General features: G+C 29.7%; 43 protein-coding genes, 1 tRNA gene, 3 rRNA genes and 2 pseudogenes (2 of these 49 running past the window's edge). 7 read left to right on the top strand and 42 right to left on the bottom strand.

All coding sequences use genetic code 11. The features are described from left to right. The 10 genes and pseudogenes from JJC02_04985 to JJC02_04940 all read right to left on the bottom strand — a co-directional run. Positions 1-548, bottom strand: the start of a protein-coding gene (locus JJC02_04985) for a hypothetical protein (protein ID UDN55533.1). Its footprint begins 1,366 nt before the window's first position; the window shows 548 of its 1,914 coding nt (coding positions 1-548); its start codon is at positions 546-548; its stop codon lies beyond the left edge, outside the window. A gap of 241 nt (positions 549-789) precedes the next feature. Next, positions 790-2,808: an N-acetylmuramoyl-L-alanine amidase gene (locus tag JJC02_04980; GenBank protein ID UDN55532.1), complete on the bottom strand. Its 2,019-nt coding sequence runs from the start codon at positions 2,806-2,808 to the stop codon at positions 790-792. Between the two features lie 248 nt (positions 2,809-3,056). Next, positions 3,057-3,173: ribosomal RNA gene (rrf, locus tag JJC02_04975) — 5S ribosomal RNA — on the bottom strand. A gap of 8 nt (positions 3,174-3,181) precedes the next feature. Continuing rightward, positions 3,182-3,255, bottom strand: a tRNA-Gly gene (locus JJC02_04970). Between the two features lie 91 nt (positions 3,256-3,346). After that, positions 3,347-6,243, bottom strand: a 23S ribosomal RNA gene (locus JJC02_04965). Between the two features lie 284 nt (positions 6,244-6,527). Further along, positions 6,528-8,030 (bottom strand): 16S ribosomal RNA (locus JJC02_04960). Together the 16S, 23S and 5S rRNA genes with 1 tRNA gene alongside form the textbook arrangement of a ribosomal RNA operon. A gap of 240 nt (positions 8,031-8,270) precedes the next feature. Beyond that, on the bottom strand, positions 8,271-9,245 hold the full coding sequence (locus tag JJC02_04955) for a glucosaminidase domain-containing protein (GenBank protein ID UDN55531.1): 975 nt from the start codon (positions 9,243-9,245) through the stop codon (positions 8,271-8,273). 109 nt (positions 9,246-9,354) lie between these two features. Beyond that, positions 9,355-9,738 (bottom strand): annotated as a pseudogene (locus JJC02_04950) (UDP-N-acetylglucosamine 2-epimerase). An 81-nt stretch (positions 9,739-9,819) separates the two neighbouring features. Then, positions 9,820-10,140 (bottom strand): annotated as a pseudogene (locus tag JJC02_04945) (hydrolase). A 36-nt stretch (positions 10,141-10,176) separates the two neighbouring features. Beyond that, the gene (locus JJC02_04940; protein UDN55530.1) at positions 10,177-11,799 is read right to left on the bottom strand and encodes a cellulose biosynthesis cyclic di-GMP-binding regulatory protein BcsB; all 1,623 of its coding nucleotides are present in this window, start codon (positions 11,797-11,799) and stop codon (positions 10,177-10,179) included. 783 nt (positions 11,800-12,582) lie between these two features. Between JJC02_04940 and JJC02_04935 the strand changes: the two genes are divergently transcribed. Together JJC02_04935 and JJC02_04930 are read left to right on the top strand one after the other, a co-directional pair. Continuing rightward, the gene (locus JJC02_04935) at positions 12,583-12,900 is read left to right on the top strand and encodes a transposase (protein ID UDN55529.1); all 318 of its coding nucleotides are present in this window, start codon (positions 12,583-12,585) and stop codon (positions 12,898-12,900) included. Continuing rightward, a complete protein-coding gene (locus JJC02_04930) occupies positions 12,858-13,754 on the top strand; it encodes an IS3 family transposase (GenBank protein ID UDN56378.1) in 897 nt (298 codons plus the stop codon). Before JJC02_04935 ends, JJC02_04930 begins: the two co-directional genes overlap by 43 nt. A gap of 239 nt (positions 13,755-13,993) precedes the next feature. Here the strand turns inward: JJC02_04930 and JJC02_04925 are convergent, their stop codons facing one another. The 5 genes from JJC02_04925 to JJC02_04905 form a co-directional block, all read right to left on the bottom strand. Then, positions 13,994-15,046: a spermidine/putrescine ABC transporter substrate-binding protein gene (locus tag JJC02_04925; GenBank protein ID UDN55528.1), complete on the bottom strand. Its 1,053-nt coding sequence runs from the start codon at positions 15,044-15,046 to the stop codon at positions 13,994-13,996. Continuing rightward, complete coding sequence (locus JJC02_04920) at positions 15,046-15,720, bottom strand: ABC transporter permease (GenBank protein UDN55527.1); 675 nt, start codon at positions 15,718-15,720, stop codon at positions 15,046-15,048. The genes JJC02_04925 and JJC02_04920 overlap by 1 nt, the downstream gene beginning before the upstream one ends. Positions 15,721-15,824: 104 nt before the next feature. Beyond that, the gene (locus tag JJC02_04915; protein UDN55526.1) at positions 15,825-16,661 is read right to left on the bottom strand and encodes an ABC transporter permease; all 837 of its coding nucleotides are present in this window, start codon (positions 16,659-16,661) and stop codon (positions 15,825-15,827) included. A 1-nt stretch (position 16,662) separates the two neighbouring features. Next, a complete protein-coding gene (locus tag JJC02_04910; protein ID UDN55525.1) occupies positions 16,663-17,706 on the bottom strand; it encodes an ABC transporter ATP-binding protein in 1,044 nt (347 codons plus the stop codon). Positions 17,707-17,724: 18 nt separating this feature from the next. Then, positions 17,725-18,264 carry a helix-turn-helix transcriptional regulator gene (locus JJC02_04905; GenBank protein ID UDN55524.1) on the bottom strand — a complete coding sequence of 180 codons (540 nt, stop codon included), beginning with the start codon at positions 18,262-18,264 and terminating at the stop codon, positions 17,725-17,727. 540 nt (positions 18,265-18,804) lie between these two features. Between JJC02_04905 and JJC02_04900 the strand changes: the two genes are divergently transcribed. After that, the gene (locus tag JJC02_04900) at positions 18,805-19,305 is read left to right on the top strand and encodes a GNAT family N-acetyltransferase (protein UDN55523.1); all 501 of its coding nucleotides are present in this window, start codon (positions 18,805-18,807) and stop codon (positions 19,303-19,305) included. Between the two features lie 165 nt (positions 19,306-19,470). On the opposite strand, the gene JJC02_04895 is transcribed toward JJC02_04900, so the two are convergent. From JJC02_04895 to JJC02_04885, 3 genes are all read right to left on the bottom strand, one after another. Beyond that, positions 19,471-21,324, bottom strand: a complete 1,854-nt coding sequence (locus JJC02_04895) for a CotH kinase family protein (protein ID UDN55522.1) — start codon at positions 21,322-21,324, stop codon at positions 19,471-19,473. Positions 21,325-21,340: 16 nt separating this feature from the next. Then, positions 21,341-22,027 (bottom strand): DUF4956 domain-containing protein, encoded by a 687-nt coding sequence (locus tag JJC02_04890; GenBank protein ID UDN55521.1) that lies wholly within the window; start codon positions 22,025-22,027, stop codon positions 21,341-21,343. Between the two features lie 86 nt (positions 22,028-22,113). Then, positions 22,114-22,803 (bottom strand): polyphosphate polymerase domain-containing protein, encoded by a 690-nt coding sequence (locus JJC02_04885; protein UDN55520.1) that lies wholly within the window; start codon positions 22,801-22,803, stop codon positions 22,114-22,116. Positions 22,804-23,178: 375 nt separating this feature from the next. On the opposite strand from JJC02_04885, the gene JJC02_04880 reads away from it, so the two are divergent. Both JJC02_04880 and JJC02_04875 read left to right on the top strand, forming a co-directional pair. Further along, the gene (locus JJC02_04880; GenBank protein ID UDN55519.1) at positions 23,179-24,060 is read left to right on the top strand and encodes a LysR family transcriptional regulator; all 882 of its coding nucleotides are present in this window, start codon (positions 23,179-23,181) and stop codon (positions 24,058-24,060) included. A gap of 309 nt (positions 24,061-24,369) precedes the next feature. After that, a complete protein-coding gene (locus JJC02_04875) occupies positions 24,370-25,908 on the top strand; it encodes a hypothetical protein (protein ID UDN55518.1) in 1,539 nt (512 codons plus the stop codon). Between the two features lie 176 nt (positions 25,909-26,084). On the opposite strand, the gene JJC02_04870 is transcribed toward JJC02_04875, so the two are convergent. Both JJC02_04870 and JJC02_04865 read right to left on the bottom strand, forming a co-directional pair. Further along, positions 26,085-27,947, bottom strand: a complete 1,863-nt coding sequence (locus tag JJC02_04870) for an ABC transporter ATP-binding protein (GenBank protein ID UDN55517.1) — start codon at positions 27,945-27,947, stop codon at positions 26,085-26,087. A 35-nt stretch (positions 27,948-27,982) separates the two neighbouring features. After that, complete coding sequence (locus JJC02_04865) at positions 27,983-29,710, bottom strand: ABC transporter ATP-binding protein (GenBank protein UDN55516.1); 1,728 nt, start codon at positions 29,708-29,710, stop codon at positions 27,983-27,985. A gap of 72 nt (positions 29,711-29,782) precedes the next feature. Between JJC02_04865 and JJC02_04860 the strand changes: the two genes are divergently transcribed. Further along, entirely contained in the window at positions 29,783-30,613 is an 831-nt protein-coding gene (locus JJC02_04860; GenBank protein UDN55515.1) for a MerR family transcriptional regulator, read from the top strand. 245 nt (positions 30,614-30,858) lie between these two features. Here JJC02_04860 and JJC02_04855 read toward each other — a convergent pair whose 3' ends face one another. The 6 genes from JJC02_04855 to JJC02_04830 form a co-directional block, all read right to left on the bottom strand. Then, positions 30,859-31,404 carry a hypothetical protein gene (locus JJC02_04855; protein ID UDN55514.1) on the bottom strand — a complete coding sequence of 182 codons (546 nt, stop codon included), beginning with the start codon at positions 31,402-31,404 and terminating at the stop codon, positions 30,859-30,861. A 95-nt stretch (positions 31,405-31,499) separates the two neighbouring features. After that, complete coding sequence (locus tag JJC02_04850; protein ID UDN55513.1) at positions 31,500-32,987, bottom strand: HAMP domain-containing histidine kinase; 1,488 nt, start codon at positions 32,985-32,987, stop codon at positions 31,500-31,502. Position 32,988: 1 nt separating this feature from the next. Then, the gene (locus JJC02_04845) at positions 32,989-33,693 is read right to left on the bottom strand and encodes a response regulator transcription factor (protein ID UDN55512.1); all 705 of its coding nucleotides are present in this window, start codon (positions 33,691-33,693) and stop codon (positions 32,989-32,991) included. A gap of 370 nt (positions 33,694-34,063) precedes the next feature. After that, a complete protein-coding gene (gene nagB / locus JJC02_04840; GenBank protein ID UDN55511.1) occupies positions 34,064-34,813 on the bottom strand; it encodes a glucosamine-6-phosphate deaminase in 750 nt (249 codons plus the stop codon). 97 nt (positions 34,814-34,910) lie between these two features. Further along, positions 34,911-36,044: an N-acetylglucosamine-6-phosphate deacetylase gene (gene nagA / locus JJC02_04835; GenBank protein UDN55510.1), complete on the bottom strand. Its 1,134-nt coding sequence runs from the start codon at positions 36,042-36,044 to the stop codon at positions 34,911-34,913. Between the two features lie 9 nt (positions 36,045-36,053). Beyond that, positions 36,054-36,788 (bottom strand): GntR family transcriptional regulator, encoded by a 735-nt coding sequence (locus JJC02_04830; protein UDN55509.1) that lies wholly within the window; start codon positions 36,786-36,788, stop codon positions 36,054-36,056. A gap of 295 nt (positions 36,789-37,083) precedes the next feature. Between JJC02_04830 and JJC02_04825 the strand changes: the two genes are divergently transcribed. Continuing rightward, positions 37,084-37,926, top strand: a complete 843-nt coding sequence (locus tag JJC02_04825) for a DNA-binding protein (GenBank protein UDN55508.1) — start codon at positions 37,084-37,086, stop codon at positions 37,924-37,926. A gap of 161 nt (positions 37,927-38,087) precedes the next feature. Here the strand turns inward: JJC02_04825 and JJC02_04820 are convergent, their stop codons facing one another. The 16 genes from JJC02_04820 to JJC02_04745 form a co-directional block, all read right to left on the bottom strand. Next, on the bottom strand, positions 38,088-40,418 hold the full coding sequence (locus JJC02_04820; GenBank protein ID UDN55507.1) for an FtsX-like permease family protein: 2,331 nt from the start codon (positions 40,416-40,418) through the stop codon (positions 38,088-38,090). Continuing rightward, positions 40,415-41,098 (bottom strand): ABC transporter ATP-binding protein, encoded by a 684-nt coding sequence (locus tag JJC02_04815; GenBank protein UDN55506.1) that lies wholly within the window; start codon positions 41,096-41,098, stop codon positions 40,415-40,417. Before JJC02_04815 ends, JJC02_04820 begins: the two co-directional genes overlap by 4 nt. A gap of 71 nt (positions 41,099-41,169) precedes the next feature. Beyond that, the gene (locus JJC02_04810; protein UDN55505.1) at positions 41,170-42,411 is read right to left on the bottom strand and encodes a HAMP domain-containing histidine kinase; all 1,242 of its coding nucleotides are present in this window, start codon (positions 42,409-42,411) and stop codon (positions 41,170-41,172) included. Between the two features lie 10 nt (positions 42,412-42,421). Next, positions 42,422-43,105 (bottom strand): response regulator transcription factor, encoded by a 684-nt coding sequence (locus JJC02_04805; GenBank protein UDN55504.1) that lies wholly within the window; start codon positions 43,103-43,105, stop codon positions 42,422-42,424. Positions 43,106-43,481: 376 nt separating this feature from the next. Further along, positions 43,482-43,745, bottom strand: a complete 264-nt coding sequence (locus JJC02_04800; protein ID UDN55503.1) for a zinc ribbon domain-containing protein — start codon at positions 43,743-43,745, stop codon at positions 43,482-43,484. A gap of 169 nt (positions 43,746-43,914) precedes the next feature. Next, positions 43,915-45,096: an NADP-dependent malic enzyme gene (locus tag JJC02_04795; GenBank protein UDN55502.1), complete on the bottom strand. Its 1,182-nt coding sequence runs from the start codon at positions 45,094-45,096 to the stop codon at positions 43,915-43,917. Positions 45,097-45,162: 66 nt separating this feature from the next. Continuing rightward, complete coding sequence (locus JJC02_04790) at positions 45,163-45,711, bottom strand: Fe-S-containing hydro-lyase (GenBank protein UDN55501.1); 549 nt, start codon at positions 45,709-45,711, stop codon at positions 45,163-45,165. Positions 45,712-45,721: 10 nt separating this feature from the next. Continuing rightward, positions 45,722-46,561, bottom strand: coding sequence for a fumarate hydratase (locus tag JJC02_04785; GenBank protein UDN55500.1), 840 nt, complete (start codon positions 46,559-46,561; stop codon positions 45,722-45,724). Positions 46,562-46,756: 195 nt separating this feature from the next. Next, entirely contained in the window at positions 46,757-47,230 is a 474-nt protein-coding gene (gene ybaK, locus JJC02_04780) for a Cys-tRNA(Pro) deacylase (GenBank protein UDN55499.1), read from the bottom strand. Between the two features lie 122 nt (positions 47,231-47,352). Then, complete coding sequence (locus JJC02_04775) at positions 47,353-48,051, bottom strand: ABC transporter ATP-binding protein (GenBank protein UDN55498.1); 699 nt, start codon at positions 48,049-48,051, stop codon at positions 47,353-47,355. Continuing rightward, a complete protein-coding gene (locus JJC02_04770; protein ID UDN55497.1) occupies positions 48,039-48,824 on the bottom strand; it encodes an ABC transporter permease subunit in 786 nt (261 codons plus the stop codon). The genes JJC02_04775 and JJC02_04770 overlap by 13 nt, the downstream gene beginning before the upstream one ends. Next, complete coding sequence (locus tag JJC02_04765) at positions 48,796-49,791, bottom strand: ABC transporter substrate-binding protein (protein ID UDN55496.1); 996 nt, start codon at positions 49,789-49,791, stop codon at positions 48,796-48,798. The genes JJC02_04770 and JJC02_04765 overlap by 29 nt, the downstream gene beginning before the upstream one ends. Positions 49,792-49,886: 95 nt before the next feature. Next, positions 49,887-51,830, bottom strand: coding sequence for a YgiQ family radical SAM protein (locus JJC02_04760; protein UDN55495.1), 1,944 nt, complete (start codon positions 51,828-51,830; stop codon positions 49,887-49,889). Between the two features lie 185 nt (positions 51,831-52,015). Beyond that, positions 52,016-55,558 carry a diguanylate cyclase gene (locus tag JJC02_04755; GenBank protein UDN55494.1) on the bottom strand — a complete coding sequence of 1,181 codons (3,543 nt, stop codon included), beginning with the start codon at positions 55,556-55,558 and terminating at the stop codon, positions 52,016-52,018. 717 nt (positions 55,559-56,275) lie between these two features. Continuing rightward, on the bottom strand, positions 56,276-57,526 hold the full coding sequence (locus JJC02_04750; GenBank protein ID UDN55493.1) for a DUF1015 domain-containing protein: 1,251 nt from the start codon (positions 57,524-57,526) through the stop codon (positions 56,276-56,278). A gap of 31 nt (positions 57,527-57,557) precedes the next feature. Further along, positions 57,558-57,671: the final stretch of a D-2-hydroxyacid dehydrogenase gene (locus tag JJC02_04745; protein UDN55492.1), read on the bottom strand. It continues 828 nt past the right edge of the window; 114 of the gene's 942 nt are visible here — the last part of the coding sequence; its start codon lies beyond the right edge, outside the window; its stop codon occupies positions 57,558-57,560.

Genomic DNA, 57,671 nt, shown 5'->3' with positions numbered 1-57,671 from the left:
GAGTTTATATAATATGATACAATTTCATCCATTTGAGTGTATGAAAATCTATATATACTATTTTTATTTTTCTTTGATGAATATATTTTTTCTCCAATAAAATCGAAGTCAACTAAATTAAATGCAGATTTATTTATATTTGTCATTATACTATTTGCTATTGATTTATTTGTTCCTGTAATATCTTCAAAATAGCCTTCTTGTACCCTTTTTTCCTTAACTTTTTGCACTATTAAATATTCACTTAGACTATTTGATATAAAAGTTGGAGATACAGTTTTTTTATTTATTTCATCACACTTTTCTATTATAAGTGGCCAATATTTTAATAATTCCTTTTTCACAAAACCTATATATGTTGTTATCTTTAATTCTTCACTATAATCTAATTTTAAAGACCTTTCATACCTTATCTTTGTATTATTGTTTGGTACTAATAAAAGAATATTTCTTGAATTATTCTCAGTTTTATCTAATAATTCTCTATATTTATCTAAAGATTCATTTCTATATTCTTTTAAACTACTTTTTTCAAATAAGTATTCCACATAATCACCTTCCTCAATTAAATTAAGTGTATATTATCTAATTATATCATAATGTGTATTTTACAAAGTACAATCAAATTATTGCATTTAATTACAAAAAAAGCTATATACACACAGCTTTACATTCATATATGCAGCAATGTATATATAGTCTTTGTTGTTGATACACTTATAGTTCATTTTTTAACTTTAACATTAATTTACAAAAATAAATTTACGTTAAGATTTTAAATATTTTTATTTACTTTAACGATTCTTCTATTCCTTTACCGATTTGTGTACCCATATCTTTTACTTTATCTGATGTATTAAGCAAGCTCATATCTTTCTCATTATCTAAAAATGCACATTCTACAAGTACAGCTGGCATATCATTAGTTCTTAAAACATACAAATAATCTTTTGTAGGGTCAGTTGATAGCGTTCTTGTTTTTATACCTCTATTCTTTAGATTGAACTTTTCTAAAATTCTATTTAATATATTACTAGCTAGAGTCTTAGTAGTTCCCCCATCTTTATCTTTAAGTTTATAAAATACTTCTACACCATTTCCAGTTGTATCAGACGCATTATAATGTATACTTGTAAATAAATCTGGTCTTAAGGAATTAGACAAAGCAGTTCTATTTCCAAGTGATAAAGTCTTGTCTGTGTCTCTAGTCATAATTACATTGATTCCCTTTGAACGTAAATATTCAGTCGTTGCAAGTGAAGTATTTAAAGTATAATCTTTTTCTTTAATACCACCTAATGGTTTCCCTGTTGTTCCAGTATCTGAACCACCATGCCCTGGGTCAATCATAACTGTCTTAGCCCCACTAGTTTCTGGGTCTGTTGGAGTCGTATTGTGTTTAGATAATGATGATGCTATAGAACTCATTACCTTTGAAGTCAGTCCTCCTCCTATTTTGTATACTTTATTAGCTGATTTAGCTTCTAAATTATCTTTATGGTACGCAGACACATATGTTTTTGGTGTTATAAGTATTGGAGATTTTAAATTAGCTGCCAATGGACCTGCTGCTAAAGCATCAACAAGTACATCTGATTTAGCTACTAAAACGGCTTCTAATTCATCTTCTGTATAGAATTTTTTTATGACATTTGCATTTGTTTCATGTCTATCTGCTCCATATACTCTATTATTAGTAACACTCTCCTTAGTTATGTCATTTACCTTATTTATAATATTTGTTGATATCATTTGAGGACCACCTATAAAATAAGCCTTTTGTAAATCCTCATTTTCCAACCATTTGTATGTATTCTCTGTAATACTATTTTTGTCAGTCAATATAATTGGTTGCTTGTCTTGCCCTGCTTTTGCTGCTATAGTAAGCGCATCTACTTCTCCACCATTAGCATTTGTTATATATACTTTATCTACATCGTGATTTTTATCTATTTCTTTTGCTATCAATAAAGATGTCTCATATCTATTAGAGCCACTTAGACGTGTTTGACTAGCGTTTACAACCGATTTAATTTGATTGGCAGTAGTTTTAGAAATAGAATTCTCATTTCCAACTATAATTACATCTTTAGGGTTTAGACGCTTTAATTCTGATTTTACACTAACAGGCACATTATTTTTTTCAACTAAAAGTATTGGTGCATTATATGTAGTTGCTAATGGAGTTGATATAATACCATCAATACTTACATCTCCACTTATCACAATTACCTTATCTGAACCATTTTTCCAACCCTCTTTACTTATTTTAACTGCCGTTTCATATCTATCACTTCCTGTAAGTTCTGTGATAGGTGCAGAAGTCTTTCTCAAATACTTATTTACATCTTTTCTTGAAGTTATATCTTCAATTATACATTCCTGTGTTACATTGTAATCTTTTAAATTTAATCCCATCTTTTCTAGGTCTTGTTTGTTTAAAGTTTTAGGATTATTTTCACTATTTATTGTTATCCCTTGTAATTCCCAAACATTTAGATATTCTGGGTCTTTATTATAATTGATAGTTCCTTCATATGAACCAGTTGATTGGTTGTAATTTAGAGTTGTATCTAATGGCATATCGTAACATTTATATTTTAATGTAATGCTATCTGCATCTAGTTTTTCTTTAAATTTGACACTAACTTTTGATGTACTACCTAAAACTATACTTTTTTTCTCCAAGTTTATATTTAAATCTTCACTATTTTCCATAGCATTAGATTCAGTGGCAAACGCCATTGTAGGTGCAACAATCGCCATTGAAAGAATTCCTGTTGTTAATAATTTTGTATTTCTTCTCATATCAATCTCCTTATTTAACATAAATTTTTAATTTAGTCTTTTTAATTTTTAATATGTCAAAATGTATCTAGTTAAAATTATAAATAAGTATATAAAAAATAAACTTACAAAACAAAAAATAAAAAAATTAAATATACTGAATATATTTAATTATTTCCACTATATCATTTATTGCCAAAAAAATCTATAAAATACAAAAAAATATAGTAATTGTACTTTTATTAAATTTAATACAACAAAAAAAGATTACGTGGCTACGTCCTACTCTCCCAGGCAGTTTCCCACCAAGTACCATCAGCGCTAGAGAGCTTAACTTCTGTGTTCGGAATGGGAACAGGTGTATCCTCTCTGCTATTGTAACCACATAATCTTTTGGAGCGGGTGAAGGGGATCGAACCCTCACAGCTGGCTTGGAAGGCCAGAACTCTACCATTGAGCTACACCCGCATTAAATTTTATAAATTAGTAAAGCTAACTTTTTAGAGTTAGCACTCTAAAAACTACATATATATCTTAATTAATGAACATCAAATAAATATTGGTCAAGTCCTCGACCTATTAGTATCGATAAGCTAAATACATTGCTGCACTTACACCTTCGACCTATCAACCAGATAGTCTTTCTGGGGTCTTACCCTTGCGGTGGGAAATCTTATCTTGAAGTTGGCTTCGCGCTTAGATGCTTTCAGCGCTTATCCATTCCGTACATAGCTACCCAGCCATGCCCTTGGCAGGACAACTGGTACACCAGAGGTACGTCCATCCCGGTCCTCTCGTACTAAGGACAGGTCTTCTCAAATTTCCTACGCCTGCGACGGATAGGGACCGAACTGTCTCACGACGTTCTGAACCCAGCTCGCGTACCACTTTAATGGGCGAACAGCCCAACCCTTGGGACCTACTACAGCCCCAGGATGTGATGAGCCGACATCGAGGTGCCAAACCTCCCCGTCGATGTGGACTCTTGGGGGAGATAAGCCTGTTATCCCCAGGGTAGCTTTTATCCGTTGAGCGATGGCCCTTCCACGCAGAACCACCGGATCACTAAGTCCGATTTTCATCCTTGCTCGACCTGTATGTCTTGCAATCAAGCTCTCTTTTGCCTTTACACTCTACGTACGATTTCCGACCGTACTGAGAGAACCTTTGAGCGCCTCCGTTACCTTTTGGGAGGCGACCGCCCCAGTCAAACTGCCCACCTGACAGTGTCCCAAGACCAGATTCATGGCCTATGGTTAGAGTCCCAGTACTACAAGGGTGGTATCCCAAGGATGGCTCCGCCAAAACTGGCGTCCTGGTTTCAAAGCCTCCCACCTATCCTGTACATGTAGTACCAAGACCCAATGTCAAGCTACAGTAAAGCTCCATGGGGTCTTTCCGTCCTGTCGCAGGTATCCGGCATCTTCACCGGAATTACAATTTCACCGAGTCTGTTGTTGAGACAGTGCCCAAATCGTTACGCCTTTCGTGCGGGTCGGAACTTACCCGACAAGGAATTTCGCTACCTTAGGACCGTTATAGTTACGGCCGCCGTTTACTGGGGCTTAAGTTCACTGCTTCGATTGCTCTAACAGATCCCCTTAACCTTCCAGCACCGGGCAGGCGTCAGCTCCTATACATCGTCTTGCGACTTAGCAGAAACCTATGTTTTTGGTAAACAGTCGCTTGGGCCTATTCTCTGCGGCCACCGGATGGTGGCACCCCTTATCCCTAAGTTACGGGGTCATTTTGCCGAGTTCCTTAACAACAGTTCTCTCGCTGGCCTTAGGATACTCTCCTCACCCACCTGTGTCGGTTTGCGGTACGGGTACCTTTAACCTCGATAGAGACTTTTCTTGACAGTGTGAAATCAGCTACTTCGCTACTAAATTTCGCTCCCCATCACATCCCAGCATTATCAAAGCGGATTTACCTACTCTGACTGCCTCAATGCTTGGGCACACATAACCAACAGTGTGCTTAGCTTATCCTACTGTGTCATCCCATCTCTCAAACGGTTATCGGTAGTACAGGAATATCAACCTGTTGTCCATCACCTACGCCTTTCGGCCTCAGCTTAGGTCCCGACTAACCCAGGGCGGACGAACCTTCCCCTGGAAACCTTGGGTTTACGGCCTGTGGGATTCTCACCCACATCTCGCTACTCATGCCAACATTCTCACTCCCATACTGTCCACATGTCCTTACGGTCATGCTTCAACCCGTATGGGAAGCTCCCCTACCCATCATAATGATGCCGTAGCTTCGGTAGTAAGTTTTAGCCCCGGAAATCTTCGGCGCAGGATCACTCGACCAGTGAGCTATTACGCACTCTTTGAATGAGTGGCTGCTTCTAAGCCAACATCCTGGTTGTCTGTGCAATCCCACATCCTTTACCACTTAACTTACATTTAGGGACCTTAGCTGACGATCTGGGCTGTTGCCCTTTCGACTATGAATCTTATCACCCACAGTCTGACTCCCAAGTATAAGATGACGGCATTCGGAGTTTGATAGTCTTCGGTAGGTGCAATACCCCCTAGGACATTCAGTGCTCTACCTCCGTATCTCTCACCTTGAGGCTAGCCCTAAAGCTATTTCGGGGAGAACCAGCTATCTCCGGGCTCGATTGGAATTTCACCGCTACCCACAAGTCATCCCCGAGCTTTTCAACGCTCGTGGGTTCGGACCTCCACGAAATTTTACTTTCGCTTCATCCTGCTCATGGGTAGGTCGCCCGGTTTCGGGTCTACGTCAAGTAACTGAACGCTCAGTTAAAACTCGCTTTCGCTACGGCTCCACACCTTAAGTGCTTAACCTTGCTACTTAACGTAACTCGTTGGCCCGTTCTACAAAAAGTACGCGGTCACACAAGAAATGTGCTTCCACAGCTTGTAAGTGCAGGGTTTCAGGTTCTATTTCACTCCCCTCCCGGGGTTCTTTTCACCTTTCCCTCACGGTACTATACGCTATCGGTCACTAGGTAGTATTTAGCCTTGGAGGGTGGTCCCTCCTGCTTCCCACAGGGTTTCACGTGTCCCGTGGTACTCTGGATCATATCTGAAGTCTTCTCGTTTAACATACAGGACTATTACCTTCTGTGGTGGGTCTTTCCAAACCTCTTCAATTACGATACCTCTTCGTTATGATATGTCCGCAACCCCAATAAAGAAAACTTTATTGGTTTGGGCTAATCCGCGTTCGCTCGCCGCTACTTACGGAATCGAATTTCTTTCTCTTCCTTCAGGTACTTAGATGTTTCAGTTCCCTGAGTTCCCCTCATTAAGCTATGTATTCACTTAATGATACTTAGACATTACTCTAAGTGAGTTTCCTCATTCGGAAATCTTCGGATCAAAGTTTACGTGCAACTCCCCGAAGCTTATCGCAGCTTATCACGTCCTTCATCGGCTCCTAGTGCCAAGGCATCCGCCCTGCACCCTTAATAACTTGACCAGTTAAAAAGGTTTGATAGATTAAAGTCTATCAACTTGATAATTTTAAAAAGTTATCAGCTTTATATATTACAAATTAGATGTCATATCACTAAAAATATATATGCAGTTTTCAAAGTGCTAACGCACAGCGTCAACGAACAACCTTCGTATACACTCAGATTATTCCGTTACTTAAAGTGCTAACGCACAGCGCCAACGAATAAATTCCGTTGCTTAAAGTGCTAACAATGAGTATTCGTAAAAACGAACCCTCAAAATTAAACAGTAGGTAATTCTCCTTAGAAAGGAGGTGATCCAGCCGCACCTTCCGATACGGCTACCTTGTTACGACTTCACCCCAGTTATTGATTCCACCTTCGACGACTTCTTCCAAAAGGTTAGATAATCGGCTTCGGGCGTCTCCAACTCCCGTGGTGTGACGGGCGGTGTGTACAAGACCCGGGAACGCATTCACCGCAGCATTCTGATCTGCGATTACTAGTAACTCCAGCTTCATGTAGGCGAGTTTCAGCCTACAATCCGAACTGAGAGTAGCTTTAAGGGATTAGCTCCACCTTACGGCTTGGCAACCCTCTGTACTACCCATTGTAGCACGTGTGTAGCCCTAAGCATAAGGGGCATGATGATTTGACGTCATCCCCACCTTCCTCCAGGTTATCCCTGGCAGTCTCTCTAGAGTGCCCAACTTAATGATGGCAACTAAAGACAAGGGTTGCGCTCGTTGCGGGACTTAACCCAACATCTCACGACACGAGCTGACGACAACCATGCACCACCTGTCACCAATGTCCCCGAAGGGAACTCTCCGATTAAGGAGATGTCATTGGGATGTCAAGCTTAGGTAAGGTTCTTCGCGTTGCTTCGAATTAAACCACATGCTCCGCTACTTGTGCGGGTCCCCGTCAATTCCTTTGAGTTTCACTCTTGCGAGCGTACTTCCCAGGCGGAGTACTTAATGCGTTAGCTGCGGCACCGAAGGGGGTAACCCCCGACACCTAGTACTCATCGTTTACAGCGTGGACTACCAGGGTATCTAATCCTGTTTGCTCCCCACGCTTTCGTGCCTCAGCGTCAGTTACAGTCCAGAGAGCCGCCTTCGCAACTGGTGTTCCTCCTAATATCTACGCATTTCACCGCTACACTAGGAATTCCACTCTCCTCTCCTGCACTCAAGTCTCCCAGTTTCAAGAGCTTACTACGGTTGAGCCGTAGCCTTTCACTCCTGACTTGAAAGACCGCCTACGCACCCTTTACGCCCAGTAAATCCGGATAACGCTAGCCCCCTACGTATTACCGCGGCTGCTGGCACGTAGTTAGCCGGGGCTTCCTCCTCAAGTACCGTCATTATCTTCCTTGAGGACAGAGTTTTACGACCCGAAGGCCTTCATCACTCACGCGGCGTTGCTGCATCAGGCTTTCGCCCATTGTGCAATATTCCCCACTGCTGCCTCCCGTAGGAGTTTGGACCGTGTCTCAGTTCCAATGTGGCCGATCACCCTCTCAGGTCGGCTACTGATCGTCGCCTTGGTAAGCCGTTACCTTACCAACTAACTAATCAGACGCGGGTCCATCCTGTACTGGCTGACCTTTGATATTCAAGAGATGCCTCTCAAATATATTATCCCGTATTAGCATACCTTTCGGTATGTTATCCGTGTGTACAGGGTAGGTTACCCACGCGTTACTCACCCGTCCGCCGCTCTTTACCTAAGTAAATCGCTCAACTTGCATGTGTTAGGCACGCCGCCAGCGTTCATCCTGAGCCAGGATCAAACTCTCAAATAAAAGTTTATCAGGCTCAGATACTATTGTTATCAAAATATCTGGCTTTATGGTTTGTTTCTTGTTTATAAATTAACCTACTGTTTAATTTTCAAAGTTCATTTTGTTCTCTTTCGAGTACAGTAATAATAATATCACCTTTTAAATAACAAGTCAATACATTTTTTTAGTTTTTTTTACAATTTTTCTATTCTTTTGTAGAAAATAATCTTTTCTTGCTATATCTTCATATAAAATTAACAATTATTTTGTCTCCACTTTATTGTCTATTAGTTGTAAATTATAACTTCTAATAACTTCTATTAATAGTTCTGAATATATGCGATTTCCTTTTTTATCTTCTGCTGTACTATATCCTGCATTTTCTAATGCCTGAGCTTGACTAATATAATCTTTCGCCTCAAACAATCCATGTTTTCTATATCTTTTATTATTGACCAAAAACAAACTATGGTCTTTGACCGAATCCTGTAGTGAATTATACGACCTAAAACTCGCTACAACTTTTTCATTATAATGCTCTGAAGTTGAAATTTCCACGCTTTTTCCTTTCCATGCTTTATCTGCTTTTATACCAAATAAATTATTACTCTGTTTTGTAAGTTTAGAATTTCCCCATCCAGACTCTAATATAGCTTGTCCAATTGTTATAGATGGTAATATTCCATAATCAATATATTCTCTTATAGCCGAGTCTTCTAATTTCTTTATAAATTTAATTTTTTCATCACTACTATTTAATTGTTTATCTCCAAGATATGTGTACTCTAAATCCTTCATATATTTTCTTGCTCTACTTTTTTGGGAAGAGTCAAATCTCAATTCACTTAATACCTTATTAAACTTTTTTACCTTATACACTTTTTCTCCCTTATCATTTTTATCTTCACCTATAAACTTTTCCCCTATATCCAATGTATCTTTCTTTTTTATATTGCTTAAATCTTCATCATGAATTACCATATCTATAGCAAGTAAGGCCTTCCAACTTAATTGGACTTTTCCATCCCCTGCTTCATCAGCTACATCCATATAGTATTCAATTTTAGTACTTTTTAAATCTCTTACTTTGTATAATTCTTCAAAATATTTTGTTATATTAAAAATAGCAACTATACTTGCTACTATGAATACAGTAATAAAAACCTTTTTAAATAAAAGCTTTACTCTCTTTACACTTTTACTTTTACCTAAATTTTTTATTAATTTTCTAGCCATATTATTCCCCCTTAAAAATTGTATTCCTTATATTATCATAAATGTTAATATCAAGTGGTTAACATTTTAATTTCTATCTAATATAAATTTCAAATTAAACAGACAAAACTTAATTTAAATATTTAGAGTTAAATTTTTTCATTATTATATCTACTATATATTTACTTACTCTTCCATCCCCATATGGATTAGATGCTTTACTCATCTGAACATAATTGACTTTATTTATCAATAAATTACTCACTGAATTATATATTCTTTTTTCATTAGTACCTACTAATTTAAGCGTCTTTGCTTCAATCCCTTCTGTTCTTTCTGTTTTATCACGCAACACAAGAACTGGTTTACCTAACGACGGAGCTTCTTCCTGTATTCCCCCACTATCAGTCATTATCATATAAGATTTATTTAAAAAATTATGAAAATCAACTACTTCTAAAGGTTCTATAATATGAATTCTTTTAGGAGATTTCCCAAATACTTCATCAGCTATTAAAGGAGCTACTTTGATAGCTTCAGGTCTAGTCCCAAATACAGTCATAACCTTGACATCATTCATTTATATCTCTCCTATTAATTTTTTTATTAGCTTAATTGCTTTCTCTTTACTATTATTATCTATTGACATAATATCAGAATTAATGGCATCTACATTTATAATTATAGGTACATTTACTGTATTCAATCCTAATTTATCTATATCCTTCATAACTTGATTTATTTCATAATCTACAGATAAATTGGCCGATTTAATCTTACCCTTATATTGATTATCTATTAGACTTCTATCTTTTAACTCAATACTTATAAAGTAAATTATAAATATAAAAATTAAAACCATTACTGAGATTAAAATATTTCTTTTTAATTTAAATTCGTTTATATATTTCTTCAAATTATATACCTCTTTTAAAATAATAAATTTATCACATTATCTTCTTTTGTACTTTTTTATATATAACATTGACAATATTATAGCTACAATTATAGTAATAAAAGAAATCATTAAAAATACTTTGGTTGTCTTATTTATACTGATATTCCAGTTTGAATCTTTCACTTCTTTCTTAGCTCTTACATTATAAGCTAAATCTTCTACCTCTCCATATTCATCAATTGTCAATGTATCTCCTTTTAAATCATTAGCTTTACTTTTATTCAACAAATAATCCATTCCCAAATATAAGTTTTTTTCATTTATTGAACTAATTACCATGATATTTTTTTGATTATTATAAGGTGATTTTATCAATTGAATCGCAGAAATATTTTTTCCATAATCATCAATAAAGCTTATTTTATCATTTGGTAAAAAGTTAGAGTAATTTTTATTGAACTTTATATTTAAATTATTATTTAACTTCTTTATAACAGAGCTATTATGTGGCACTCCAAAAACTATAATATTGGTATCCTCATACTTGTCATTAAACTCTTTTCCTCTAATTACATTTATCTTTCCATTATGTGAATTTATATTTGCACCTAAATTAGCACCTAGTCTAGACATCCAAGTCATAGCTTGTGAACCTGAATAGTCTGGCATTATCACAGTTAAATCATTAAACTCATCATCTCTAACAAATGGATATGGATAACTTTCAAAAGACAAAGATTCATTTTCTTTTACTGTAACTAAAGATTTTTCAAAGTCTAAATTGTCAGAATATCTTAAATTCAAGACAATCTTTGAACCATTATCTAGTACCTTACCCTTTGGTATTTTGATATCGAATAAAGCTTGTTGATTAAATTCTCCTTCCAACAAAAAATCCGAATATCCCAAGTCCTTTAATGTTAAATGACCTAAATTTAGTTCTTGTTCCCCATTGATTTTTATATTGGTGTCTTTGTTTACAAGTATTGATGATGATAGAACTTGATTAGAAAGTCTCTTTTCTATTAATAAATTTGATGCCTTTATTAAATCTTCTTCATTACTACCAATTACCAACATCATCTTCTTCTTATTATTGTATGGTGAATCTACCTGCTTGATTAGACAGTTTGAAGATAATAGAGTTTGTTCCTTTGTACTTAAAATATCCAAGATTTCTTCTGCTGTATTTTCAGGTTTACCAATATATATAATATTATCATCTGACCAATTTTTCATTTCTGAATATAATTTAACATCTAACTTTAAACTATCATTTTTTGTTATTTTTCCAAATTCTGAGGCTAAATTGAATACAGCTGTAGACTCTCCTCTAGTCATATTATCTGGTACTACCATAGTTGTATCTAATTTAAGATTATTTTCAATTTCTGCATATGGATATGGATATTCATTTATTGAAACAGTTAAACTTGAAACATCTCCATTTAATATTTGACTCTTGCTAAAATTAAGATGTAATAAAACTTCTTCAATATCCCAATTTTTATTTACCTCAAAAAAAGTACTATTACTTCCTATAACGCCATCAATAGTGATGTCTCTTTCAAATTTATAATTTTTAACTTTAGTCTCATCAGCCTTTACTTCGTCTATAAGTAATACATTTGAAAAAAACAATACTAAAGATATAATTGATATAATAAATTTTTTCATGTTAATTCCTCCTGTACATGAATCAAAATCTTTCTGTTTTATACCATTTAACTTCTCTTTTAAAATTATATCTTTTATATACTCTATCATTCCTTTTATAGCTACAAGCAACCAAAATTGGGAGTATGTAAAATACATAAATTACCCATTATAATTGAAGATATTGGTATTGCTATTATTCACATATATGATATAAATTCAACATCCATATTGTGAGTAATATTGTTATATAAAATATAGTATGTATACATAAATATAATTATTGAACTTGTTATCAATCCCACTACTGAATTTGATAAATAAGTTAACATTATTATGAAAAAAATTATTGTTAACATTATAAACACATTCAATTTATTTTCTGTCCTAATCGATAGTATTACTATTCCAACAATTAAAAATATAAAAATAAGCAAAGTCAATATTAATAAATCTATTTTTTTATTTATCCTATTCATTTTTTATAAATTTACACCTCCAATTATTCTATTAAATTGCCCATTTTTTCTAATTATTATTAAAGTCATTATACAAATAAGTTTTTCACTTATCAAAAAACTAGTTAAATTACTTATGACTATAATTTAATAAAAAATAGTGTCTCAAAGCGAATTTTTTAGCTCATGAATCACTCTTTTTTCTATGAAATCAAATATATTTTCATCATTCCAACAATACAAAAGAGGCTTATCTCAATTTTAGTATAATCCCCTTATAGTAGACATTTAAATAAAAGGCTATTATAATAGGTCTAAAAAGCGTATACTCTAAGGGGGTTTTTCTATGTCTAAAAAACACAAAAAATATAGCAAAGAACTTAAACTAAAAGCTGTAAACTTATATATAAAAGAAGGATACTCATCATACAAAATTGCTGAGATGCTGAATATAAGAAGCAAAACACAAGTTCAAAACTGGGTAAAAGATTATAAAAATAAAGGTAAAACTGCATTTAATGATGAAACTAGGGGCAGATTTAAAAATATTAGTCTAGAAAATGATAATAGAAAATTTAAATCTGTTGAAGAAGAATTGAAGTACTTACGCATGGAGAATGAATTCTTAAAAAAGTTAAGTACCCTATTGGACAAGTCAAAGTAAGCGATAAATTTAAAACAATTAAACTTATGTCTAGGAAGTATAGTATTTCTAGTATGTGTAAGTTGATAGGTGTGTCAAGAAGCGGTTACTATAAATGGCTAAGTTATTCTAAAAAAACTTCCGATAGGGGTATCAAAGATAGAATTATTAAGGATTATATAATTGAAATACATAAAAAATATAGAGGAACTTACGGTAGAAAAAGAATTTGTACTTATATAAATAAAATACTTGATACCCCTATTAATCATAAGAGAGTATATAGGTTGATGAAAGAACTAGGTATTAAATCTATTATTAGAAAGAAAGTATATAGACGTAAGTTTAAATCATATGAGATATATGATAATATATTAAATCGTGAATTTAGAGCTAATCAACCATTAGAAAAAATTTGTATGGATATAACATACATACCTATCGGTAAAAAATTCTTATATATGAATGTAGCCAAAGATTTATTTAATGGTGAAATAGTGGCATATGAGATAAGTACAAAAATGGATACTAAATTAGTTAATAATACAGTAAATCAACTAATAAATATGAATTTAGCTAAAGATTGTATTTTACATACAGATCAAGGTTCACAATATACAAGTAGATCTTACTCTAAAAGGCTTAAGGATAATGGTATTATACAATCAATGTCCCGAAGGGGCAACTGCTGGGATAATGCTCCCATAGAAAGTTTTTTCAGTCATTTTAAATCTGAATTAATATATTTAATTGATACTACAGATCCAAAGAAAATGATTAGTCTAATAAATGATTATATTTATTTTTATAATAATGAAAGAATACAATTAAAAAACGGAATGAGTCCGATTGAATATCGAACTCATTGTGCGTAAAGATAGCCTTTTTTAAGTCTGTCTACTTGACAGGGACATATCCAATTTTGAGACAGCCTCTTTATAGTTGTTATTATAAAAATAGTAATCAATTAAACTTATTGGACTTCAAATTGTTATGAAAATAGACTCAAAATAAAGATACAGCTAAACAAAAAATAAAACTGTTCAATAATTAGAAAATCAATTTCTAAAAAAGAACAGTTTTATTAAGTAAACTTACTTAAATCAACAAGACCCTATTTTGATTTTAGCTCTATCCAAGCCTTGTCATACAATTTTATATTTTGACCAATATCTTCAAAAGTTTCACATTTATTAAGTACTTCTTTAGATGGATATGCAACAGAATTCTCAGTTATTTCTGGGTCTAATAATTTTAGTGCTCCTGTATTGGGTGTTGAATATCCAATGTACTCAGCATTTACTTTTGCATTCTCTGGATCTAATAAAAAGTTTATAAACAGCTCAGCTTCTTTCTTATTTTGTGCTGTTGTCGGTACACACATAGCATCTACCCATTTATTAGTACCTTCTTTAGGTATAACATAATCAAGGTCAGGATTTTGCTCCATTAATGTAACTGCATCTCCAGAATACAGCATACCCATTGCCACTTCTCCACCAAGCAATCTGTCTTTACCTTCATCATTTACATATGCTAATACCAAGTCTTTTTGCTTCATTAAAAGATTTTTCGCTTCATTTATTTCTTTTGGATTTACACTATTCATACTGTATCCTAATTTTTTAAGAGTTATTCCTATAGTATCTCTAACAGAGTCAAACACCATTATATTGCCCTTATACTTTGGATTCCAAAGCATATTCCAGCTATCTATAGACTCTTTAACTTCTTTTTTATTATACAATATTCCAAGAGTTCCCCACATATATGCAACACTATATTCATTAGTTTCATCGTATATAGGATTTAAAAAACTCTTATCTAAATACTTCATGTTAGGTATATTTTTAAAATCTAATTTTTCCAAAAGACCTTCATTTTTCATCTTCTCTACCATATAATCTGAAGGAAAGACTAAATCGTAGTGTGTACTACCACTTTTTACTTTTTGATACATCATTTCATTAGTATCATAAGTTGAATATTGAACATCTATTCCTGTTTCTTTTTCAAACTTATCTATAAGAGATTCATCTATATAATCTCCAACATTATATACATTTAAAACTTTTGTAGAATCAGTTGCTTTATTACATCCTGTAAATAAAGTAACTGTCATCATACCTACAGTTACAAGGGATATTACTTTTTTAAATTTAATCATTATTTAGTCCCCCTTACTATAGATTCTTTCTTATTAGCCAGTAAAAGTAACCCTAAAACTACTGCAAACATTATTGTTGATAATGCATTTATTTCAGGTTTTATACCTCTTCTAGCCATTCCGTAGATTTCTATAGAAAGATTGCTTACACCATTTCCAGCATTAAAGAAACTTATTATAAAGTCATCTATTGACATAGTAAATGCAATTAAAAATCCAGAAACTATACCTGGCTTTATTTGTGGTAAAATTACTTTTCTAAGAGCATATATAGGTGTTGCACCTAAGTCCATAGCTGCATCTTCTATATTATCAGGTAATTGCTTCATTTTTGGTAAAACTGAAAGTATAACATATGGCAAACAAAACATTATATGTGCCAATAGCATTGTTGTAAATCCAAATTCCATTTTTACAAACACAAATAGACTCATAAGAGCTACTGCTGTAACTATCTCTGTATTTAAAATAGGAAGATAGTTTACGTTTAGTATTATTTTTTTACTCTTACCTCTCATCTTATGTATTCCTATGGCACTTATAGTTCCTACTATTGTAGATATTACAGATGCTAATATAGCTATTACAATAGTGTAATATAAAGCACTCATTATACTCTCATTTTGAAGTAATTGACCATACCACTTCCATGTAAATCCATTCCATCTTGCCATTGATTTTGAATCATTGAAAGAAAATAGTACCAAGGCAAATATGGGTGCATACAAAAATAAGAATACTAATGCTAAATATATATTAGAAGTTATTTTCTTTAATTTTAAAATAGTAACCCACCGCCTTCTTTGTCAGATTCATCTCCAAATTTTGACATTATAGACATAGATATTAATATTACTATCATCATAAATATCGATATAGCTGAGCCAAAGTTCCAATCTCCAACTACTGTAAATTGTTGTTCAATCAAATCTCCAACTAGCATTATTTTACCTCCACCTAACAGCCTTGATATTGCAAAAGTAGTGACTGCTGGCATAAATACCATAGTTATTCCAGACATTACACCTGGCAAACTCAAAGGAAATATAATTTTTCTAAACACTGTCATATTATTTGCACCCAAGTCATGAGCAGCATTTATCAAATCATTATCCATCTTTGATAGTGCAGTGTATATTGGAAGTACCATAAATGGTAAAAAGTTATATACCATACCTAAAAGTATAGCAACGTTAGTATATAAAATTGCCAATGGTTGTATTCCAAACCAACCTAAAAATGTATTTAAAAGTCCATTTTTTCCTAATATAGCAACCCATGCATATGTTCTTAAAAGAAAGTTCATCCACATAGGAAGAATAAATAATAATATTAACGAACCTCTTCTACTTACATGAGCTTTTGAAATTATATATGCCACTGGATAACCAACTACAAGGCATATCAATGTCGCTCCTCCTGCTAAAAGAATAGAACGCCCAAAAACTTTAATATATATAGGGTCGATTACTTCTTTATAATTCTCAAGTGTAAAGGCATAACCTCCACCTGATTCTTTTGTAAAACTGAAAAATACTACTAGTATTAAAGGGATTATTACAAATATCGCACTCCAAATTACATATGGATATGCTAAGAAAGATTTTCTTTTCATCTTAGTTATTCTCTTTTCTCATTATATGGATGTCTTCTGGATATATGTCCATGCCTAGTTCTGTTCCAACCTCAGCATTTTTAGTATTATGAAGTATCCACAATCTTCCATTTTCATTCAACTCTATCTCGTAATGCACTCCTTTAAACACTGTAGATGTAACTTTCCCCTTTAACATTCCTTCTTCTGGCTTTACCATTTTTATATCTTCTGGTCTTATTACTACTTCTATATTTTCGTTTTTTTCAAAGCCTTTATCAACACACTCAAAATCTCTATTACAGAAATTAACTTTATAATCTTCTATCATAATTCCATCAAATATATTACTTTCACCTATAAACTTAGCTACAAATGAATTTTTAGGTTCATTGTATATATCTTGAGGTGTTCCCATTTGTTGAATTTTGCCCTTGTACATTACAACAATAGTATCTGACATAGTAAGAGCCTCTTCTTGGTCATGAGTTACAAACACAAATGTTATTCCTAATTTTTTTTGAATTCTCTTTAATTCTATTTGCATTTCTTGTCTTAACTTTAAATCAAGTGCTCCAAGTGGTTCATCTAGTAACAATACTTTCGGTTCATTAACTAAAGCTCTTGCTATTGCAATTCTCTGTTGCTGTCCTCCACTTAATGAATCAACTTGTCGTCTTTCGAAGCCTTCTAGTGCAACAAGTTTTAAAACCTCTTTTACTTTAGCATCTATTACATCTTTTGGAGTCTTTTTAATTTTTAGTCCAAAGGCTACATTTTCATACACATCCATATGTGGAAATAAAGCATATTTTTGAAATACTGTATTTACTTGTCTTTCATATGGTGGCAAATTGTTTATCTCTTTACCTTCAAATAAAACTTTACCATCATCAGCATACTCAAATCCTGCTATTATTTTTAATGTAGTAGTTTTTCCACATCCACTTGGTCCAAGTAAAGTTAAAAATTCATTTTTCTTTATATCTAAATTGAAATTATCTAAAACAGTAAGTTCCTCATAATGCTTAGATATATCCCTTAATTCTATTATATTTTCTACCAATTATTAAACACCTCTATTCTAAAATGATGGTGGCGTACTTACCCAAATCACTTTTGCTGTCGTTTTACCTTCGTTTGATATATAGTGATTTGCTCTTGGTCTAAAGTAAAAGCTTTCTCCCTTTTTTACCTTATTTTTCTTTTCGCCTATATGGACATATATCGAGCCTGCTAATACATATCCAAATTCTTCGCCTTCATGTGGCTTTTCTTCTTTATACTGTCCTCCTGGATACAATGTTATTATTATTGGCTCCATTTCATTTTTTTGTGAATTTGGAATTAACCACTTAAGTTTATATTTTAAATCTTCGTCTTCAGTTTCAAACATATCTTCTTTTGTAAAACTAATTCTTTCATCATCTATTTCATTAAAAAATTCCCTTAAATTTGTACCTAGTATTTCAAGTATATCTATAAGGGTAGCTATGGATGGTGATGTTAAGTTATTTTCTAATTGAGAAATAAATCCCTTTGACAGTTCACATCTATTGGCTAACTCCTCCTGGGTCAGTTGTTTTTCTGTTCTTAATCTTTTTATCTTTTCACCTATATCCATGTTGCACCTCCTAGTTTCTGTTTTATTTTACTAAACATTTTGTTTACTAAACATTGAGTTTAAAATTTCTAAACAACATAGGTAATTATATATAAAATTTGGATATAATACAAGAGTTTTTTTGACATTTTTTTATTTTTTTATTTAGAATAAATACAAGTATTTTAAAGGCTTTGGAAAATACACAGTTTAAAGGTGTTTATATTAATATTTATAAAGTTTAGTATCTCTAATTATAAATTAATTAATTCATTAAATACAGAATAAGGCTTCTATTACCTAAAAATATTGAACAAATAAAAAATTGCTAGAAATCTATATTTTATAGTACCTCTTATTGAGTTAAGTGATTTTTTATTGAGTTAAGTGATTTTCATAATTTATTATTTCCATTATCTCTATAACCTCCATAGCAAAAACTATAAAGAACTTTTAAATTGATGAATATTCCTCTGATAACAGAAAAAGAATGACTTTAAACTAGGCTTATGATAAAATATGGAAAATAGATAAATTAGAATTTTATGGGGGGAAATTTGTATGAATATAAAATTAAATAAATGGACTTTAAATGATAAGGAAAGCCTTATATCACTATGTAATTTAGTTGATAAAAAATATCTTTCAAATAGGATTCCATCCCCATATACAAAAGCTAGTGCTGACTGGTGGTTAAATATGGTACTTGAGCATGATGGAAAAGATGGAGTATTTCGTTCAATTACAGTTGACGAAAATATTGTAGGCAATATTTCTATTGAACAAAAATCAGATGTTTATGAAAAAGATGCAGAAATTGGTTATCTACTTCTTACAAGTAGTTGGTCAAATGGAATTATGACAGAAGCTGTAAAGAAAATATGTGACATTGCTTTTTTAGAATTAGATATTATTCGTATCACTGGATTGGTTTATGAGCCAAACATTGCTTCTAGAAGAGTTTTAGAAAAGAACAATTTTTCATTAGAAGGCATTATGAAAAAAGCAGTTGTTAAAAATGATAAAATTTATAACCTTTGTATTTATGGATTAACTAAATAAGTTTCAGTTCAGAAATGAGATTTATGAAATAAAAAATAGTAAAAGCAGGATATATTGGTATTTAACAAGATACAAAGAGGCAATACAAAAACTATATAAATTTTTACAAAAAATACTGCTAAGTAAGGATTTACTTAACAGTATCAATATTATTTGTGTATTATTCTATTTTGACTTTATAAATCTCCTTTGGTTTATCTTTGATACACCCACTAACATAATAGACATGATTATCATTGAAGCTCCACCTAGAATTAATTTGGAGTACGTTGTTGTTTTATTCATAGAGCCGCCTCCTTTATTACCAAAACCTCCAGCTTCCTTTTGATTACCTTGCCCTCTATCCATATTTCCCATTCCTGGTGGCATTTTACCATCCATACCTTCAGGTGGCTCTGGCATACCATTCATATGCTCACCCGACTTTTCTGTGTCTTTACTTTCACTTGAACTCTCATCATCAGAATTTTCCTTTGTTGAAGAAGATTCTCCACTTAATTGAGATTTTATAGTTTTACTCATATTTTCTGCAACTTCTAAAACTCCTGGTATTGATTTTCCACCTTTATTGGTATTTGTATTATTCTCATTTTCACTATTATCTTTAGTATTATTTTGAGTATCATTATCCGTATTAGTTTTGACTTCGCTTAATGTTAATTCAGCATTAACTTCTTTTTCATTACTTTTGTTTTCAAAACTCTTATTTTTATTGTTAGAGTCATTATTGTTAGAATTATTGTTATTAGAATCATTGTTATTAGAGTCTTTATTATTAGAATCATTATTATTAAACTTTTTATCACCAAATCCCTTATTATCACTAGAATCTTCAATTGAAGATGTTATATTTTTCTCAAATTCTTCATAGGTATAAAATGCTGTTGGGTCTTCTTTTACATATGATGCTATCAAGTCATGTAATTTTGTTGTCATATTTTCTAGATAATCTGAATCCAAATACTTGATTACTATTTCTTCTAGATATTCATGATACTTAGCTTTATATGTATCATTTTTTAATAATGCAGATATTAAAGGTCTATCTTCCAAATTACCCGTTGTAGGTTCATCAATGGCTATAGATTGACTGCCTCCACCAAAACCACTAAATCCACCAAATGACATATTAAAATCCCATGGTAACATAGAAAACACTCCATCTTGTTCATATAAATAGTAATTATGAGCAAAACTACCTTGATAACTATCTAGATTTAATAAAGCGGTATTTATTGCTATATTTTTGAGGACAGAATCTACATCAAGATATTTTTCAATATCTTCACCTTTATCTAAAGATTTTAGTAGTTTTGTAATTTTAGACCAATCAGCTGTTTTTTTATCACTTTCAATGATTAGATTTGAGTAACTATCTGGGTCATCACCCTCATATTGTAATGAGGCTCCTTCATCTGATTTATATAAGTCTCCAGTTACATCTCCAAAATTATTTTCAAGATAAGATTCTTTTAGTCCTTCTACTGCTAAATACAAACCATGATATTCACCATTTATAGAGACTTTAGCATATGCAAATTCTGGAGTGGCTAATCCCATTTCTTCACAAATACTATATGTTAAAAACTCTCTCATATAAGATGGGTCAGAATAGCAATTATTAAGATTTAATTGAGTAAGCCCTTCCATACTTTGACTAGTATTATATTTATCAAAATTAATCTTATAGCTATATCTATTGCTATCACTATTTGCTACAGATGTAAGACTTGAATTTCCTTTAGTTCTTATACCTACATTTCCATATGTATCTCCATTTACAGTTACTTTTGCAGACTTAAATTCTTCTTTTATAGCATTTTCATTCATGTCCTCCAAGTCGCTTTCATCTATCTCTATATTAACTTCCATAACCTTGTCTCTATCAAAATATTTTTCAATATATACATTGCTATATAAATCAACACTTTTATTACCATATGTACTGTAAACTCCAACTACTGCACATAAAAATATAATCATTATTGAGATAAGAAGGGTAAATTTTTTATCTTTCATAAAAGATTACTCCTCTCTATGCCACATAGTCACCATTATAACTTACAAGAACTGCATTAGTAACTCCATCTACTTGACTTAAATCATTTATAAAACTTGTCTCTCCATCCTTCATTCGTACTTCAAATACCAATTCTATACCTTTTTCTGGCGTAACACTTTTTGATTTTATTTGATATTTAGAAAATACTTTTTTAATTTTATCAGTTGCAATATCTTCTGAATCTTCATTATTACAATTTACCATCAATATATATGGTGTTTCAGATATTGTTTTATTTGAAAAGAATATTAAAATCAATCCCATAATTACTGAACCCATAACAGCTAATGGAATCAAACCTGCTCCCAAAACTATTCCTGAACCCAATGACCAAAATAGAAATACTAAATCCATTGGGTCTTTAATTGCTGTTCTAAATCTTACTATAGATAAAGCACCAACCATACCTAGAGATAAAACTACGTTTGATGTAACTGCTAATATTACAAAAGTTGTAAGCATTGTAAGTGCTACAAGCGAAACATTAAATGGTCGAGAATACATAATTCCCATATATGTCTTTTTATAAACCATATATATAAACAAACCCACTAAAAATGCTGAACCTAGTGCTAAAGTACTATCTATAAATGAAAAACCTGATACGTTTTCTATAAAACTTGATTTAAAAATATCGTTAAATGTCATAATTAAAATCATCCTTCCTATTTTTTAATTTATTTGTTAATTTATTCTTTTTTTAGCTTTATTGATGTATTGATTAATATAAATCTTAGATTTTATTTTTAAATATACAATCTACTTGAAGCATACTTTGAAACTGCTGTAGAAGTAGTTTTATTAATTTGAATTAAATCCTTTATAAAATCTGGTATAAACTCATCGTATTTAACCTCTAATACAGTCATATTCTCATCAACTACTGAAACAGTTGGTAAATCTTTATTAAATAAATCTGTTGAATTTACAGAGGTTTTAATATCGCTATCAATTGTAACCCTAACATTTCCAACTGGATAAACAAAGGCTTCTCTATCGTAATCAACAATACTTTTTGCCTCCAACCTTTCACATTTTACTTTTAAATAAAATTCTCTTAATAAACAATTTGTCGATTCTTTTAGAAATTCAATGTCATTATTCAGTATCTTTATTACTTCTTTTTTTGTTAAACTAACTGATAACTTTGATGTCATATTATAATGCTTTATTTTTTTTTCCAACTTTATATAAGAAGGGTCATTGTTATAAAATCTTATTCTAAACTTTTCTCTCATTGCAACTCCATTTAACTTATCTAAAAGTGCTTTATCTTCAGGTGTATCAAAATACAAACTTCTGATAAGATATTTTCCATCTTTTGATGCGTTTCTATCTTTCTTCATTATTGGATAAAGTCTTGATTTTAAAGCTAGTACATCTGCCTTAGTTATTTTGTGTTTCATCTCAAATCTATAGTTTAACTTCTTATCCATTATTATCACCTCTCAATTCATTTAAATATGTTTGATTTATTTTATATTTAGAGTATACTTCACTTGACTTCGTTAAATCTCCGTAAAATAAGTGCATCTTTATGGCATATATGTGGCAAATAAGATTAGATTGAAAAAATAAATGTAAATTTATTTATCTAATTTTTAATAATATCTTATATCTTCATTTGAAAATTGAATTTTATATAGTATTAGATTCTGGATGGCTAACAAATAGTAGTTTTAGAAATCAAAAAAAGATAATAAAACTTCACTCAACACTTGCAATCACTCTCCTTTTATATTATAATGCTATAAAAAAATCGAAATATTTAAATTTATACTTCAATTATATTGAATGAAATGAGGTTAAATATGTATCTTAAATACCTACAAACTTTTAAAACCATAATAGAGGAAGGCAGTTTTTCTAAAGCAGCAAATAAGCTCAATTACACACAATCAACGATAACATTTCAAGTACAACAGCTAGAACAAGAACTATCTACACATTTATTTGAAAAAATAGGAAGAAAAATGGTTCTAACTAAAGCTGGTAAAAATCTAATACCTTATGTGGATGATGTTCTATGTTCTGTTGATAAAATGAAGAATTTTGGTACTGACTTATCTGAGTTACGTGGTGATTTGCATATAGCAATGGGAGAAACTCTTATTTGTTATAAAATGCCTCCTATCTTAAAACAATTTCATGAAATGGCACCAAATGCCCGACTATTTCTTCGCTCAATGAATTGCTATGATATTAGAAATTCTTTGCTTGCAGGAAGCATTGATTTAGGAATATTTTATAAAGATATTGGAGGACTAGGAAATTCTATTTCTACCTATACTGTTGGAGAATCACATTTAACACTAGTTGCATCACCAAAAGTAAAAAAACAATTTCCTGATTTTATTACTCCAAACCAAGAATTAAATATTCCTTTCATAATAGATGAACCAGCATGCATTTTTAGACAGATGTTTGAATCATATTTAAATGAAAAGAATATTACTCTAGACCATACGATTGAACTTCGGAGTATACCTACTATTAAAAATTTAGTGAAAAATGATATGGGAATATCATATCTTCCTACGTTAGCAGTAGAAGATGATTTGAAGACAGGAGAACTATGTGCAATACATACAGAGTTAGATGGTAGGAGTATTGTTGCAGTATGTGGTCATCATAAAAATAAGTGGATTAGTCCCCTTATGCAATTATTTATTGATTTAGTTGTTGAAAATTAAAAATAGATAGATTTATTTAAAATAAGTCTATTTATTTATTCGTTGCAACTCCATTTAATATATATGTAAAAATTTATAATTTGTTACTATACTATATTGTATCTTTTTAGGGAATACTTTCTATATTGAGATTTTTTGTAAGAACAGTATTATTATTTCGTCATATATAGCTCATTAGTAAATAATTCCTAGCTTAATTTACGATACATATAGTTATAAATTCTATTGATATGCAATTGATATTTAAATTGATAGATAGTAACCTATATTAGTAAACAATTAGAATAAATACAATTTCGGAGGTAAAATATGAAAAGAAAGATTATTATTGGAATAATCATATTTATTTCAATCCTTTTAATTTGTGTATATGCATACATCAAAAACGTTATTCCACCTGGAGAAGAATGGATTTCTTATCAAAATGATAAACTAATTAAATCTATAAATCAACAATTGAGTAAATTAGATATAGATAGTATAGTGGCTAATAAAGAAAAATATGTAGTTGAAAAGAGTATTGATGAAATCCAAAAATCAGTAGAAAATGGACTAATAACTTATGAGGAAATTACAGCAATATATCTTTATAGAATTAAAATGATAGACCAAACTAAACATGGATATAATTCTGTGGTAGAAGTAAATCCAGATGCAATTGCTGATGCCAGAAATATGGATTCAGAGAGATTAAAATTGTCTTCACAGGATAAAATAATACCTTCTCCACTTTTTGGTATTCCTGTCATGTTAAAGGATAATATTAATACCTCTAATATGCCAACAAGTGCAGGTACTGTTGCCTTTGCAGATTTTATTCCTAATGAAGATGCTAATTTAGTAAAAGATTTGAAAAAGCAGGGTGCTATTATATTGGGAAAAAATAATCTGTCTGAATTCGCAAATTATATTTCAGGAATAATGCCTAGCGGGTATAGTGGTAAAAAAGGTCAAACAGTTAATCCTTTTGGACCTTTAAAAATCTCTCCATCTGGTTCCAGTAGTGGTAGTGCAGTTTCTGTTACTGCAAATATAGTTCCAATCTCCATAGGAACAGAAACAGATGGTTCCATTGTAGCTCCAGCATCAGCAAATTCAGTAGTGAGATTTAAACCATCCAGAGACAAAATATCTAATGATGGAATTATACCACTAGTCAAAAAAATTGATACAGCAGGTCCAATAGCAAAAACAGTACAAGATGTAGCAATTGCTTACAATGCGATTTCAAACGAAAATATATCATTGGACTTTGACAGTAAATTACTAAATGGTATGAAAATTGGATTATTAAGCTATGAGTATAATGATAAAAAGATTCTTAAAAATATAAAACAAGAATTAGAAAATATGAATGTCACTGTTGTTCCTATTAGTCTCAACGAAGAAGGCATTAACATAATAAATACTATCAACTTATCCTTTAAAAAAGACTTTGAAGACTTCGCTAACAAGTATAATATGCCAATAAAAAAATTGAGTGACTTAATTAAATTTAATAATGCTGACTCCAAAAGAAGAATTAAATATGGTCAAGACTTATTGGAAGAAGCTAATAAAGTGGAAAAAAGTAACATGAATCAAATAGATGATTCAATCCAGAAAGCAAAATCAATCCTTAATAAAACTTTTAGAGAAAAGAACTTAGATGCTATTGTTTTTTTAAATAGTTCTGGTTCTACAATGGCATCAGCATCAGGATATCCTGAATTAAATGTACCATTTGGAGTAGATGGAAAGGGTACTCCTATTGGCGTTACGTTTATGACACTGTCTGGTGAGGATAAAAAGGTCTTAGATATTGGATATAGCTTTGAAAAAAATATTCAAGGAAGAGTAACTCCATAAAAGAGTTTTTTAAGAATCTAAATAGAGATAGTGAGATTATTTTTAATTATTAAAACAATTCTTACTATCTCTATTTTTCTTATGATACAATCTTAGCACAGCTTTGAGATAACGCCTTTATTATCATCCTAATTATTTTGATTATACTTAAAATCACATATAAGTAATGTTATCAATTACACAACTTCTTCGTCATATTCACTTGAAAATTGGCTATTATAAAGTTCTTCATAAAATCCTTTATTCTCAATAAGTTCCTTGTGATTTCCTTGTTCGATAATAGTACCTTCTTTCATTACTAATATTAAATCTGCATCACGAATAGTTGATAATCTATGTGCAATAACAAAACTAGTTCTTCCCTTCATTAAGTTATTCATTGCCTTTTGAATCTCCACTTCTGTTCTAGTATCCACACTAGATGTTGCTTCATCGAGAATTAACACTGACGGGTCTGAAAGTATTGCCCTGGCAATTGTTAGAAGTTGTTTTTGTCCTTGAGATAAATTAGAAGCATCCTCAGTCAATATAGTATCATATCCTTGAGGTAAGGTTCTTATAAAGTGATCTACTCTTGCTGATTTTGCTGCTCTTACAATCTCCTCCATTGTAGCATCTGACTTACTATATGCAATATTTTCTTTTATACTTCCATTAAACAGCCATGTATCTTGAAGAACCATACCAAACATAGTTCTAAGTTCTCCACGCTTTAAGTCTTTTATATTAACACCATCAATAGTAATTCTTCCATCTTGTATCTCATAAAACCTCATAAGTAAATTTACAAGAGTTGTCTTTCCAGCTCCTGTAGGACCAACAATTGCAATTTTATCCCCTGCATTCAATTTAATATTAATGTCTTTCATAAGAATAGAATCATCACTATATCCAAATTTAACATGCTCAAATTCTACTTTTCCTTTAGGCATGTTGATAACTCTTGAATCTTCTTTATCCTTTATTTCTTCTACTTCATCCATAACTGTAAAAACTCTCTCTGCAGATGCAATTGCTGCTTGAAGCATATTTACAATATAAGATATCTCTGTAGTAGGCTCTGATGCTTGATTTACATACTGAATAAAAGCTTGTATACTACCAAGGGTCATTGCTCCAGTTGATGCAAATACACCACCTACAACTGCTATAATAACATACCCAATTTGATTTATAAATCTAATAATTGGAGATATTGCATATGATGAGAATTGAGCTTTTCTGCTAGCATTATAAAGATTTTGATTTAATGTTTTGAAATTTTTTATAGTATCTTTTTCTTTGCTAAACGCTTTAACCACTATTTGACCAGTAAATATCTCCTCTATATTGCTATTTAATTCTCCTAGTGCCTTCTGATTTTCTGAGAATCTTTCTTGTGATTTTCTTGCAATTACAACAGTAATACCCAGTGAAACAACCAATGTTACAGCTGATACTATCGTAAGTGGTACACTTATAATTATCATCATTACAATAGAACCAACTACTGTGACTACTGCTGTAATAAGTTGCATCAATCCTTCTTGTAAACTATCTGCTACTTTTTCTAAATCATTTGTAACTATGCTAAGTGTTTCTCCCTTTTTATGGGAATCATAGTACTTAAGAGGAAGTTTATTGAGTTTATCACTCAAGTCTTTTCTCATGTTAAGTACTAAATTTTGTGCAACTCCTGACATAATATATTGTTGTATATATATAAATATTGCACTAATCAAGTACAACCCTAGAAGTATTGATATTATGCCTCCCATAGTACTAAAATTCACACTGAATTTTGTACCTGTTTGAAGTGCAGTTTTAATTCCATTAAATAACTGGTCAATAGCTTTTCCCATAATCATAGGTGCTAAAACTGTAAGTGCTGAACTTATCAATACTGAAATAAAAATAATTAATATTTTAAACTTTTGTTTTGCCATGTATTTTAATAATCTTTTAGTAGTTTTTTTTGCATCCTTAGCTTTTTCTGCTGACATACCATCTTCAAAACTAAGTACTTCTATATCTTGTTTCTCTGTTCTTTTTTCACTCATATTACACCTCCAAATACACAGATTAATTCTTCACACTATGCAAGTTCTTCTTTACTAAGCTGGGAATCTGCAATTTGCTTATAAACTTCACAATTTTCAAGTAAATCTTTATGTTTTCCAATACCTACAATTTTTCCATCATTCAAAACTATAATTTGATTAGCATCCATGATTGTACTTATACGCTGTGCTATAATTATAGCTGATGAATCTTTAATTTCATTCTTCAATGCTTTTCTAAGTCTTTTATCTGTTTTAAAATCTAATGCAGAAAAACTATCATCAAAGACATATACTTCAGGCTTTCTAACCAATGCTCTTGCAATGGATATTCTCTGTTTTTGACCACCTGATAAATTATTTCCACCTTGTGCTACAAATGAGTCATACTTATCTTCCATATCAGAAATGAACTCATCAGCTTGAGCTATACTTGCAGCATGCTCTACTTCTTCAATACTTGCATCTTCTTTTCCATATCTTATATTTTCTTCTATTGTCCCACTAAATAAAAAGGCTTTTTGTGGTACAAATCCAATCTTATCTCTAAGCTCTTTTTGAGACATGTTCTTAATATCTTGACCATTTATAGATATTTCTCCAGATTGAATTTCAAAAAAACGTGGTATTATATTTGCAATAGTAGATTTACCTGAACCAGTACTTCCTATAATTGCAGTTACTTCTCCAGATTTTGCTTCAAATGTTATATTACTTAAAACAGGTTCTTCTGATTGAGCATATGAAAATGTTACATTTTTAAATACTAAATGACCTCTCTCTGAAATAATATCTTTACAGCCATTTCCATCTACAATTTCAGGTTCTATATCTAATATTTGATTTACTCTATCTGCACAAGCACCTGCTCTAGGTATATACATAAATACCATTACGCCCATAATTAAATAAAATAGGATTAAGATACAGTACTCAACAAGTGCCATTATATGACCTATCTCCATATTCCCATTACTTACTCGCATCCCACCAAACCAAATAATACTTACTATACCCAAATTCATTATTAACATCACAATAGGCATAAGTACTGCAAATATTTTATTTATTGAGATTGCTGTTTCAGAATAATCTATTGCAGTCTTATCAAATCTCTTTTTTTCAAAACGGCTTCTATTAAAAGCTCTTATAACTCTTACTCCAGTTACTACCTCACGTAATACTCTATTCATATTATCCATTTTTACTTGCATCATTTTAAACAACTTGATAAGCTTTTTACCAACCAAAAAGGCTGATAACATGAATAGAAACATCACTACAACAATAATAATTGTCATTACTTTATCTATAGAATATGCTAAGAATAGACCAGAAACTGTTATAATTGGTGCTGGTAATACTAATTGAATAAACATAAACACAGATTGACCTATTAAAGTAATATCACTAGTGCTTCTAGTAATCATTGAAGCTGTGCCTATATTATTAAAATCATTTATTGACAAATCTTGTGATTTTATAAATACTGCTTCTCTAATATCTCTACAAAATCCAGATGAGAGATTTGCTGATACTTTACAAACCAACACAGCTGATAAAGCTGTTATACCAGCTACTATCAACATTATTAAACCTGTTTTTACAATATAATCTATATCTCCTTTTACTACACCATTATTTACTATACTTGCTGTAAGTGTTGGTATATATAAAGTTCCAAGTGTTTGCAAAAACGTAAATATCAAAACTATAACAATTAAAACTCTATATGGTCTTAAAAAACGAATTAATTTTTTCATATATTCACACTCCTTTACAAAATATTATGATAAACTATACTGTAACAGGATAGTCAAGGAGGAATTATAATTATGAGTCAAGTTTCAAAAAATTATTTTACAACTGGAGAATTCGCAAAGATTTGTGGAGTCAATAAAAAAACACTTTTCTATTATGATGATATAGGTCTTTTCTCTCCAGAATTAAAAAAAGAAAATGGATATAGATACTACTCATACCATCAACTAAGCATTTTTGGTATAATTTCTTCACTTAAGGAAGTCAAAATGCCTTTAAAAGAAATTAAAGCTTATATAGACAATCGAACTCCTAATTTACTAATTGAACTTTTAGAAAAGAAAACTATTGATATTAACAACGAAATTGAAAAACTAAATAATATTCAGGCTCTAATGGAATCTACAATTTCATTTACTAAAAATGCATGTAATATAGATGCGAATACTATTACTTTAGAAGAACATGAAGAAGAGTACTTAGTCAAAACGCCTATTACATATAAAGAACAATTTTTTGAAGATGAAGAAGAAAATTTTTTATATGAATGTATTAACTTTATGGATAACTATGAATTGAGTGATTATGGTACGATTGGCTCAATCATTAAGGGTGAAGATATAATTAATAAAGATTTTGAATCATATTCATATTTATTTACAAAAGTCAATAAAGAATACAAGAAATATCCTATATCAATCAAGCCAAAAGGGCTTTATGTAATTGCTTATCATAAAGGAAGTTATGAAACTATTTACAAAACTTATGAAAAGTTATTAAATTTTTTTAATCAGAATAATTTATGTATGGGGGATTTTATTTATGAAGAATATCTACTATATGACATAAGTGTTAGAGATTCTAATGAATATCTAACCCAAATCTCAGCAGAAGTTAAACTGTAAAATATTAGACTGGAAAGATATCAATTTTATAAATTTGATTACGAAAACATCTTTTTCTTTGGAGAAGAATATGAATGTAGAGGCTTTCTATATTCCTTGGTTATGTCTATATAAACTAAGAATGTATGGTCATATGTGGTAATTCATTTAATTAAAAAGGTGTAAGTAAGCTTATATTAATATAAATTTACTTACACCCCTACTTATATTAATTAACTTCACTGAAACATATAAAAATATACAGATTAACATCTTTTATGAATTAGATATGCTACAAGTATATATATACACGAAAGCAATGAGGCAAATCCTGAAACTCGTGTAAGACCTACAATACCTCCAATACCAAATCCAAATGTAAAAATAACAACAGCCATCCCCCCTAAAAGAGCTATACTTGCAAAAATAGTTAAGATACTTTTCTGCCAGAATGTAGTAGCACACAAAGCAATCACAAAGTATATAACAGCTTTAATGAGTAACAATGCACCAAGATAAATAGGCGATACATTGACTAAATAACGTGAAAAAACAATTGAGGTACAGCCAAACACAATAAGTAAACTCGCTAAAACAAGACTTCCATAATTAAGAATAGATTTAGTTGTCTTTTCTCTGATAAAATCAATAATAAGCAAAACACCACTCAAAATTATATATCCAACAATTACATAAAACATACTCCCAAGTAAAAATTTGGGAAATAATAAAAGAGCAACTCCTATACCTCCAAGAAAAACTGCTTGTAGTCTTGCATACTTTATAAATCGTTTATAGATTAATAAATTCATAATCAATCCACCTTTCTATAGCTACATAGTAGCATGAAAATCTTACTCTCACATGAATCTCTATTTACAACATCTCTATATTTTCTTTAATTTTTTTATAACTTAAATAATATAGTAAACTTAGCTCCTTTTTTACCATTTTCTACGTATATACGTCCACCATGCTTATTTACAATGGACTTAACTATTGATAGTCCAATTCCATGATTCCCCCCTACTCCCTTATAAAACCTTTCAAAAACATGAGGTAAATCTTCTTTGTTGATTCCAATTCCATCATCTTCTACTATCACGACTATATTTCTTTGATTATACTTGCATACTATTTTTATTTCACTCTTAGCATACCTCAAAGCATTTTCTATAAGATTCATAAACGCTTTGGAGATGTTTTTTTCATCACATTCAAATAGAACCATTTCTTCATCAAACTCATAAATAAGTTCTATGCCCTTATTTATAGCCCTCACATTTTGCCTAGCTCCACAATTTGAAAGTACTTCTCTTAAATCACATTCTACAAGTTCATAATCTTTAGTTATATTATCTATTTTAGAAATGTATAATAAGTCTTCAACCATATCACTTAACCTATCACTTTCTTCAAGTATTATATCACTTGCATGCTTACTATCTATAACATCATACTTTATAGCTTCTGCATAGCCTTTAATAGACATAAGTGGTGTCCTCAATTCATGAGATGCATTTTGAAAAAATATTTTTTGCTCATTATCATACTTATCCAGATACTCAGCACTCTTATTCATAACATTTGAAAGCTCTACTAATTCCTTATCTGAAAAATCAAAGTAGGTTCTTTTGAAATCTCCTTGACCCATTTTTTTTGCAAATTCACACAGCTCTTTTATAGGTTTGGCAATTTTCTCAGATAAAATTACAGCTGTAAATATTGCTAATATTCCAGCAAAACACATTACAGATATTAATACAGTATTTATCTTTTGAGTTAGATTTAGAGTTTTTGATATGTCTATAAAAAGTATAAGATACTTATCTTGCTCACCATATATACTAGTAATTTTTACTGTTGAAATATAGTAATCCTTATTTCTGGTAGATATGCGTGTATTTTCATCTAAGTTTAAATCTAATTTTTCACTTTGAATACACTCTCTAATCGACTCCATCTCATCAATATTTTTTAAAAAATCATCTTCTCTTGTTGGAAATATCAAGTTATACTTGGAATCAACCACCATAGCATCAGCCTCTGATTGTGTTTCTGCCATCCTAACTTTATCTTGTACATTTCTCATAAAATTAGATAATGCTTTTGGAGGAAGATTTCCATCATCTTGAGGAGGCTTAATCGGTCTAAAATTACTATCCATATGTTCTACTATTTCTGTAGACTTTGTCAACTCTTCATTTGCAGTTGTTTTTATATATGTATCAAGCAATACGTTAAAAGATACTAATATTATCATAAAAACTATAATTATTAAACACAATACGCTCAACAAAATTCTAGTTTTTATGCTTATATTCTTCTTTGAGAATTTTAATTTAAATGTGGATTTAATCTTTCCAAATATATTTTTGTCATTTTTATTTTCCATCTTAATTTTTCTCCTTTAATCTAAATCCAAATCCCCATACAGTTTCTATTAAAATATTTGTATCTAAAATTTTTTTACGTAATCTCTTTACTGTATCATCAGCAGCCCTTGTCTCAACCTCTATATCATATCCCCATATTTTGTTTAATAATTCATCTCTAGAAACTGCTCTATCTCTATTTTCAAATAAATACGTTAATAGATTATATTCATTTGGTGTAAGGTCTATATTTATATTTTTACTTGTAACTATTTTATTTTTTTTATTTATTGTCACATCTCCAAATTTCAATTTCATATCTACCAAGTCACTGTACTTATCATAATTTTGTTTCTTTTCAAATTCTATCCTCCTAAATATAGATTTTACTCTCATAACTAAAGACATTGGGCTAAATGGCTTTGTAAAATAATCATCACTACCCAAGGTTATTCCTGTAACATAATCTATATCTGTATCTCTTGCAGTAAGCATGATTATTGGAACTGTACTTTTCTCACGAAGTTTTGTACATACTTCAAAACCACTTGAGCCAGGCATCATTATATCTAGTATTACTAAATCACATTCTTTTATATTAAATTGTTCTAAAAGTTCATCACCTGTTTTAAAATCAATAACATCATGACCTTCATTTTTTAAGAATGTCTTTACCAAATTTCTTATATTATCTTCATCATCCGCTATATAAATTAACTTCTGCATAAAACTCACTCCTTAATAGACTTTTAATTTAAATTGAATAGTGTAAATATATTTATTAAACAATTAAATCTCAATATATATAATCTAAATCTTATTTTTTTACTACTATTTAAATTATATCAGCTTTTCACATCACATTAGTTTTAAACTTGTTTAGATTTTAAGGCAATTTTAAGGCAAAAATAAATTATTATAGAGTTTGTTACGCTTAGGATAGAAATATAATAATTTTTAATATATTATTTGGATACTTCTTGATAACGAGCTTTTGTAAAAGATAATAACTAACTAATTTTAATAAAAATAGCTGTCCTTAAATAAATTTAATTATTTAAAGACAGCTATTTTTTACTTAAACTACATTCTATTCTTATACTAATTTATAATCTTTTGGATTCAATTTACTTGCCGCTGCTTCATCTACTATAACTATAGTATCTTTATGAAGTTGAAGTATAGAACCAGGAACTTCTGGAGTTATATCTCCATAAACAGTTTTATACACTGCATCAGCTTTTTCTTCTCCTGAAGCTAAAAGTAATATTTTTTTAGACTTTAATATTGAACCAATCCCCATACTTACAGCCTTTTTAGGAACATCTTCTCTTGATTTAAAGAATCTTGCATTAGCTTCTATTGTAGATTCCGTAAGTTCAACCACATGAGTTCTTTTTGCAAATTTATTATCAGGTTCATTAAAACCTATATGAGCATTACGACCTATTCCAAGTACTTGTACATCTATACCACCAACTGCATCTATAGAATTTTCATAGTTTATACATTCTTTTTCAATATTATCAGCCATTCCATTTGGTAGATGAGTATTTTCTGGCTTGATGTTTACATGATTAAATAGATTCTCTTTCATAAAATAATCATAACTTTGGTCATTAGATATTGGTAACTTATAATATTCATCTAAATTAAAGCTCATCACATCTGAAAAATCTACTATATTATCATTGTATTTTTTTACTAAATCTCTATACATACCTACTGGTGTACTTCCTGTAGCTAGTCCCAATATTGAATTTGGTTTTAAAACTATTTGAGCTGCTATCATCTCAGCTGCTTTTTTACTCATTCCATCATAATCTTTACATACTAATATTCTCATTTTGTTCCTCCTAAATTTTAGCTAATACTTTAACTGCTATAAGTTTAATTTATTATTATTTTTTATATTGCTTTTATTTAAAATTTATCTTTATAAATTATATATTTTTATATACAACTTTTCCCAAGCAAAGCGTCATCTTGCAATCTAAGTTCTCATCAAATATAGCTATATCTGCATCCTTACCTATTTCTAAGCTTCCTTTTTTGCCATTTATACCTAGAGATGTTGCGGGATTTAAAGATGCTAAATTAATCGCTTCATTCACTTTAAGATTTGTATTATCTAAGAAGTTAAATACCATTTTATTTAAAGACAACACACTTCCAGCTAATGCTCCATTTTCAAGTCTAGCTTCATTACCCTTAACTATGACTTTCTGACCTCCAAGAGCATAATTTCCATCCTCAAGACCACCAGCTTCTATAGAATCTGTTATTAAAATCAGTCTTTCTTTCCCTTTATTGTTTAATATAAATTGAAATAAATCTTTATTTATATGGATTGTATCTGCTATTAACTCACTGTACACATCAGTTGTAAGTGCTGCACCAACAACACCTGGGTCTCTATGGTTTAAACCAGTCATTGCATTGAACATATGAGTTACATTTGTTACCCCTAAGTTTATAGCTTCTTTAGCTTGCTCATAATTTGCATTACTATGACCAATAGATAAAACTATATCTGTACATCTTTTTATTTCTCTAGTAAAATCAAAATCAATGTCTTTTTCTGGAGCATAAGTTATAACTTTTATAACATCTTTGTATTCTTTTATAAATTCGTATTTTGAATTTATTATAAACTTTTCATTTTGTGCCCCCTTATAATTTTCATTTATAAAAGGACCTTCTAAATGCGCTCCTAATACCTGCGCCCCTTCAAGCTTTCTATTTTGGGCTTTTTTAATAACTTCAAGTGCATCATAAACATGTTCTTTATCCATAGTCATTGTAGTTGGAAGAAAAGATGTTACTCCATGTCTCATTATTGACTTTGAAATTGTTTCAATAGATTCATCAGTTGAATCCATTGTATCTTTCCCCATGTTTCCATGTATATGAATATCAATAAGCCCTGGAGATATATATTTTCCATCAGCATCTATAACTTCACAATCTTTTGGTATGCTATCGGCTATATCAATTATTTTTTCATCAAATACTAATACTTTATTTTCTAAGATTTGATTTTTTAATATTATCTTTCCATTAATTAAACATTTCATATTATTCACCTACTCACTCAATACTATTTCATATTGGTATTTATCTGTTCTAAATATTGATATGGTATATTCTATAGGGTTACCTTCTCTATTATAGGAATTTCTATGAAGTTTAAGAGCTAAAGCACCTTCATCTGTTTCTAGAAGCTTACTTTCTTCATCTGAAAGTATTACTGGCTCCATTACTTGTTCAGCTTTTTGTATCTTATAGCCATATTTTTCATTTAAAACCCTATATAATGAAGAATTATCTAATATCCCTTTTGTAAGACCCTTACACATTTCTTCTGATAGATATACTATTTCTAATCCAAATGGTTCTCCATCAGTATATCTAAGTCTAACAATCTTATATATATTTGTGGTATTATCGCTTATTCCAAGCTTTCTTTTAACTAAATCATCTGGTAGTTCCATCTCAAAGGATAATATATCCGTTTTTATGTCTACTCCCTTTTCTTTCATGACATCAGTAAAACCTTTTACATTTGAAAACTGATACTTCTTTTTTTGCTTTGCAACAAATGTCCCCTTACCTTGTACCCTATAAAGAAGACCTTCTGTAACTAATCCAACAATAGTTTTATTTACTGTCATACGACTTACATTTTGTATGTTACAAAGTTCTCTTTCTGGCATTATTGCATCGCCCTCTTTAAGCTCACCAGTTTCTATCATCTCTCTTATTATTGAACTTAATTGAGTATGCAATGGTATGCTACTAGATTTATTTACTATTTTCATATAGTCACCACTTTTCGATATGGTATATACCAATTTTGGTATATACCAATTATACTTTAAAAGAAATTTTATTTCAATACTTTTTAACTTATTTTGTAAAAATTTTAGTAAAACCTAAAGACAAAAAAGAAATTGGAGTTTATACTATATAAGAAGCTAGAGAATTGAAAAATACATAAATAACTATATTATTTATTGCAAATTTCACTAATACTAATATAGATACTGTGACAAACTACTACAATAAGTATATTATGGCTAAATTATAAATATAAAATGAGAGGATGATTTTAATTTGATAAACATAGGTGATTTTAATAAACTTACAGTAAAAAGAAAAACTGAATTTGGATATTTTTTGGATGGACAAACTAATAATACAAAAGACGATATACTTCTTCATAATAGATTAATCGGAAAAAATGAAATAAATATAGGTGATGAAGTAGATGCTTTCATATTTAAAGATTCTGATGACAGAACTGCTGCAACTTTAATACCTCCTTTGGCGAAGGTTGGGGATGTAGCATATTTGAAAGTAGTTGATAATACAGACATTGGCACTTTTATAGATATGGGTCTTCCTAAGGACATACTAGTTCCTTTTAAAGCTAAGACTTATCCATTATTTAGAGACGAAAAATATTTATTTTATATATATTTGGATAAAAGCAAAAGAATTGCTGCTACTACAGATATAGATTCATACCTATTAACAGACCATACTTACAATGTAGGAGATATAGTAACTGGAGTTGTATATGGGTTTCAAACTAATAATTCTGCTATGATATGTGTAGATAATAAATATGCTGGTGTAATACTTCATAATGAATACTTTACTGAATTAAAAACTGGTGATGTTCTTGAAAATTTACATGTTATAAAGGTATATGAAGATGGAAAACTAGGGCTTTCTCCTAGAGGAAATAGAAAAGATGAACTTGATACTTTAGAAAATAAAATTTTAAGTTATTTAGATGGCTCTGATGGATATATGAGATTTAATGATAAGTCTGACCCTAAAGATATTTCTATATTATTTAATTCAAGCAAGAAAAATTTTAAACGTGCTCTTGGAGTGCTTATGAAAAAAGGATTAATTTATCAAGATGAAGAAGGAACTTATCTAAAGTAGAATATTTAAAGTATTTTAATTTAAATGCTCACACTGTCATATAATGTTTAGAGTTATATTATCTTTATAAAAATTTTATAATATAAAAAACGAAGTAAAAATGAAAAATATTTTCTATTTCATATTTACTTCGTTTTTTTAATTTAAATTAATAACTATATTTATTGTGCATTTATTGAATCTATTATATCTAAGTCACAAATCTTTTTAATTGGTTTTCTTACTGATAATAAAGTTATTATTATCATAGTTATTACAGTGATAAGTAGCAGATTAAAAGGTATTTGCCATTCTAAATGAAATCTTAAGCTTACTAACGATATAAACATATACCTATGCAACATTAACCCTAGTATGCCACCTAATAAACACCCACTCACTGCATATGAACTTGCCTCTACTATTACCATTTTTCTTAATTGTTTGTTAGATATACCTACTGCACGCATAACACCATAGTAATTCTTTCTACTTGTAACACTTATATTCATACTATTTATGATATTAAACATGCTTATAATCGCAATAATAAACACAAATCCATATATAAATGTTGCCATAGTATAAAACGAATTTTTAGCCTCAGAGTTACTTTGTCTTTTATCTCTAATCTCTAAATTATCATCTACTACACTTCTTATATTTTCAATCAAATCTCTAGGAGCATTTTTATCAACCTGAGTGTCAATTATTACATAATCCTTTATACCTGTTATATTCGTAAAAGTATTTTCAGATGTTATAATATTTCCTATATGTTTATCTTTAGTATCAAAAGGAATTGAGGAAAGTATACCTCCTATCTCTAGCTCTTTTTCATAATTTCCATTTTTAATATATATCTTATCTCCTATATCAAATCCATAACCTTCTTCTACTAATGCAATATTTTCTGATTGTAATTTATCTTCATTAATTTCTCCTTTTAATAGATATTTTTTTGCCCAATTAAATTGATGCTTTTCATAAGAAATTAATTGTGGTTTTGCCTTCTTTTCATTATATGTAGCCTCTACATCCGTCATCATTCTACTGTATACTTTTTTTATTCCTTTGATATTACTTATTTCCTTAATGTCATCCTTGGTTAAAACAGACTTAAAATTAGGGTCAACAATAGATATATGAGAAGCTTCTGGCTTTATAGGCTTAAGTCCTTGATACATAAGATCTATAAGCACACTAAACCCTAAAAATAGTATAATACTAATAGCAAATGAAGAAGTCATAAGTACAAAAGATTTCTTTCTCGAAAAAGCATGATTTAATCCCATAGAAGTCTCAATTTTAGAACTTCCTGTATTTGCAACTTTACTTGTCTTTCCATTATTTAAAATTTCCTTGGACATTAGATTCCCACGTACAGCGCTAAGCGGAGATACACGAGAAGCTTTTTTTGCTGGAACAATAGCTGATAATATTACAGTTAAAAATCCTACAATTATTCCAAATGCAATCCCTATAAAACTAACTTTTAAAATTGGCATCGAACTGAATAACACATTAACATATTTAAGAAATATAGAAGATATAATAGTTACAAAACTTCCTAATACTAAGCCTATTGGAATAGCTTTTACACTTAAAATTAAACTTTCTAAAACAACAAATTTTTTAACTTGAGCTTTTGATGCCCCTAGGCAACGCAACAGACCAAAAAATTTAATTCTCTCAATTACACTCATGTTGAAACTATTATATATCATGATAATACTTGCTACTAAAACAAGTACAAAAAGTAATCCTGCTGTTAAATACAGTGGTCTAGAAAAGTCAGAGTCACCTTGACCTATAATAGAAAGTAAAGTTTCATTTTTACCAATTTGTTTATCACTTAAATTGAAGGTATTTTTAATATCAGAAGTAGCTTTTCTAATATTAGCCTTTTCTTTAAATGTAATATAATAAGAATCGTATGTTCCTGATTTTTTAATAGCTTGTGTACCCAATATTGAAAGTATTAATCCATGCTTATCTAAAGCTCTTAAATTTGATATTGATGAATATTCACCTACTATCTTATAATTTTTATTTCTACCATCTGCTAATTTTATTTTGATAAAATCGCCTATTTTTAGATTAAAGCTTTTAACTGCATCCTCATCTATTAAAGTCTCATTCTCCCCAATAGGATAACGACCCTTTATTATTTCTAAATTAAATTGTTTTGCTACTTCTTCATCTAAACCTTGTATCAAAATCTCCTTTGATTTAAACTCTGCATTGTCAACTACTTGTACCCTACCATGATGAGCTATATCTACTCTACTATTTATTTCTGATATAGACTTTTCATCAAAATTTTTAATTAATATGTGCCAATTTCCATAATCTTTAATAAATTGTATCTTTTGACATTGTATAGCCATGTCTGCAAGTCCAAAAATAGCAGTAACTAAGCATACAGCAATAATAATACATAAAATTGTGGTTTTATTTTTTTTCTTGTGTACTTTTGCATATTGTGGTACTAGTTCTAAGTAGCTTCTCATTCTCTATTCACCCCCAGGTCTGTAAGCACTCCATCAGAAACCTGTAGTATTCTATCTGCTGTAGAAGCTATATTCGTATTATGAGTTATCATAATAATAGTTTGATTATACTTTTCTGCAGTTACTTTTAAAAGTGCAATTACATCGTTACTATTCTTACTGTCAAGATTTCCTGTTGGCTCATCTGCCAATATAATACTTGGCTTTGTAATCAAAGCTCTTCCAATTGCAACCCTTTGTTGTTGACCACCAGATAATTGATTTGGAAGATGATTTTTCCTATCTTTAAGACCTAAAATAGTCAATACTTCATTTAAATAAATAGTATCTGGTTTTTTATAATCCAATAGTAATGGGAATATTATATTTTGCTCCACAGTTAATTCTGGTATAAGGTTATATGACTGAAAGATAAACCCTATGTTACGACGTCTAAAAATAGTCTGTTTTTCCTCTTTCATTGAACATATTTCTTTACCATCAATAAATATTTTCCCTGATGTTGGAGTATCAAGACCTCCTAAGAGATTTAATAGCGTACTCTTTCCTGAACCAGATTCTCCAACTACAGTCACAAATTCTCCTTTTGAAACTATAAATGATACATCTTTCAATGCCTCTACTTTTGTATCTCCATTTCCATATGTTTTACATAAATTATTAACCACAAGAATATCCATTTGCTATCTCTCCTTTCTAATTGATTAATATAATAATAATCCATCTACCTTACTGCAAGATGTATCTTATCTTACATATTAGTAAGCTTTAAAAAGCTTATAGTGAATATGCTTCCTTGTGATAATCTGCTTTCTACGGAAATAGTACCATTATGCTGCTCTACAATAGATTTAACTAGTGGTAATCCCAAGCCTAGACCTTGACTATTTTTTGAAAACTTACTTCTATAAAACCTTTTGAATATATGATGTATGTCCTCAACATGAATTCCATTTCCAGTATCTCTAACTGAAACAGTGGTGCTTATAGGCGTCTCAATCCACTCTATCGTTATTTTATCATTTTCTTTTGTATTATCTAATGCATTCTTTATAAGATTACTTAAAACCTCGGACATCCATTCATAATCACAGAATAGTAATGTGTTTTCTGAACCATTTATAGAAATACTCTTCCCCTCTTTTTCTGCTCTAGTTTCAAAGCTATACAAAACTTTTTTAACCAAATTTTTAAGATTAATATTATTTTTATTGAGAATTATTGTTTTTGAATCTATCTTTGTAATCTTTAATAAATTCTTAATCAAGATTTCAATGCGTTCTAGTTCACTTTGACTTTTTTGTACAAAATCTTCTACAACATCACTATTATGACTTTCTTCTTGTAATATCTGATTGTACATTATTAAAGCTGTAAGTGGAGTTTTTAATTGATGCGATATATCTGAAATTGTATTTTTAAGAAATTCTTTATTCTGTTTTTCTTTTAATATATGTGTATTTAAAGATGTTGACATAACATCTATTGAACTAAATAATTTTGATAAGCTCCCTTCTTCATATGTATTTAGTCTTTCATTTATATTTCCATTTATAAATGAATTAATTTTATCACTGGCTTCTTCTATCTTACTTTGTTGCCTAAAAAAATACACATATAGTATAAAAATAATCATAGTAAAAAATACCAACAAATAGATACACATAGTTTTTATATATTTACTTTGAAACGATTTTACACTTGGCATAAAGTTAACATTTGTATCAAAGTCATATCCAGCTGTATTCAGGATTTCTTTTCCTTTTAAAATATATTTATTTTCACCTGTAACAAATGTTGATGGTATTTTGGATTTATCAACACCTATACTATATAAGTATCCAGCTATATTATAGTCATGTTCTATCAACGTTTTTTTATAATTGTTAGTTATACTTATAACCACTATTTGCCCTATTATAATAAACATTACTAAAATAGATGTAACTATTAAAAAAAATATTTTTATATCTCTGTCAGAAAATATCTTCATATTAATACCCTCACTTAATTACATTCCATTTATAACCCATTCTTCTAACGGTCAATAGAAAATTAGGATTTTCAGGATTATCTTCAATTTTATTTCTCAATCGTCTTACATATACGGATAATGTATTGTCATCTATAAAGCTACCATTTCCATCCCATAACTTGTCCAATATGTTTTTTCTAGTAAGTACAATATTTTTATTTTTCATAAATAAGCACAATAATTTATATTCTGCTGTGGTAAGTTCCACCTCAAATTCACCTTTAAAAACACGATTTTCAAGTAATTTAATAGTAATATTATTTGAACTTAATTCAGTTACATTATTTGCAACATTATAACGTCTAAGTAATGCTTTTATTCTTGAAATTAATTCATTTAACTTAAAAGGTTTTGTTATATAATCATCTCCCCCCATATCAAGCCCCATCACTACATTTACCTCTTCATCTGAAGCAGTCAAAAATATAATGGGTATATTAGAAACCTCTCGTACTTTCTCGCAAATCTGAAATCCATTACCATCAGGTAAGGATACATCTAAAAGCAATAGGTCATAATTTTTTTCCTCATACATTTGCATAGCTTCTTTTACAGTCCTCGCTATGTCTACATTAAATCCACTTTTTTGTATAGAGAATTCTAATCCATATATCAAGCTTAAATCATCTTCAACTAACAATATACTACTCATTTAATCACCTCTATTTTAATTATTTTTACTTCTCATAAGCTATTATACTTAATTTATTATAATTTTACTTTTTCAAAAACTCAATAGTAACTAGAAATCAGCTTGACCTGTATTATTTTATCTGAAAAATAGAAAATTTTATAACTCTTTATCTGTTAATGCTATTAAACATCGAATTGAAAATGATGATTTTGTAGTGGAATTTGACTTGAGGTATAAAAATACATGGATAGAGAAGTAGAATATAAATAACATATTTTAGATTTTTACAATTTGAAATAACAAGCAACAAAACAGGTGGTATGCTATATAACATACCACCGCTTATTGTTAACACCACGTTTCATAATATGCGTGTAACTAATTTTGCATAAAATTATTTCCAGCGTTTTAATGTTGGAAAGAAATTGTTCATCATTGTTCTTGCTTCATCTTCAGTCATACCCTTATTGCTTTGAAGCATATGAGGGATACAAACTTCTATCATCTCTTCCATACTTATATCAGCTGTAAACTCACCGTCTTTAAAACAATAACTACAATAATCAGTACTTTTACTTCCATCTTTATTTGTCCCATATAATTCATCAGTTTGTCCCATTGGCATAGCACAACATTGGCAAAATTTAGTTTCTTCCATTTTAAATCACTCCTTATATTTTTCTTTGGCTCCTAACCATATTCAAATTATATCAAGACTAATATGACATTATTGTGTCATATTAAAAATAAAAAGACTAATAAAATCATTCCACTGGACATAATTTCATTAGTCTTTTTATTTTTAGTTTTTAATAATTTATAAAAAATTATATTCTATTTACTTTAGTTTTTATAGCTGCTTCTTTAACTGCTTTAGCAACATTTTTTACTACATTCTTATTAAATACATCTGGTAATATATACTCTGGGCATATTTCTTCATCACTTATTGTATTGGCAATTGCATATGCAGCAGCTATCTTCATCTCTTCATTTATTTCTTTAGCCTTAACATCAAGTGCCCCTCTAAATATTCCCGGGAAAGCCAAGACATTATTAACTTGATTAGGGAAGTCTGAGCGACCTGTTCCCACTATGAATGCTCCACCTAGCTTAGCTTCTTCTGGCATTATCTCTGGAGTAGGGTTTGCCATTGCTAATATTATCGGCTTTTCAGACATACTTTCAACCATTTCCTTTGTAACAGCTCCTGGACCTGAAACACCTATAAATACATCTTTTCCTTTTATAATATCTTTTAAAGAACCTTTTTCATTTCTTATGTTTGTTACTTCTAACATTTCTTTTTGAACATAATTTAGATTTTCTATGCTAGCTTCTAATGCACCACTTCTATCACATAATACTATATTCTTAACATTCATATTAAGTAGTATCTTTGCTATAGCTATACCAGCAGCCCCTGCTCCGTTTATGACTATTTCTAAATCTTCTATTTTTTTGTTTTCAATTAACTTTATTGAATTTATTATAGCTGCTGCAACTATTATTGCTGTTCCATGTTGGTCATCATGAAAAACAGGAATACCTAAAGACTCTTTTAGTCTCTCTTCTATCTCAAAACATCTTGGAGAAGATATGTCTTCCAAATTTATTCCTCCAAATACTGGTTCCATTAATTCAACAGATTTAACTATCTCATCTACATCATTAGTCTTTAGACATATCGGAAAGGCATCTACATTTGCAAATTGTTTAAATAGTATAGCCTTACCTTCCATAACAGGTATAGATGCTTCAGCACCAATATTGCCTAATCCAAGCACAGCACTTCCATCGCTAACTACTGCTACTAGATTCCCTTTAGAAGTATATCTATAAACATCATCTTGACTTTCATGTATTTTTAAACAAGGTTCTGCAACACCTGGTGTATATGCTGTTGACAAATCATCCTTAGTTTTGATTTCTACTTTGCTTTCTACATTTATTTTTCCTTTATTGATTTCATGCATTTCTAATGCCAATTTTGCATAATCCTTAGACATCAACTTTCCTCCTTAAAATATATACAACTATCTTTTAATTTTAATATTCATATAAATTTATAAATTTTATTTACATTCATAAAGTGCTCGACCTTGCTCATATATATTATTTCCATAACTATCTATAGCTACTGTAAGCTTAAGGTCTTCTACTACAATCTTTCTTATAGCTTCAGCTCCTAAATCTTCATATGCAATAATTTCACATGATTTTATTGAATTTGAAATATATGCTCCAGCTCCACCTATTGCAGCAAGATAAACTGCTCCATATTTTTGCATTCCTTCTATAACTTCATCACTTCTTTTTCCTTTACCTATCATAAGTCTAAGACCTCTTTCTAAAAGAGGTATAGTCAAGTCATCCATTCTATAACTCGTTGTCGGTCCAGATGCACCTATAACTTCTCCTGGCTTTGTAGGAGTAGGTCCCACATAATATATTCCTTGACCATATACATTAAATGGTAATTCTTCACCTTTATTTATGCAATCTATCAATCTTTTATGAGCAGCATCTCTTGCTGTATAAAGTATACCACTCAAACTAATTGTATCTCCACAATTCAATTTTGATATATCAATTTCACTTACAGGCGTAGTTATTTTTATCATTTTTTTCCTCCTAAATTACTACCTTTTTATGTCTTGATGCATGGCAGTTTATATTTACAACAACAGGAAGACCTGCTATATGTGTAGGAAAAGTCTCTATGTTTAATCCCAAAGCTGTTGTAGTGCCACCTAAGCCTTGAGGTCCTATACCAAGCTTATTAATAGATGTTAATAATTCACTTTCAAGTTTTGCTATATTTTCGTCCTGATTAAATTCACCTAGTTCTCTAAAAAGTGCCTTTTTAGCTATTTGAGCACATTTATCCACAGTCCCACCTATACCAACTCCAATTACCATAGGAGGGCATGGATTAGGTCCAGCTTCTGAAACTGTATCTATTATGAATTTTTTAATTCCTTCTAACCCATCTGATGGTTTTAACATTTTCATTTTACTCATATTTTCGCTTCCAAATCCCTTTGCTGCAAATTCTATTTTAATTTTATCACCTTTTACCATATCATAATGAATAACAGCAGGTGTATTATCTTTTGTATTCACTCTACTAATCGGGCTTACAACAGATTTTCTTAAATAACCTTCTTCATACCCTTGTTTTACTCCCTCATTTATAGCATCAGTAAGAGTATCTCCTTCAATTACAACCTCTTGTCCTATTTCAACAAAAAATACAGCCATACCAGTATCTTGGCATATTGGTATATTTTTTTCTTTAGCTATTTCAGCGTTTTCAACTAATATATTTAATATATTTTTTCCAACTTCACTCTTTTCACTTTTGGCTTTCTCTTTTATACAGCTTAAAACATCTTCTCCTAAATATAGGCTCGCTTCTATACAAAGTTTTTTTACTTGTTCGACTATTTGTTCAGATTTTATTTTCCTCAAGCGAACATCCCTCCATTACTTTACAAAAATATTCGTGATTATACTTACACTTTACCATTATTTTTAAAAGTTCTCAATATTTTTATATCAATTACATACAAGTAACTGAACATTTATTTCAAAATCATTATTCATTTTATTAACAATATAATACTTATTATTAAGAATAAAAGCTCTATATTTTATATGTGATTCTTATTTTTTTACCACATCTACAAATTCTACTTTTATAAGCCTTTGTAAATCAAATGGCGATAGTTCTATTTGATAGCCTATTTTTCCTGCACTCACAATAATTGTATCTAAATTTTTTGCACTTTCATTTACAAAAGTTTTATAAAGTTTTTTCATACCTATAGGGGAGCATCCACCTCTAATATAACCTGTAAACTTATTTATATCTTTTACATGAATCATCTCCACACTTTTTTCTTTAGCTACTTTTGCAGCCTTTTTTAAGTCTAGGTTTTCATGTACTGGTATTACATACACATATATATTCTTACTAACTCCTTGAGTTACTAAGGTCTTATACACTTCATTTACATTTCTTCCTATATCATGTGCTACCTCAACACCATCTACATGTTCACTTTTTACTTCATAAGACATTACTTTATAATCAATCTTATTTGAATCTAATATTCTCATAGCATTAGTCTTAACCATATCTTCACTTCCTTTTTATAAAATACGAATATTATACACCTTTTTGAATATTCTGTACTATTTTAATACAGTCTTATAGATTTTAACTAAGTATATTTTAAAACGATAGTATTATTATAAATCTATATCAACTTCAAAACTTCATTTTTTTCCAATTCCTTAGAATTTTTTAATATTTTTTTTATTATAATTGGAGAATCTCCTAAAATAAATATCCTATCCGCTAAAAATAATGCTTCTTCAATATTATGAGTTACAAATAACACAGTTCTTTTTTCTTTACTTAATATATTTTTGAAATTATTCATTATAAGATGTATATTCTTTACGTCAATAGATTTAAAAGGCTCATCCATTATAATGTTTCTTGATGGATATATAAAAGCTCTAGCAATATTTACTCTTTGTCTAATACCTCCACTAAGCATCTGAGGATAGAATTTTTTATACTCACTAATTCCAACCAATTCTAAATATTCATCACAAATTTTATTTAGTTGAGTTTTATTGTAGTATTTATTTACAACTATCTTTATATTTTCTTCTACTGTTAACCAATCTATAAGCCTATCATCTTGAAATATGTAACTAGCTTCCAACTTATTTCCTACTTTATTTAAATTTTCTTTGATATTTAAATTGTCAGTATCATTTTTAATAATCCCACTTATTATATTTAAAAGTGTAGTTTTCCCACAACCAGATTTTCCGAGGATACAATTAACCTCATTCATATAAAAATCAATATTAAAATTTCTAAATATCACACGATTATCATATCTTTTATTTATATTCTCAATACTTAACTTTATCTTTTCCATAAAAAAGTTCTCCTTGCTAAAAACTTTTGAGCTATTTGCAAAATGGCAGAAATTAAAAGAACAATAATTATCCACGCAAATATTCCAGATGTATTAAAGTTAATTTTTTCAGCCTGTATCATAGTTCCAATACCATATGTAGGTTGACTATATACCTCTCCTGCTATAGCAACTTTCAAACTTAAAGAAAAGGTTGATACTAGTATAGATATAATTTGAAATTTTATGGCTGGTAAATAAATTTTTAATACCTTATCTATAAACCTTATTTTATACACATTCGCCATTTCTAGTAAGTTCTTGTCTATATCCAATATAGCTCCTAAAACATTATCATACAATATCGGAAAAACTATAGTAAATCCAACTATAAAAGGTGTGCTATCCTTTTCAAACCAAATAAGTGCAAGTACTACCAATATCATAGTTGGTATTGAACGTGTCAAAGCATTTATTGGTTTTAATAAATTTCTAAAAAACCTACTTAAATAAGACACGATTGAAAATATAATAGCAAAAATCATAGCAAATAAAAAACTAAAAAAACATCTCCCCATAGAATAAAGTATGTCTGTATAGAAACTAGAATTCAGTATAATTTCTTTTATACTATTAAATACTTGACCTACCGTTGGTAAAAAAATATCATTATTAATTTTTAAAGCAATAATTTGCCATAAAAATAAGAGGATAACACAAGAAAGTGTTACCTCTAATTTATCTATAAATTGTTCTTTATTCTTTTTATTTCTCAACAAAGTATATTGCTTCATCTGGTACTTTGCCTCCTAATGTCTTATCATCAAAATCAGCTAATTTCTCATAGTAATTTTTATAGTCTTTAATCATGTCTTTAACTGGAATATATTTTAAATTAGCTCTTTCAAGAGATTTTCCTATTATCTTTGATTCAGTAGATATTTTTATTTTTTCAGAATATGCACCTAATTCTTCAGGGCTTTTATTTGCCCAATCTATACTATTTGATAATTGACCTACAAAAGAATCCACAAAATCTTTATTATCTTTCAAGAATTCAGAGTTTACAATTAGAGTAGATTGAGGATAACCGTCTTTTGAGCCACTTACTTCCTTCCACGAGTCATTTAAACTTTTTATAATTTTTATATCGGGATTTTTAGACATCAACGCACTAAGTGCAGGTTCTGGAACAATACCTGTTTTAACTTTACCAGTAGCCAATAATGGTACCAATTCACTTGCTGAATTTACATAATTAAAATTTATATCTGAATAATTTATACCCTTTTGTAATAAAATGTTTTTTATAGTTAAATCTGGAGTAAGTCCTTTTCCAGTGCATCCAACTTCTTTACCAACTAAATCAGAATAGTCTTTTATATTTTCTGTTGATACTAAATAAAACGAGCCCATTCCCACAGTTCCAACTATATTATATGCTGAAGTTTTATTATATGCTATTGCAGCCATGTTTGAAGGAACTATAGCTATATCTACATCTTTTTTCATCACTCTAGTGGAAATCGCCTCTGGTGTCTTTTCAATGCTATACACTGTTTCATATCCACCTTTAATCTCTGGATTTTCATTTGCAAGTTTAGCTATTGATACTGCTGGCAATCCATCTGGAACAGCTACTTTTACTTCTTTGACAACTGATAACTCTTTCTCTTGAGATTCATCTTTTCCTGGTGAGCATCCTACAAAAAAAATCACAGTCACTGCTACTAATAATATTATAGAAATATACTTTTTCATCTCTTCCTCCCAAAGGTAACATATTATAAAATAATTATATTTATTTATATTAATTTCTGTTAATTTATCGAATAATCCTTCTTATCTAAACATTTTTATTTATATTCTAATGTTTTTCTTTTTTTAGTTGAACTTTTTTGTTGATTTTTATTAGTTCTGTTATTTGTATTAGTTTTTTTGTTTTTATTTACACCCTTAGATACATTTTTTTTAGAATTATTTCTATTAAAATAAGGCTTTTCATCTTTTGGCTTTATAAGACATCTATGCCCAAAGCCTATTAAGTCTTCTCTTCCTGCTTCAACTAATGCAGAGTACACTAAATCATAATTTCTAGGTGCTCTATACTGTAATAAAGCTCTTTGCATTGCCTTGTCTCGTTTTGATTTAGGCACATAAACTGGTTTCATTGTAAGTGGGTCTATACCTGTATAAAACATAGTTGTAGATAGAGTCCCAGGAGTTGGATAAAAATCCTGAACCTGCTCTGGTTGATAGTGAGTATCCCTTAAATACTCAGCTAACTCTATAGCACTACTTAAGGTAGAACCAGGATGACTAGACATTAAGTATGGTATCAAATATTGCTTCTTACCTAACTCTTCATTTATAGCAAAAAACTTCTGTCTAAATTTATCATAAGTTTTTCCTGCTGGTTTTTGCATATACTTTAAAACTTCTTCTGATATATGTTCTGGAGCTACCTTTAGTTGACCACTTACATGATGCTCTATCAATTCTCTAAGAAACTTATTGTTCTTATCTGCCATTACATAATCGTATCTAATACCAGAACGCACAAACACCTTTTTTATTTTAGGTAATTTTCTTACAGCTCTAAGTAAGTGTAGATATTCACTGTGGTCTGCATCTAGATTTTTACATGGTGATGGCGATAAACATTGTCTATTTTTACAAGCACCTTTAGTAATTTGTTTGTTACAAGCTGGTCTTCTAAAATTAGCTGTTGGACCTCCAACATCATGTATATACCCTTTAAAATCAGTTAAATTTGTTATTCCTATTGCTTCATCAATAATTGATTTTTCACTTCTACTTTGCACTGCCCTACCTTGATGAAATGTTATTGCACAAAATGAACAACTACCAAAGCATCCTCTTGAACTTACTATACTAAATTTTACTTCTTCTATAGCTGGTATCCCACCAAATTTTTCATATACAGGATGGTATGTCTTTTGATATGGCAATCCATATACTTCGTCTAATTCTTCCCTGCTAAGTGGTTTCTCTGGCTTATTTTGAACTAAATACTTACTTCCATGAGGTTGAACAATTATATTTCCTCTAAATGGGTCTTGTTCATCATATTGAATTTTAAAAGCTTCTACATACTTCATTTTATCTTCACATATTTCTTTATATGATGGAATTAATATATATTTATCATATATCTCTTCCAATGTATCTGCAATATAGCATGTCCCATCAATATGTCTAATATATTTTGGGTCATATCCATCATTAAGTGCATTGGCTACTTCTACAATCTGCTTTTCACTCATACCATAAACTAGTAAATCTGCTCCACTATCTATTAACATAGACTTTCTAACCTTATCACTCCAATAATCGTAGTGTGCAAATCTTCTTAAACTAGCTTCAATTCCACCTATTACTATTGCAACATCACTGTATGCTTCTCTTATTTTATTACAATATACTATAGTAGCTCTATCTGGTCTATAACCCATTTTTCCACCTGGAGAATACATATCCTTGTCTCTATGTTTTTTGCTTACAGAATAATGATTGACCATTGAATCCATATTTCCTGCATTGACTAAAAACCCAAGTCTAGGTTTTCCTAGCTTCATAAAATCATCTGTAGTCTTCCAGTTTGGTTGAGCTATTATCCCAACTTTATACCCAGCATTTTCTAAAACTCTAGATATTATTGCTGTTCCAAAACTATGATGGTCTACATAAGCATCTCCTGTAACTAGAACAAAATCTAATTCTTCCCATCCTCTATCTATCATATCTTGTTTGCTTATTGGTAAAAACCTATTTTCCATATTATCACCTGCTCAATATATATTTAACAAATATTTTTCTTATACAAAAGTATCTTTTAATTTTGTTCTTAACGCTTAATTATATCATAAAAAATACTTAAAACCACAACTTAAATAATTTATATAGACATTTTAAGTCTAATAAATTCAAATTGTGATTTTAAGTAAATATATAATACAGTATTTTAAATATTTTTTTCAGATTCAATGCTACTTACTTCACTTCCAAAGATTAAGCATGCATCTTTCCCATCAAACCATTTCAAAGTGGTTGTAGTTATATTTGCCTTCACATCAAACTTTCTATTGCGCATAAATGATTTACAAGTATCATCACCCTCTTTTAGATGTCTCATAGGACATTTTTTACAAGGTTTATTTTGATTATTCCATAGAGCTTTATAACATAAATCACCCACATGAGTGTTTGGTGCTGACTCAAGCATTTTTTTATTAATAAATAATAATTCATAGGTGTTCCTATCAACAACATACGCCCATATATCCATATTATCCATTACAGACTTTTGAATCTTTAAAGACTCTTCTAGCTTACTCTGAATACGCATTTTTAATAAAAACATGCTGAGTGTTTTAGATAGAAAAGTCAATGTATTCACTTCATCATTAGTCCACATACGATTATATGAACATTCGTCAAATCCTATGAACCCTCTAAATTCATCACCTTCTAAAATTTTACATTGTAATATTGAACGTATACCTTGTGGCTTAAGTATTTTTTTCACATCACTACCTAAATTATCAATATCATTACAATAAAATAGCCCATCAGCATTAAAGTTTAAAAGATAGTTGCCTAAATCATTGTAACAAATATTTTTAAGATTATTAATTTCTGAAGTTATACCTTCGTTACACCATTCAAATGTATTTTTACATGCTAAATTATCATCTGAGTTTTCAAATATATAGACACGACTCACATTAAAGTGTTTACCCACAATACTGAGAATTAAATTTACTGCCACTTCTATATCACTTGATTCATATAGTATATCAAATATATGATTTGTGATATGTTCTTTAAAAGACGTCTTTACATTGGCATTCTCACCTGAATTTCTTGTGCTAGTTATATATTGTACTTTATCAATTTTTTTATCATACAATGTATAACAATTCTTACCTTTTCCCTTAGCTGAGTAAAGAGCTATATCTGCATTTCTAAATAACTTCATATAGTCCATACCATCTTGTGGAAATCTAGCAATTCCTACACTCAAAGATATTTTATAATTTTGTCCTTTACCTAAAAAAGACCTTTCAAATGCTTTAACCAATTCTTCTGCTTTATTTATAATATCTCTTGCTTCAGAAATATCCTTCATAAAAACGATAAACTCATCTCCACCAATTCTTCCTACTATATCAGATGCTCTAAATAGATTGATTAGGTCGCTTGCAATTTCACTTAATACAGCATCTCCATACAAGTGTCCTAAATTGTCATTTATTCCTTTAAAGTCATCAATATCAATAATCATTAAAGCACCTTTTCTTTTTTTATCCAATGTTATGTATTCTTCTATAAGTGATTGTGATGCTTTTTTATTATACAAGTCTGTCAGAGGGTCTTTTTCTGCTCTTTCTTTTAACTTTTCAGCCTCTCGTTTTGACTCATCAATATCAGTCAAACTTCCTACTACCTTATAAGGTTTCCCATTATTATCAAACAACGTTGTCGCCTTTATACTAAACCAAGCATACGTAGTATCTCTAATTCTAAGTCTAATTTCACACTCTTCATATTCACTACCTTCTGAAGTAAGTTTAACTAACGAAATAAACTTATCCATATCATCATGATATATATCCACTGATTTTATTATATTTTTTGTTGCATTTTCAGTTATAGGGTCATAGCCAAACTTATTATACCAATTAGGTGATATATTAATTTGGTCTTTTTCTATATCCCATTCTATTATGATATTTTGCGTCTGTTTTATAATAATTTCATGACGCTCTTCACTCTTTTTAAGCTCTTGCTCTAATAATTTAGCAGAAGTAATATCTACAATAACACTACAAAGTACAGATTTTCCATTTTCATAAATTATTTTTCTTCCTTTCAATAAAATCCATATAATAGTACCATCTCTCTTTTCAACTCTTTGTTCAGATGCAAATGTATCACTTACTTTAAGTTGTTTGTTTATACTATTAATTAGCTCTGTTCTATCATCTTTAAAAATAAGTTTGATTAATTTATTATTCAACTCATCTTTTAGTTGTTTACGTGTATATCCAATCATATTTAAATAACCTTCATTTAAATATATACAGTCAAAATCGTCATTTATCTCAGTTATGACTATTCCACCAACAATACTATCATTGATAGCCTGTATTTCAAATCTTTTTGAATGTAACTCTCCCTGTATTTTCTTAAGTTCTGTTATATCAGTTAAAACTCCCTGAATACACTCATTTTCTTTACTGTCTTTTATAGACTTGCTTCTCTCCAAAACCCAAATTATACTTCCATCTTTTTTTACAATTCTATATTCAACTTCAATTTTATCTTGTTTTTCTAATTGATTTAGAATAATACAATTAAACTTGTATATATCTTCTTTGTAAATCATGTCTTTAAATCTATTTTTAAATATTTTATTTAAATCTTCATCAGAGTAACCTGTAAGTTCTAGAAATCCCTGACTTACATATGTCATAGTCATATATTCATCTTTTAAACAGTTTTTAACCCCTCCTAGTATATTGTCAGTAAGCGCTTTAAATTTTTCTTTTTCATTTATAATAACCTTAGTATTATTATTTATAATACAGGCTATATATACTATAAAAATCAATATAACTAGTAATATTTCTAATGCAAATATATATACATCATAAGATATATTCTCTGACTGAATAGATACTATTTCATTTGGTACAACAGAAAAAACATACCAATCATTAATTCCAAGTGGCTGATAGTTTAAGATAAATTTTTCATTATCTAAGTTATAATTAGAATATCCAGATTTATAACTTTTCATATTTTCTTTTATAGTTTTTAGACAGTCCACTTCATCACAATTATCTTTATCAAAAAGCTTAAATATACATGATAGCATTTTACTATTTGTATTTTGAGCAATTATATCTCCATTTTTCTCGGCAATAAAAACATCTGCTTTTTTATCAAATGCAGATAATCCTAACAATTCATTTAACTTTTTTGAATCATAAATTCCGCTTAAAATACCAACTATTTTCCCACTTTTATAAATTGGGGTAGATAAAACTATTATTTCTTTATTATTAACAATAGATTTTGAAGGTTCTGATATATTCCTTTGTCCATTTTTAGCTTTTTTAAAATAATCTCTATCTTGAATATTACTGATGATTCCATCATTAGAATAACTTTTCCCATCTAATGTAGAAATAGTCATTCTAATTAAAGAACTTCGCTTTACCCCATAATCCATTAAATCAATCACCATTTCATCATTTACATTACTCAAATTTCCAATGAAGTTAGCAATAGATTCAAGCATGTCAAATTGACCACTAAGTCTTGTCTTGAGATTAATTATATTGTGTTCTGTAAACTCTGACAAATATGTATATGTGGTTTCTTTTAACTTATTATCCAATTTAAATTTAAACTTAAAAATAGCTCCACAGGTTAAAATAATTATAATAATAAACAAGATACTAATACCTAGAATTCTTGGCTTTAGTCTGTTCATCATACTCACATCCTCATTATATATAATTATATTATTCATTTTTCAAGCATTTGCATTTATTTAGGTTGTTTATCTCTATTTTTATGACTTTTCAATATACATTTACCTTCTTCCTATATTAGAATTAAATAACATAACTTTAGATTTATTTGTAAAATCTTTATTCATATTTCATCATTCTTAATTAATATTAAAAACTTTAATTTTATTTTTAACTTATCAAAAAGTGATAATGTAGTATACTAATTATTATTCATTCCTTTTCTAATTAATTACTCTCCACTTAATTTCATAACAAAAAAAATACTATCTAATCATTCCCTCTAAAAAACATTTTGTCTTTGATTATTATGTGATTAATTTAGCAAATTAATTTTCTACATGTAAAATTTTAGCTCTATAAAAAACCTTTACTTTAGATTAATACTCAGAATTTAGCTTCCCAGATAATAATTCTAGTAAAATACTGTAATGTCCTTTTACTTTTTATTTTTATAAATACATGTTTAAAACCTTCTAAATGCACAAATACAATTATATAAATTTTCATCCTAAATTATAACATAGAATATCACTATCTATTCCCTAAAATTATCCATTTTTAAAAAAAAGGTAACTATTATTAAGAATGTCAACTTCTAGAATTTATATTTCATATACAATTCCAAGCAAAAAACAAGGGCTAAAAAGTGTAAAACTCACTTTTTAGCCCTTTATTAATTATTCATTTATTTCATGTAGAAATAGCCCACATCTTACTTTAGGTTCAAACCATGTTGACTTAGCTGGCATTATCTTGTCTGCATCTGCTACTCTTATTAAATCCTCAATACTAGTAGGATACATTGCAAACGCTACCTTCATATCTTCATTAACTCTTTTTTCTAATTCTTCAAGACCTCTAATTCCACCGATGAAATCAATTCTTTTATCTACTCTAGGATTGTCAATCCCTAAAATAGCATCAATAACATAGTCTTGTAATATGGAAATATCTAATGAGTCAACAGGGTCTTCTATTGCTAATAAATTTTTATTTGCTTTCATTTTGTACCATTTATCTCCTAGATACATTCCGAAAGTTCCTTTTTTGTCAGGTTTATATTTTTCTTTTCCTTCTATTTCTTCTAGTTCAAAATTTTCTTTTATTTTGTCTATAAATTCTTCCTCACTTAAACCATTTAAGTCTTTGATAACTCTATTATAATCCAAAACCATTAAATTCTCATCTGGTGCAATCATTGCTATAAAGTAATTAAATTCTTCTTTTCCAGTATAATTTGGATTTTTAGCCCTCATTTCTTTAGCTACATTTTCTGCTGAAGCTGTCCTATGATGACCATCTGCAATGTATAGATAATCTAATTTTCCAAATTCATCTACTAAGTTACATATTATATCATCATTATCAATCTTCCATACTGTATGCTCTATCTTGTCATCTGTTATAAAATCATATAAAGGTTCATTATTATCCATAAAATCATTGATTATGTCATCTATCAACCTTTGATGTTTATAAGTTACAAGTATAGTTCCCGTATTAGCATCACAATATTTTATATGTTTAGTCCTATCAATTTCTTTCTCTGGTCGAGTGTACTCATGTTTTTTTATTGTTCCATTTAAACTTTCATCAACTGATATACATGCTACTATGCCAACTTGAGCTCTACCATCCATGATTTGTTTATATATATATATACTCTCTTTGTCATCTTTTACTAGAATTTCTTGTTTTCGAAACTTATCTAAATTTTCTCGCGCTTTTAAATAAACTTTTTCATCATATAAATCTATGTTTTCATCTAAATCAATTTCTGATTTATCTATATGCAAAAATGAATATGGATTCCCTTGTGCAAGTCTTCTAGCTTCTTTACTATTCATAACATCGTAAGGAAGTGCTGCTACTTTATCTACTATATATTTATTTGGTCTAATCGCCTTAAATGGTTTAATCGTTGCCATTACTAATTTCCTCCTAATTATACAAAATATTTTATAATGCTACCCCTATTAGATTGTTGAAGTCAAGAAAGAAATCTTGAATCACCTTTACTATTTCCTCTCCTATTCTTTCTTGAGCCTCTACTGTAGATGCCCCAATATGAGG

Origin of the sequence: Clostridioides sp. ES-S-0054-01 (assembly GCA_021561035.1) — a bacterium.
In the GTDB taxonomy this organism is placed as follows: domain Bacteria; phylum Bacillota; class Clostridia; order Peptostreptococcales; family Peptostreptococcaceae; genus Clostridioides.
This window is presented reverse-complemented; position numbering and strand designations above follow the sequence as displayed.

Excerpts from the sequence above, each read along its gene's own strand:
- JJC02_04980 (UDN55532.1), bottom strand. The coding sequence starts at position 2,808 with ATGAGAAGAAATACAAAATTATTAACAACAGGAATTCTTTCAATGGCG.
- JJC02_04955 (UDN55531.1), bottom strand. The coding sequence starts at position 9,245 with ATGGCTAGAAAATTAATAAAAAATTTAGGTAAAAGTAAAAGTGTAAAG.
- JJC02_04940 (UDN55530.1), bottom strand. The coding sequence starts at position 11,799 with ATGAAAAAATTTATTATATCAATTATATCTTTAGTATTGTTTTTTTCA.
- JJC02_04935 (UDN55529.1), top strand. The coding sequence starts at position 12,583 with ATGTCTAAAAAACACAAAAAATATAGCAAAGAACTTAAACTAAAAGCT.
- JJC02_04925 (UDN55528.1), bottom strand. The coding sequence starts at position 15,046 with ATGATTAAATTTAAAAAAGTAATATCCCTTGTAACTGTAGGTATGATG.
- JJC02_04920 (UDN55527.1), bottom strand. The coding sequence starts at position 15,720 with ATGGCAAGATGGAATGGATTTACATGGAAGTGGTATGGTCAATTACTT.
- JJC02_04915 (UDN55526.1), bottom strand. The coding sequence starts at position 16,661 with ATGAAAAGAAAATCTTTCTTAGCATATCCATATGTAATTTGGAGTGCG.
- JJC02_04905 (UDN55524.1), bottom strand. The coding sequence starts at position 18,264 with ATGGATATAGGTGAAAAGATAAAAAGATTAAGAACAGAAAAACAACTG.
- JJC02_04900 (UDN55523.1), top strand. The coding sequence starts at position 18,805 with ATGAATATAAAATTAAATAAATGGACTTTAAATGATAAGGAAAGCCTT.
- JJC02_04895 (UDN55522.1), bottom strand. The coding sequence starts at position 21,324 with ATGAAAGATAAAAAATTTACCCTTCTTATCTCAATAATGATTATATTT.
- JJC02_04890 (UDN55521.1), bottom strand. The coding sequence starts at position 22,027 with ATGATTTTAATTATGACATTTAACGATATTTTTAAATCAAGTTTTATA.
- JJC02_04885 (UDN55520.1), bottom strand. The coding sequence starts at position 22,803 with ATGGATAAGAAGTTAAACTATAGATTTGAGATGAAACACAAAATAACT.
- JJC02_04880 (UDN55519.1), top strand. The coding sequence starts at position 23,179 with ATGTATCTTAAATACCTACAAACTTTTAAAACCATAATAGAGGAAGGC.
- JJC02_04875 (UDN55518.1), top strand. The coding sequence starts at position 24,370 with ATGAAAAGAAAGATTATTATTGGAATAATCATATTTATTTCAATCCTT.
- JJC02_04870 (UDN55517.1), bottom strand. The coding sequence starts at position 27,947 with ATGAGTGAAAAAAGAACAGAGAAACAAGATATAGAAGTACTTAGTTTT.
- JJC02_04865 (UDN55516.1), bottom strand. The coding sequence starts at position 29,710 with ATGAAAAAATTAATTCGTTTTTTAAGACCATATAGAGTTTTAATTGTT.
- JJC02_04860 (UDN55515.1), top strand. The coding sequence starts at position 29,783 with ATGAGTCAAGTTTCAAAAAATTATTTTACAACTGGAGAATTCGCAAAG.
- JJC02_04855 (UDN55514.1), bottom strand. The coding sequence starts at position 31,404 with ATGAATTTATTAATCTATAAACGATTTATAAAGTATGCAAGACTACAA.
- JJC02_04850 (UDN55513.1), bottom strand. The coding sequence starts at position 32,987 with ATGGAAAATAAAAATGACAAAAATATATTTGGAAAGATTAAATCCACA.
- JJC02_04845 (UDN55512.1), bottom strand. The coding sequence starts at position 33,693 with ATGCAGAAGTTAATTTATATAGCGGATGATGAAGATAATATAAGAAAT.
- nagB (UDN55511.1), bottom strand. The coding sequence starts at position 34,813 with ATGAGAATATTAGTATGTAAAGATTATGATGGAATGAGTAAAAAAGCA.
- nagA (UDN55510.1), bottom strand. The coding sequence starts at position 36,044 with ATGAAATGTTTAATTAATGGAAAGATAATATTAAAAAATCAAATCTTA.
- JJC02_04830 (UDN55509.1), bottom strand. The coding sequence starts at position 36,788 with ATGAAAATAGTAAATAAATCTAGTAGCATACCATTGCATACTCAATTA.
- JJC02_04820 (UDN55507.1), bottom strand. The coding sequence starts at position 40,418 with ATGAGAAGCTACTTAGAACTAGTACCACAATATGCAAAAGTACACAAG.
- JJC02_04815 (UDN55506.1), bottom strand. The coding sequence starts at position 41,098 with ATGGATATTCTTGTGGTTAATAATTTATGTAAAACATATGGAAATGGA.
- JJC02_04810 (UDN55505.1), bottom strand. The coding sequence starts at position 42,411 with ATGAAGATATTTTCTGACAGAGATATAAAAATATTTTTTTTAATAGTT.
- JJC02_04805 (UDN55504.1), bottom strand. The coding sequence starts at position 43,105 with ATGAGTAGTATATTGTTAGTTGAAGATGATTTAAGCTTGATATATGGA.
- JJC02_04800 (UDN55503.1), bottom strand. The coding sequence starts at position 43,745 with ATGGAAGAAACTAAATTTTGCCAATGTTGTGCTATGCCAATGGGACAA.
- JJC02_04795 (UDN55502.1), bottom strand. The coding sequence starts at position 45,096 with ATGTCTAAGGATTATGCAAAATTGGCATTAGAAATGCATGAAATCAAT.
- JJC02_04790 (UDN55501.1), bottom strand. The coding sequence starts at position 45,711 with ATGATAAAAATAACTACGCCTGTAAGTGAAATTGATATATCAAAATTG.
- ybaK (UDN55499.1), bottom strand. The coding sequence starts at position 47,230 with ATGGTTAAGACTAATGCTATGAGAATATTAGATTCAAATAAGATTGAT.
- JJC02_04775 (UDN55498.1), bottom strand. The coding sequence starts at position 48,051 with ATGGAAAAGATAAAGTTAAGTATTGAGAATATAAATAAAAGATATGAT.
- JJC02_04770 (UDN55497.1), bottom strand. The coding sequence starts at position 48,824 with ATGAAGCAATATACTTTGTTGAGAAATAAAAAGAATAAAGAACAATTT.
- JJC02_04765 (UDN55496.1), bottom strand. The coding sequence starts at position 49,791 with ATGAAAAAGTATATTTCTATAATATTATTAGTAGCAGTGACTGTGATT.
- JJC02_04760 (UDN55495.1), bottom strand. The coding sequence starts at position 51,830 with ATGGAAAATAGGTTTTTACCAATAAGCAAACAAGATATGATAGATAGA.
- JJC02_04755 (UDN55494.1), bottom strand. The coding sequence starts at position 55,558 with ATGATGAACAGACTAAAGCCAAGAATTCTAGGTATTAGTATCTTGTTT.
- JJC02_04750 (UDN55493.1), bottom strand. The coding sequence starts at position 57,526 with ATGGCAACGATTAAACCATTTAAGGCGATTAGACCAAATAAATATATA.